Origin of the sequence: Bradyrhizobium sp. Ce-3, from assembly GCF_022835695.1 — a bacterium.
Classification (GTDB): domain Bacteria; phylum Pseudomonadota; class Alphaproteobacteria; order Rhizobiales; family Xanthobacteraceae; genus Bradyrhizobium.
The window spans coordinates 446494-502068 of record NZ_BQUV01000003.1; the positions used below are offsets into that span (position 1 = coordinate 446494).

Sequence of the window (55575 nt, forward strand, 5' to 3'; positions counted from 1 at the left end):
ACTGGATCACCCGCATGCCGGGCGATGACATGGTGGGGGCGGCTTGCACTTTGCCGGATAACCGCGAGCTATTCCCCCTCGTCCGGCTCGTTGTCGCCGCCGCTCGCAGCGCCGCGGCTGGCCATCAGGCCGAGCGCGAGGCCGCCGACCACGAGGATCGGGACCAGCCGCTTCACGCCGACGGCGCGGACGATCTGCAGGCCGGTGGCGATCAGGGCCGGATCGGCGAACATGGATGCCGCGGCGGATTTCGCGGCCTTCGCCGCCTTCTCGGCACGCCGCTGCATCTCGCGCTTGCGTGCCGTGTAAACGCCGACGGCGATCAGCGTGACGACAAGAAACACCGCGGCGCCGGACAGGCAGGCTTCCACCGGACCATAATGCTGCAGCACGTAGACGAACGCGGCCGCGCACAGGAAGGCGATGGTGATGAACAGCGCGATCGCGGCGGCAGCGGCCAGCGACGTCAGCCGCAGCGCGCTGCCGGTGGATTGCTTGACGTCATTGATCAGCCGCTGAAGCATTGCCAAACCTTGTCCTGAGTCTTGTCTTTAAAGGCCGTCTTGCCTTGAAAAGCGCATCGACAAACGAGCTGGTGACGCGCCAGCGCTGCCATCGCGCCCAGAACAGTGGTTTGCGCACGACCGTCATCGCGGGCCTCCTCCGCGGGGGTGGACGGCGCCTAGCGCCGCCAGGTGACGCCGATCAAAAAGCCGAGGCCGAGCGCGAGGCCGACGGTCGCCAGCGGACGCTGCGTGATCACCTCTTCAAGCGATTCCTCGATCGAGGACGCCGCGCCCTGCGCCGCGCCCATCATCGCGCTGCCGCGCTCCGACATGTCGTCGAGGGTCGATTCCGCGTTGGCGCGCGCATCCTTGTAGTGGCGGCGCGCCTGCTTGCCCGCGTTGTTGGCAAACGCGTTGAGCGCGTCGGTGATCTGTTCGGTGAGGGCTGCGATATCGTTCTTCACGGCGGTGACATCCTTTTCGAGGCGTTCGTAGGTCGCTTTGTCCGTCATGTTCTTGATCCCAAATGCGCTGTCCGTGTTCGACATCGAAAGCTCCCGGAGCACGTGCGTGTCTGGAGAAAAACGCTTCTCGTCACCCAAGGTTCCAGGTGCGAAACCGCGACGCTGTTGTTCGACGTGTCTTCTTCACGCAAACCGGTGCCCGCCTCGCTTGAAAACGCTTTGCTATCCTTCGGGCAGCTGCGGCGAATTGACCGGCATCAAATGCTCCTTCACGATCAACGCCACGATCAGGAGCGGCGACGACAGGAAGGCGCCCATCGGGCCCCACAGCCAGGTCCAGAATGCGAGCGCGAGGAAGACGGCGAGCGCATTCAGCGACAGCCGGCGGCCGACGATCGTCGGCGTCACGAAATGCCCTTCCATGAAGGTCACGACGGCAAAGCAGGCCGCCGCGATCAGCCCCGCGCCGATGGTCGGCGAGGAGATGATGCCGACCACGACCAGCACCACGAACATCGCGACCGGGCCGATGATCGGAATGAAGTTCAGCGTTGCGGCGAGCGCGCCGAGCCCCGCCGGATTGGGCATGCCCGTCGCCGCGCAGATCGCACCGGTAACGATGCCGACTCCGACATTGATCATCGTCACCGTCAGCAGATAATTGCCGAGATGGGTCTCGATCTCATTGAGGATGCGCAGGGTGCGCAGCCGCGCCGGGCGTTCGCTGAAGGTCATCACCAGCGCGCGGCGCAGATCCTTCCAGCTCGCGATGAACAGGATCAGCGTCGCGATGAACAGCAGGAATTCGGCGAAGGTCGGCGACAGGAATTCCAGCGTCGGCTGCACCCACTCGAATTTCGGCATCTGGAAGCTGGCCAGCGTGTCGGAGCCGCCGACCATGCTCTGCAATTCCTGCCACAGCGCGAGCGGCCGGTCGAACACGTGCAGCTTCTGCCGCAGGATCGCGCCGAGCTCGGGCAGCCGCGAGCTCCATTCCATCACCGGCGAGGCGATCAGTCCGACCATGAAGCTGACGGCGGCGCCGACCGTGCTCACGATCAGCACGGCGCCGAGCGCGCGCGGAATCCGGTAGCGCTCGAGCAGGCTTGCCGCCGGCGACAGCATGGTGCCGACGATGAAGGCCATCGTGATCGGGAGGAAGAAGGCCCGCGCCACATAGAGCACCGCGACGATGACGATGACCAGCAGCGTGACCAGCGCAAAGGCCGTGACCTCGGCGCGGCTGATGAGCGGCGGCGTTTCGGCTTTGCTGTCGGGGAAGGGTGTGCTTTCGGGCGCGTTGCCAAGCATGATTTCACTCGGAAAGGCGCGCACCGGTTTCCTCCCGCGCGAGGACAAATGAATTTCGGATCAAATTGCGCGTGACAACGGCGATGCCCTGGCAAAGGTTCCATCGCGCCTTCGTGAGACCTGGCGGATTGACAATCGCGATTTCGCGACGATTCGGACCGGAACCTAGTCGCGATCATGCGCGTTGGCTTGGCATCGCATCACCACGATGCGCATCCCGTCCAGGGGCAGCACATGACACAGCAGTCTCTCTCCAGCCGCGGGCTTGCGTCGCGCGCCGCGCACACCCATGCCCGCACTCACATTCGCACTCTTGCCTTCGCCAGCGTCCTGCTGGTGACGCCGTTCGTCGTCGCCACTTCGGCCAACGCGCAGGTCCGCTCATCCGCGCTCGGCTATGCGTCGACGCAGCCTGGCGGATTCCCGTCCGACGAGGTGATGACCGATCCCTCGACCGGGGCCACCGAGGACGGTGCGTTGCCGGAACGGCTGCGCCGCACCACCGTTGCGCTCAACACGTCGGAGGCATCCGGTACCATCATCATCGATACCGGCAATACCGCGCTTTACTATGTGCTCGGCGGTGGCCGGGCGATCCGCTACGGCGTCGGCGTCGGCCGCGAGGGCTTTACCTGGGCCGGCACCCAGACCATCAGCAACAAGGCGGAATGGCCGGACTGGCATCCGCCGGCCGAGATGATCAAGCGCCAGCCCTATCTGCCGCGCTTCATGGCCGGCGGCCCGGGCAACCCGCTCGGCGCCCGCGCGATGTATCTCGGCTCCAGCGAGTACCGCATCCACGGCACCAACGATCCGTCGACGATCGGCAAGTTCGTCTCGTCGGGCTGCATCCGCCTGACCAATGAGGACGTCACCGACCTGTTCAGCCGGGTCAATGTCGGCACCAAGGTCGTGGTGCTGCCGAAGAACGGGCCGCATATCGCCGCCCGCGAGCTCGTTCCGACCGCGACGCAGATCTCGGTCCGCCCGGCGCCGATGCAGCCGCGCCCCGCTGCCATGACGCAGCCGTCCGGCCGTCAGGCGATGAACATTCCGGCGACTGCCTCGTTGTACTGAGAACGGGCATTGGACTGAGGCTCAGTAATGGCAAGGCGACACGTCAGGCGGTGGGCGTTCGGGACGGCGGCATTGCTCGGCCTGTCCCTTGCGCCCGCGGCGCAAGCCCAGGACTTCTTCTCGCAGCTGTTCGGCGGCTTCATGCAGGGCCGTCCGCCGGTGATCCGGATGCCGTTCGACGACGGCCCGGCGCCGGTGCCCCGAGCCGAGCGGCGCGCCCGTTATGATGTCGGTCAGGCCTACTGTGTACGCAGCTGCGACGGCCGCTATTTCCCGCTGGCGGCGACCGGCAACCTGAGCAAGGCGGAAACCTGCAACAGCTTCTGCCCGGCGAGCGCGACCGAGGTGGTCTATGGCGGCAACATCGACAACGCCGCGACCGACGACGGCACGCCGTATTCCGAACTGCCGAACGCGTTCCGCTATCGCGACGCGATCGTCTCGGGCTGCACCTGCAACGGCAAGGATCCGGTCGGGCTCGCCGCGGTGAAGATCGAGGACGATCCGACCCTGCGCAAGGGCGACATCGTCGCCGGCAAGGATGGACTAATGTCGGTCAGCCGTCCGGACCGGCGCGGCGCATCGCTCAACTTCACGCCGGCGCCTGAACGGATCCGCGCCAAATACGGCCAGCCGCCGGTGGTGGCGCGCGAGTAGCGTCGCTGATGCGAGATGCGCCAGTTTTGGTTCCTGACCTGGAACCGAGCTTTCTCCTGCACGTTAGCAAAACGCGAACCGCACATTCACCGATGCCATCAGGGGGCCCCGCATGCTCGTCGGCGTACTCGTCACTTTCCTTGTCATCATTCTCGTTCTGTATCTCATCAACATGCTGCCGCTCGACGGCCGCGCCAAGCAGATCGCGCGCGTCGTCGTCATCATCATCGGCATCGTCTCGCTGCTGAAGTATCTGGCAGTGTTCTAGCTTCGTCATTGCGATCATCTCCTCGCCCACCGCTGTCATCGCCCGGCCTGTGCGCAATTGCGCACATGGACCGGGCGATCCAGTACGCCGCGGCCTCTCGGCTCAAGCACTGCGGCCTCTGGAATACTGGATCACCCGCCTGCCGGGTGATGACACTGAGCAGGGTGAGCAATCATCCGTCATGCTGAGAAGCGTGCGCATCGGCGGGTGTCTCGAAGGATGGCCACGAGGCCGCACAATTTCGGAATAGTAGAATAGTACCGTTGGCGCCAAGTTGCCGTGCCCGCCGGCTACTGTGCATGGGGTTGTTTTCGATATTTTGGCAGTGCGCCCCTGCGACGGCAGGCTCGCGGGCGCCAACAAAAAAGCCCCGGCTCATCGCCGGGGCTTTTGCTGTGATCGCGGTTGAGAAGATCAGCCGGCCGCCTTGGCCTCGCGGCGGCGCGCGGTGAGGATGTATTCGGTGTAGCCGTTCGGCTGCGTACGTCCCTCGAACACGAGGTCGCAGGCAGCCTTGAAGGCGACGCCGTCGAACGACGGTGCCATCGGCTTGTAGAGCGTATCGCCGGCGTTCTGCTTGTCGACGACGACGGCCATGCGCTTCAGCGACTCCATCACCTGATCCCTGCTGATGACGCCCTGATGCAGCCAGTTCGCCAGATGCTGGCTCGAGATGCGCAAGGTGGCGCGGTCTTCCATCAGGCCGACATCGTGGATGTCGGGCACCTTGGAGCAGCCGACGCCCTGGTCGATCCAGCGCACGACGTAACCGAGGATGCCCTGGCAGTTGTTGTCGATCTCCTGCTTGACGTCGTCAGGCGCCCAGTTCGACTGCGACACCGGAATGGTAAGGATGTCCGAGAGCTTGGCCCGCGGCCCGCCCTTGGCGAGCTCCTGCTGGCGGGCTGTGACGTTGACCTGGTGATAATGCAGCGCGTGCAGCGTCGCCGCGGTCGGCGAGGGCACCCAGGCGGTGGTAGCACCCGCCTGCGGATGGCCGATCTTCTGCGCCAGCATATCCGCCATCTTGTCGGGCGCGGCCCACATGCCCTTGCCGATCTGGGCATGGCCGGGGAGACCGTCGATCAGGCCGTTGTCGACGTTCCAGTCCTCATAGGCCTTGATCCAGGGCTGCGCCTTCATGTCGTTCTTGCGGATCATCGGACCCGCTTCCATCGACGTATGGATCTCGTCGCCGGTGCGGTCGAGGAAGCCGGTGTTGATGAACATGATGCGCTTGGAGGCGCGCTGGATGCAGGCCTTGAGGTTCACTGTCGTGCGGCGCTCCTCGTCCATGATGCCGACCTTCAGCGTGTTCTCCGGCAGAGAGAGCATCTTCTCGACCTCGGCGAACAGGTCGCAGGTCAGCGTCACCTCGTCGGGGCCGTGCATCTTCGGCTTGACGATATAGGCCGAGCCGGTGCGGCTGTTCTTGGTCTTGGAATTGCCCTTGAGGTCGTGGATCGCGAGCAGGCCGGCCACGGCGGCATCGAGAATGCCTTCCGGGATCTCCTCGCCCTTGGCGTCGAGCACGGCGTCGGTGAACATGTGGTGGCCGACATTGCGCATCAGCAGCAGGCTGCGGCCGTGCAGCTTCAGCTCGCTGCCGTCGGGCTTCTTGTAGACGCGGTCGGCGTTGAGCGAGCGGGTCAGCGTCTTGCCGCCCTTGTCGAAATCGGCTGACAGCGTGCCGTTCATCAGGCCGAGCGTGTTGCGATAGACCAGCACCTTGTCCTCGGCGTCGACGGCGGCAACCGAGTCTTCCATGTCGAGAATGGTGGAGACCGCCGATTCCAGGATCATGTCGGCGACGCCGGCCGGGTCGTCCTTGCCGATGACGTTGCTGCGGTCGATCTTGACCTCGACATGCATGCCGTTGTTGACCAGCAGGATCGCGGTGGGTGAGGCGGCATCGCCCTGATAGCCGGCGAACTGGGCGGCGTTCTTCAGCGCGGTCGAATTGCCGCTCTTCAGCTTGACCGAGAGCTGGCCGGCGATCACGGCGTAGGAGGTCACGTCGGTGTGGCTTCCGGTCGCGAGCGGCACGGCGGCGTCGAGGAACGCCTTGGCCTTCGCGATCACCTTGTCGCCGCGGGCCTTGTTGTAGCCCTTTCCGCTCTCGCTCGGATCATGCGGGATCGCGTCGGTGCCGTAGAACGCGTCGTACAGCGAACCCCAGCGCGCATTGGCGGCGTTCAGCGCGTAGCGGGCGTTGGTCAGCGGCACCACCAGCTGCGGGCCGCAGATCTTGCCGATCTCCTCGTCGACATTCGCGGTCTCGACCTTGTGGGTCGCGGGCTCCGGCAGCAGGTAGCCGATCTCCTTGAGGAACGCGGTGTAGGCGTTGATGTCGAACGCCTTGCCCTTGTTGGCGCGATGCCAGTCGTCGATCTTGGCCTGCAAGGTGTCGCGGACCGCGAGCAGCTCGCGGTTCTTCGGGCCGAGCTTCTGGAGGATCGCGGCCAGTCCTGCCCAGAACGCGTCGGGCGCGATCCCACTTTTCGGCGTCGCCTCCTTGGCGATGAAATCGAACAGGACAGGGGCGATCTTCAATCCATGGGCATCGACACGAGTCATGATGGGCTTTCTGAAAGAAATGGGCGTTTAGGCGCTGTTTTCGAAAGAAATCAGCAAAAAACGCGCCAAAGGGCCGCGTTCACGGCTCTTTTAGCCTTAAAGCCACGGCTCTGAGAAGGCCCCTCAGGGCGCCCCGGTCCGGACCTTGGCGGCGATCAGCAATGCGGCGAGCACCAGGGGAATTGCGCCCGCCACGAACACGGCCGGCGCGCCCATCAGATCGAGCACCAGCCCGCCGCCGGCCGCGCCCATGGTGATGCCGAGGAAGATCGAGGCCACGGTCAGTCCGGTGCCGCTCTCGGTCTCGTCGGGCACCATGCGGGTGATCCAGGTCGTGGTCGCGACCGGCACGCCGCTAAAGGCAAATCCCCAGAGTGCGACCAGCACCAGGGCCGGAATGACGTCCTTGCCAAAGAGCGAGAGCAACAGACCGATCACGCTGATCGCCAGCGGCATCGCGATCAGCGTGAGCTTGAGTTTGCGCTCGGCCATCAGCCCGCTGGCGAAGGAGCCGATATAGTTGGCGACGCCGAAGGCGAGCAAGGTCGCAGCCACGCCGGCAGCGTCGAGCCCGGTCACGCTCTCAAGGAAGGGACGGATGTAGCCGAAATAGCCGAAATGTCCGGTGAAGACCAAGGTCGCCGCGAAGATGCCGGCGCCGATCCCCGGCCGTGTCAGGATGTCGATCAGCGTGTCGAGCCCGGCCTCTCCCTTCGGGGCCAGGCGGGGCAGCGCGAGTGCCTGGACGACGAACACCGCTGCGCCCAATGCGGTGGCGAGCAGGAACACGACGCGCCAGCTCGCGACCTCGCCGAGATAGCTGCCGAGCGGAACGGCAATGATCATCGCGGCCGGAATGCCGCTCATCACGATCGAGAGGGCGCGAGCAACCAGTGACGGCGGCACCAGCCTGATCGTGGTCGCGGCCGCCATCGCCCAGAAGCCGCCGATGGCGAGGCCGAGCAAGATCCGCGCCGCCAGCAGGAAGGTGATGTTCGGTGCCAGCGCCACCAGCAGGTTGGAGATCACCAGCAGAATCGAAAAACTCAGCAGCACCGGCTTGCGATTGAAGCTGCGCGTCAGCCTCGGCGTGAACAACGCGCCGACCAGCCCGGCCAGCGAGGTCGCGGTCACCGCCTGACCGGCGAGGCCCGGGCTGACACCGAGGTCCCGCGCCATCGGCGTCAACAGGCCGGACGGCAGGAACTCCGCCGTCAGCAGTGCGGTCACGCCCAGCATCATGGCAACGACGGCGCCCCAGGCCGGCCTGTCATCAACCCCGAGCGCGATTTCGCCCGGCATCAGCGCGCCGGCATCGGCGTGCGCTAAAGCGGGGTTCACTTCTTGATCCATCGGCCGAAACGTCCATCTATGTTGCACTGCCGCAGACATAGGTTGGAAGTTCTGGACAATCTATGCCACAAACACCCGAATGTTTGATCGTTCGTCCAGATCGTCCGCCGCCGATACACCCGACGCCGCCGTCGATCTGGTGAGCGAATTGCTGCTCGGCATGCGGCTCGAGGGCGTTCGCTACCGTCGGGTCGCGACGCGGGCGCCGTTCGGGTTTCGCTTCGAAACGCCGTACGGACGCGCGCAATTCCACTTCGTTGCCCATGGCACGGCACTGCTGCGCCACGCCGGTGCGACGCTGCTTCCGCTTGGATGCGGTGATGCGATTTTCCTGCCGCGTGGCGGCGCGCATGATCTCGTCTCGGCCGCGGACGAGCCGAGTTGCGACGTCGATCGTTTCGAGACCGAGACGCTGTGCGGCAATGTCGATGTGACGTCGGCCTGCCCGGAAGGATGCCCGCAGGACGATCAGGTCGTGGTCTTCAGCGCCTGCATGGATTTCGATCTCGGCGGCATGCGCCCGCTGATCGCGCTGATGCCGGAGGTGATGCGGGTCGACACCTTGCTGGCGCGCCAGCCGGAGATCGAACCGATGCTGAAGGCGATGGAGCGGGAGACCTGCACGCCGCGGGCCGGCTCCGTCGGCGTGATGGCGCGGCTCGCCGACGTGCTCGCCGCGTCGATCGTGCGCGGCTGGGTCGAATGCGGCGGCGACAATGCCATGGGCTGGTTCGAGGCCTTGCGTGATCCGCGTCTCGGCCGCGCGATCGGCGCGCTGCATCGCGCGCCCGGCCGCAGCTGGACCGTCGCCGAACTGGCGGCGGAGGCGGGTTGCTCGCGCTCGCTGTTCGCCGAGCGCTTCCAGGCCATGACCGGGCTATCACCCGCGCGCTATCTGGCCGAACTGCGCATGCGTCTTGCGACACAGTGGATCGAGCATGAACGCCAACCGATCGATGCGATCGCCGAGCGGCTGGGCTATGCGTCGCAGGCGGCGTTCAGCCGCGCGTTCAAACGTATCACCGGGCAATCGCCGGGGATGGTGCGGCACGCGGCCGGAAGCCGTCGCGCGGCGGAATAGGCAATCCACACCGCCGTCATGCCCCGCTTCAAGCGGGGCATCCAGTACGCCGCGGCCTCTCGGCTCAAGCATTGACGTCTCTGGAATACTGGGTCGTCCGGTCGAGCCGGACGACGACAGTTGAGCAAGATCAGATATTCGCCGCGAGGTCGGTCAATTCGTCGAACAGGATGCCGGTGGTGGCCAGCATCCGCTCGATTTCGTCGGTGGCGTCGCTGACCGAGCGGTTCGAGGTGTCGATGGTGAGTTCATTGCCGGTCGGCGGCTGATAATCGTTGCCGATGCCGGTGAAGCCCTGCAGCGCGCCGGATCGCGCCTTGGCGTAGTGGCCCTTGGGATCGCGGGTCTCGCAGACCTCGGCAGGCGTCGCGACATAGATTTCGCGGAACGCGCTGTCGGCGATCCGGCGCGCAGCCGCGCGGTCGGCGGTCGACGGCGACACCGCGGCGACGATCGCGATATGGCCGTTGCGCGCCAGATGGGTCGCGACCTCGGCGAGGCGGCGGATGTTCTCGGTGCGATCCTGCGGCGAGAAGCCGAGATCGCTGTTCAGCCCGGCGCGGAAGGTGTCGCCGTCGAGCAGGATCGGCGAGCCGCCATTGCTGAACAGCCGCCGCTCCAGCGCGCGCGCCAAGGTCGACTTGCCCGAGCCGGGCAGGCCGGTCAGCCAGATCACCGCGCCATTGTGATGGTAGCGCGCCGAGCGCTCGTCGGGCCGCAGCGCGGATTCCACCGGCACGATATCGACCGGCACGGCGGGGCGGCCGGCGTCGACCGACAGCACGAGGCCGCCGCCGGCGATGCGGCCGTTGACCTCGATCACCAGGCGGCCGGTGCGCGGATTGTCGGTGTAGGGATCGGTCGCAACCGGCTGCGCCAGCGAGATGTCGATCTCGCCGACATGGTTGCGCGCGATCGCGCTGTTCTCTTCGTTGGACAGCGCACCGGGATCGACCGCCTTTTCGATCGCAACCACGGTGGCGCGGCTTTCCTTGGTGCCGAGCCGGATCAGGATCTGCTCGCCCTTGGTCAGCGGCTTGTCGTGCAGCCAGAAGATCCGGGCGCGGATGCGGCGGGTGTCGCGCGGGCTCTGCCCGCTATGTCCGATGATGTCGCCGCGCTCGAGGAACAGTTCGCGGTCGAGCGTGATGCCGACCGAGCGCCCGGCGCCGTGCGGACCGTGCAGCGGCGTCACCGGCCAGCTCTCGACGGTCTTGATCCTCGCGATCTTGCCGGTCGGCATGATGACGATCTCGTCGCCGGCCTTCAGGCTGCCGGACTCGATACGGCCGGCCACGATGCGGCGGTCGTCGAACTTGTAGATCGCCTGCACCGGCAGTCGCAGCGGCAGCTCGACCAGCGGACGCGCCGGCTCCAGCGCATCGAGCGCCTCGACCACGGTCGCCCCCTTGTACCAGTCGATCCGCGCCGTGCGCTCGGCGACGCCATCGCCGTCGCGCGCCGAGATCGGGATCACCGCCGTCGGCCGCACGCCGAGGCCGATCAGATGCGCGGAAATCTCGTCGCTGATCTCCTTGAAGCGATCGGCGCTGAACTCGACGCGGTCCATCTTGTTGACCACGATCGCGACCTGCTTCACGCCGAGCAGATGCAGCAGATAACCATGACGGCGGGTCTGGTCGCGCACGCCCTCCAGCGCGTCGATGATCAAGACCGCGCCGTCGGCCTGCGAGGCGCCGGTGATCATGTTGCGCAAAAACTCGGCGTGGCCGGGCGCGTCGATCAGCACGACGTCGCGCGAGCGGGTGCGGAAGCGGATCTGGGTGGTGTCGATGGTGATGCCCTGGTCGCGCTCGGTCTGCAGCGCGTCGAGCAGGAACGACCATTCGAACGGCATGCCGCGCCGCGCGCTGACCGCCTTCAGCATTTCGAGCTTGCCGTCCGGCAGGCTGCCGGTCTCATGCAGCAGGCGTCCGACCAGCGTCGACTTGCCGTGATCGACGTGGCCGACGATGACGATGCGCACCTGCGGCCGCGTCGTGCCGTTAGGCGTTGCCGAGATCGAGGCGGTGGGAAGGATCATGTTCATCGGAACGCTCGCACGAAGTGGGAAGCCAACAGTTGCTGTGAGTGTTGATCAGAGATAGCCGGCGACACGCAGCCGCTCGAACGCATCCTCGGTCTCGTGGTCGAGCGCGCGGCCGGCGCGCTCCGGGATCTTGGTGCCGTCGAGCTCGGCGAGGATCTCGTCGATGTTGGAAGCCGTGGAGGCGACCGGATTGGTGATGTCCTGATCCCCCAGCGAGCGGTAGCGCTTGCCGTCCTTGGCGAGATAGAGCGGGATGATCGGGATGTTCTCGCGCTTGGTGTAGGCCCAGATGTCGGCCTCGGTCCAATGCAGGATCGGATGAATACGCAGATGCGCGCCTTGCGGCGGCGAGGCGTTGAACTGGTCCCAGAACTCCGGCGGCTGGTCGCGGACGTCCCATCCGCCTTCGGTGCCGCGCGGCGAGAACACGCGCTCCTTGGCGCGGGTCGCCTCTTCGTCGCGACGGATGCCGGCGATCAAACCGTCAAAGCCGTATTTGTTGAGTGCGAGTTTCAGCCCCTCGGTCTTGCGCGCGGCGGAACGCGCGGCCGGCGGCAGCGTGGGATCGACGCTGTCGATCGGCGGGCAGGGTTCGATGCGCAGATCGAGATCCCATTCCTTGCCGAAGCGGTCGCGGAACGCATACATCTCCGGAAATTTCTTGCCGGTGTCGACATGCATCGCCGGGAACGGGACGCGGCCGAAGAACGCCTTGCGCGCGAGCCAGATCATCACGTTGGAGTCTTTGCCGAGCGACCATAGCAGCGCCAGCTTCTTCAGCCGGGCGAACGCCTCGCGCAGGATGTAAATGCTCTGCGCCTCGAGTTCGTCGAGGTGATCCATGCTCGGGGCGGCCCGATTGGCTGAAACTTCCGGCACGGAAGATGCACTGCTAAGGGCTGCGGACCGCGTCCTGGCGGCGACGGATTCGTTGTCGAGAAGATGCATCTCTTGGCCTTGGCCTGTGGAGTTGAAAATTCTAAAGTTGCGCTGCAATAGAGAAGAAATAATTTTCTCTTTGCTGGGCTTGATCGAGAGATAAATAGAAAATAATTTCAGTCAACCCCCAAATTGGGGAAGCGAGTGTCTGATGCGATATCTGCCGGTGTTTCTGGATCTGCAAAGCGGCAAGGTGCTGCTCGTTGGAGCAGGCGAGCTCGTGCGCGCCAAGTTGCGGCTGCTTGCGGCTGCCGGCGCCGCGGTTCGCTGGTATGCGACCGACGCCAGTCATGAGCTCGCAGGCATCGCGGCCGAGGACGCCGCGCGCATCGAGCGCGCCGAGGGCGATCCGCTCGCAGCCGATCTTTCTGACATCATCGCCGTGCTGTGTGCCGGCGCAGGTGACATTGGTGTCGCGATGTCGGTGCGCGCCAAGGCGATTGGCCTGCCGGTCAACGTGATGGACGATCTCGTGCACTCCACCTTCATCATGCCTGCGATCGTCGATCGCGGCGATGTCGTGGTCGCGGTCGGCACCGGCGGCACGTCGCCGGTGGTGGCGCGCCGCATCCGCGAGAAGATCGAGGCGGTGCTGCCGGCGCGGATCGGCGATCTCGCCGGTTTCATCGGTCGCTTCCGCAAGGCAATGCACGCACGCATCGACGAATTTCCGCTGCGCCGCCGCTTCTGGGAGCGCATCGTCGACGGTCCGATCGGCGCGCAGGTGCTGGCCGGCCGCAACGACGAGGCCGAGCGGGCATTCAACGCGATCACCGATCCCGCTGCGTTCGCGGGCGCTGATATTGAAGGCAAAGCCGTTGGCCATGTGACGCTGGTCGGCGCTGGCCCCGGCGATCCCGATCTGCTCACCGTGAAAGCGCTGCGCGCGCTGCAGGATGCCGATGTCGTGTTCTATGACGAATTGGTGTCGCCTGAGATTCTCGACCGTATCCGGCGCGATGCGTCGCGGATTCCGGTCGGCCGCCGCGTCGGCAAGCCCGGCATCGGCCAGGACGCCATCAACCGCCTGATGATCGAGGCGGCGCAGGCGGGCCAGCGCGCGGTGCGGCTCAAGGGCGGCGACCCCTTCATCTTCGGTCGCGGCGGCGAGGAGATCGAGGCGCTGCGCGACGCCGACGTGGCGTACTCCATCATTCCCGGCATCTCCGCCGGCCTCGGCACGGCCGCGCAGTTCGAAGTGCCGCTGACTTTCCGGCACGAGGCGCTGCGCATCACCTTCCTCACCGCGCACAAGGCGCGCGATGCCGAAGTCGTCGACTGGTCGGTGCTCACAGACACCAGGATGACCGTCGTGGTCTACATGGGCATGACTGCGGCGCCTGCGATCCGTGAAGGCATGCTGGCCGCGGGCCGCTCGCCGGAGACGCCGGTCGGCGTGTTCGCGCGCGTGACGCGGCCGGACGCCAAGGCCGCGGTCGGTACGCTGGCGCGGCTGCCCGAGCTGGTCAAACAGGTCGATGGCGGTCCCGCCGTTCTCATCATCGGCGACGTGGTTGCGCATTCCGCGCCGTGGAGCCGATCCAACGTCACCCAACTGTTCTCCAACCAGATGTTCTCCGAACTGCTGAAAGCTGCCGAATGACCTCTCCGCTCGAACAGAAGAAAATCAGGATCACAGGCCCGTCGGTGGTGACCGCCAACCGCACCTGGGATGGCGCGGTCGTGTACCGCACCGCCAAGCAAGGCTGGTCCACCGAACTTGCCGATTCCGCGATCGTGAACACCTCCGACGAGGCCCGCGCGCTGTTGGCCGAAGCCACCGCCGACGACGTCGGCGCGGTCGGCCCCTATATCGCGCCGGTCGAGCTCAAGGACGGCGGCAAGGTCAAGCCCGGCAACCTCCGCGAACATATCCGCGCCAAGGGCGTCACCATCGATCTCCAGGTCCCCGCGTAAGGCACGCCGGCGTAAGGCTCATCGCACATGTATGCTTATGACGAACTCGACCGCACGCTGATCAACGAGCGTGTTTCGGAATTCCGCGATCAGGTGAAGCGCCGCCTTTCCGGCGAGCTCACCGAGGACGAATTCAAGATCCTGCGCCTGCAGAACGGCGTGTACCTTCAGCTGCACGCCTACATGTTCCGCGTCGCGATCCCCTACGGCACGCTGTCATCGAAGCAGTTGCGCCGGTTCGCCCACGTCGCGCGCCGCTACGACCGCGGCTATGGCCACTTCACCACGCGGCAGAACATCCAGTTCAACTGGATCAAGCTCGCCGAGCTGCCGGATGCGCTGGCCGATCTCGCCGAGGTCGGCATCCATGCGATGCAGACTTCCGGCAACAACATGCGCAACGTCACCTCGGACCAGTGGGCCGGCGTCGCGCCGGGCGAGATCGAGGATCCGCGGATCTGGTCGGAGCTGATCCGCCAGCACACCACGCTGCATCCGGAATTCTCGTTCCTGCCGCGCAAGTTCAAGATCGCGATCACCGCTGCCGAGCACGACCGCGCCGCGATCAAGATCCACGACATCGGGCTGCGGTTGCACAAGAACGCCGATGGCGAGACCGGCTTCGAGGTGCTGGTCGGCGGCGGCCTCGGCCGTACCCCGTTCATCGCCAAGACCATCAAGCCGTTCGTTCCCGGCCGCGATATCCTGAGCTACATCGAGGCGATCCTGCGCGTCTACAACCAGTACGGCCGCCGCGACAACATCTACAAGGCGCGCATCAAGATCCTGGTGCACGAGCTCGGCATCGAGAAGTTCGCCAAGGAAGTCGACGAGGAGTGGAAGGCGATGGGCGATGTCGGGCTGACGCTCGACCACACCGCCATCGAGGAGGTCCGCTCGCGCTTCTCCTACCCGGCCTACGAAAAGCTGCCGCACATGCCGGACGAGCTGAAGCAGGCCGCGCATGACAAGCTGTTCGAACGCTGGCGCAAGAACTCGGTGTCGGCGCACAAGGTGCAGGGCTATTCGATCGTGACGCTGTCGCTGAAGCCGGTCGGTGGCCCGCCGGGCGATGCCACCGCCGAGCAGATGGACGCGGTCGCCGACCTTGCCGACAAATATTCGTTCGGCGAGATCCGCGTCGGCCACGAGCAGAACCTGGCGCTGCCGCATGTCGCCAAGCGCGACCTGCCGGCCCTGTTCAAGGCGCTCGACCGGCTCGGCCTCGCGACGCCGAACGTCAATCTGGTGACCGACATCATCGCCTGCCCGGGGCTGGATTACTGCTCGCTGGCCAATGCGCGCTCGATCCCGATCGCGCAGGAATTGACCCGCCGCTTCGCCAACCACGACACCGCCGACCTGATCGGCCGGCTGCACATCAACATCTCCGGCTGCATCAATGCCTGCGGCCATCACCATGTCGGCCACATCGGCATTCTCGGCGTCGAGAAGAACGGTGAGGAATTCTATCAGATCACGATCGGCGGCCGCGCCGACGAGAACGCGCAGTTGGGCACGTTGATCGGCCCGGCCGTTCCCTATGCGGAAGTCGCCGACGTGATTGAAGACATTGTCGAAGCCTATCTCGCGCTGCGCGACCGTCCCGAGGAATTGTTCGTCGATACGGTGAAGCGTCTGGGCGTCGAGCCTATCAGGGAGCGCGTTTATGCCACTCGTTAAGCAGGGTAGAATCACGACTGATCTGTTCGTGCATGTCGCCGACGGCGCGGAGCTACCGGGCGACGGCGCGGTGCTGGTGACGGCCGAGCGCTTTCTCGCCGATCCGGAGGCGCTGCTGCGCCGGTCCGGCAAGGTCGGCGTGATCTGGCCGAACAGCCGCAACCTCGAGGAACTGGTGCCGCATCTCGATCGCCTGGCCTCGGTCGCGCTGGTGTTCCCGACCTTCCGCGACGGCCGTGCCTACAGCCAGGCGCGCCTGCTGCGCGAGCGCTATGGCTATGACGGCGAGCTGCGCGCCACCGGGCAGATCCTGCGCGACCAGTTCGTGTTCATGACGCGCGCCGGCTTCGACGCTTTCGAGGTGAAGAAGGACGCCGATGCCGACGCCTTCGCCGCGACCATGAAGCGCTATTCGGTGTTCTACCAGCCGACCGGCGACGGCCGCGTCACCGCGCTCAACCGCCGCATGCAGCTGCGTCACTCGGAGAGCGCCGGCCAGTGAGCACGCTTGCACCAGAGCTGACGGCGCAGCCGAGCGGATTGCCGCCGGCCGATGCGCTGGATCGCGCGCTGCGCACCGCATCGCCGGCCGAGGTGATCGCGGCCGCGTTGAAGACGGTCGGCCGCGAGAAGCTGGCGTTGGTGTCGTCGTTCGGGACTGAATCGGCCGCGCTGCTCAAGGTGATGGCGGATGTCGATCCGGCGATCCCGGTGGTGTTCCTCGACACCGGCTGGCTATTCGAGGAGACGCTGGCCTATCGCGACACGCTGATCAAGACGCTCGGCCTCACCGATGTGCGTTCGATCAAGCCCGACGAGCAGGCGCTGGCGCGCCAGGATCCGGACCGCGAATTGTGGTTCACCGATCCCGACGCCTGCTGCCGCATCCGCAAGGTCGAGCCGCTGGCGCGCGCGTTGAAGCCGTTCGCCGGCTGGATCAACGGCCGCAAGCGTTTCCAGGGCGGCGCCCGCGCCGATATCCCTGTCGTCGAGGCCGACGGCATCAGGCTGAAATTCAATCCGTTCGCCCACGTCTCGCGCGAGGAGATCGAGGCGATCTACGCGCTCGGCAAGCTGCCGCCGCATCCACTTGTCGCATCGGGATATCAGTCGGTCGGGTGTATGCCTTGCTCGAGCCGGTCTTCTGCCGGCGAGGATGCGCGCGACGGCCGCTGGCGTGGCCGCGCCAAGACGGAGTGCGGCATCCATACGATGAAGATGTCGTAGAACACGATCCTGCTCAAACAAGCGCCAGATCGCGATGACGGTTCATCGCGATCTGACGACGCGACAAAGCCTTCGCAGGGTGGCGCCTTCGTAGCACAAGCGCGCTGCGGCGCTGAAAACAAAGAAAACCGGTTTCGTTGACTTAAGACCACTTCACCGTGAGTTATGTCTTGCATGTTCCCTGACATTTTCAGGTTGAATGGAGACAGAAATGATCCGTCGTATCCTGCCGCTGGTTGCGGGATTGTTGTGGGCGAGCTCGGTCTTTGCGGCCGACGTTTCGCTGCTCAACGTATCCTACGATCCGACTCGCGAGCTCTACGTTGATTTCAACAAGGCGTTCGCCGCGGCCTATCAGAAGGACACCGGCAAGAGCGTCGAGATCAAGCAGTCGCATGGCGGCTCGGGCTCGCAGGCGCGCTCGGTGATCGACGGCTTGCAGGCGGACATCGTCACGCTGGCGCTGGCCTATGACATCGATGCGATCGCCGGCAAGGGGCTTCTGGCAGCGGATTGGCAGAAGCGGCTGCCGCTTAACGCCTCGCCCTATACCTCGACCATCGTGTTCCTGGTGCGCAAGGGCAACCCCAAGGGCATCAAGGATTGGGACGATCTGATCAAGCCCGGCGTCGCCGTGATCACGCCGAACCCGAAGACCTCGGGCGGTGCGCGCTGGAACTATCTGGCGGCCTGGGGCTATGCACAGAAGAAGTTTGGCTCTGCCGACAAGGCGAAGAAGTTCGTCGGCGACCTCTATCAGAACGTTCCGGTGCTCGACACCGGCGCGCGTGGCTCGACCGTCACCTTCGTCGAGCGCGGCGTCGGCGACGTGCTGCTGGCCTGGGAAAACGAAGCCTTCCTGGCACTGCGCGAATTTGGCGCGGACAAGTTCGAGATCGTGGCGCCGCCGCAGTCGATCCTCGCCGAGCCGCCGGTTGCCGTGGTTGACAGCGTCGCCGACAAGAAGGGCACCCGCGCCGTCGCCGAGGCGTATCTGAAATACTGGTACACCAAGGAAGGCCAGGAGATCGCCGCGCGCAACTCCTACCGGCCGCGCGATGCCGAGATCGCCAAGGAGTACGAAAAATCCTTCGCCAAGGTCGAACTTTTCACCATCGACGACGTTTTCGGTGGTTGGACCAAGGCGCAGAAGGAGCACTTCGCCGAGGGCGGCATCTTCGATCAGATCTACAAGAACTGATCGGCGGGGGGACAGGTGACTATAGCGGTTGCACGGCGCAGCACTTTGCCGGGGTTCGGTCTCACCATGGGACTGACCCTGACATGGCTCTCCGTTATCATCCTGATTCCGCTGGCCGCGCTGTTCCTCAAGACGTTCGAGCTCAGCCTCGACCAGTTCTGGGGCATCGTCACCAGCCGCCGCACCCTGAACGCCCTGAAGATTTCGTTCGGGCTTTCGTTTGCGGCTGCCTGCGTCAATCTGGTGATGGGCACCATCATCGTCTGGGCGCTGGTGCGCTACCGCTTTCCGGGCCGGCGGCTGTTCGACGCCATCGTCGATATTCCGTTTGCCTTGCCGACCGCGGTCGCGGGCGTCGCGCTGACGCAGCTGTTCGCCCAGAAGGGCTGGCTCGGCGCGCCGCTCGCCGAACTCGGCATCAAGGTCGCGTTCACGCCGATCGGCATCTTCATCGCGATGATCTTCATCGGCATTCCATTCGTGGTGCGCACGGTGCAGCCGGTGCTGATCGATCTCGATCCCGAGATCGAGGAAGCCGCGGCGAGCCTGGGAGCCAACCGCTGGCACACCGTGTTTCGCGTCATCCTGCCGAGTTTGATTCCGGCGCTGCTTACCGGCTTCGCGCTGGCCTTCGCCCGCGCCATCGGTGAATACGGCTCGGTGATCTTCATTGCGGGCAATCTGCCCAATGTCTCCGAGATCGCGCCGCTGTTGATCGTGATCCGGTTGTCCGAATTCCGCTATGCCGACGCCACCGCAATCGCGGTCGTGATGCTGGTGGCCTCGTTCCTGATCATCTTCCTGATCAACCGCCTGCAGCGCTGGGCGCAAGCCCGCATCCCCGTGCATTGAGGTCTTGAGATGTCGATGCAGACGGGATTGGCGACCTCGACGACGCAGCTGCGGACCTACGCGCCCGCGACCGATGTCAGCGTTGCGGCGCCGGCGCCGCGGCTCGAGATCGCGCGCGCGGAGCCGGGCACGGCGCAGCGCAATCTGCGCACCGAGCCGGGCCCGATCCGCTTCATCATCATCGCGCTCGCGATCGCCTTCCTCAGCGTGTTCGTCGTGCTGCCGCTGGTGGTCGTGTTTGCGTCGGCGCTCTCGAAAGGTGTCGTCGCCTATGTCGCGGCGCTGGCCGAGCCCGAGGCGCTCGCCGCGATCAAGCTGACGCTCCTGATCGCCGCGATCTCGGTCACGCTTAACCTCGTGTTCGGCGTGGTCGCAGCCTGGGCGATCTCGAAATTCGAGTTCACCGGCAAGACCTTCCTGATCACGCTGATCGACCTGCCGTTCTCAGTGTCACCCGTGATCTCGGGCCTGGTCTTCGTGCTGCTGTTCGGCGCCCAGGGCTATTTCGGGCCCTGGCTGCAGGCCCACAACGTCCACGTCCTGTTCGCGGTGCCCGGCATCGCGCTGGCGACGATCTTCGTCACCTTCCCGTTCGTGGCGCGCGCGCTGATCCCGCTGATGCAGGAACAGGGCACCCAGGAAGAGGAGGCGGCAATCTCGCTCGGCGCGTCCGGCCTGCAGACCTTCTTCCGCGTCACGCTGCCCAACATCAAATGGGGCCTGCTCTACGGCGTCCTGCTCTGCAACGCGCGCGCGATGGGTGAATTCGGCGCCGTGTCGGTGGTCTCCGGCCACATCCGCGGCGAGACCAACACGATGCCGCTGCTGGTCGAGATTCTCTACAACGAATATCAGTTCGTCGCGTCGTTCGCGATCGCATCGCTGCTCGCGATGCTGGCGCTGATCACGCTGGTGGCGAAGACCGTTCTCGAGCGGCGGCTCGACGAGGCAGAGGTGCCCGATGGCGATTGAAGTCAGGAATATCGTAAAGACGTTCGGCAGCTTTGCCGCGCTCGACAATGTCGATCTCAAGGTCGCCGATGGCGAGCTCCTGGCGCTGCTCGGCCCGTCCGGCTCCGGCAAGACCACGCTGCTGCGGATCATCGCGGGGCTGGACTGGCCCGACTCCGGCGAGGTCGCGATCGACGGCGAGAACGCGCTGTCGCGCGGCGCCAGCGAGCGTCAGGTCGGCTTCGTGTTCCAGCACTACGCGCTGTTCCGCCACATGACGGTGTTCGAGAACGTCGCGTTCGGCCTGCGCGTGCAGCCGCGCGCGATCCGCAAGGACGAGGCGACGATCCGCGCCCGCGTCAAGAACCTGCTCGATCTGGTGCAGCTCGACTGGCTCGCCAACCGCTATCCGAGCCAATTGTCGGGCGGCCAGCGTCAGCGCATCGCCTTGGCGCGTGCGCTTGCGATCGAGCCGCGCATCCTGCTGCTCGACGAGCCGTTCGGCGCGCTCGATGCCAAGGTGCGCAAGGAGCTCCGGCAATGGCTGCGCTCGCTGCACAACGAGATCCACGTCACCTCGATCTTCGTTACCCACGACCAGGAGGAGGCGCTCGAGGTCGCCAACCGCGTCGTTGTGATGGACAAGGGCAGGATCGAGCAGATCGGCTCGCCCGGCGAGGTCTATGACAATCCGGCGACCGCCTTCGTGCACGGCTTCATCGGCGAATCCATCGTGCTGCCGGTCGATGTCGCCGGCGATGCGGTGCGGCTCGACGGCCGTCCGTTGAACATTCCGGCGCTGGGCGCCGCGTCCGGTGCGGCCAAGCTGTTCGTCCGCCGCCACGACATGGCGGTCGGTCCGGCCGGAACCGGGGCGCTGGAAGGCGCCATCCGGCATGTCCGGTCGTTCGGTCCGATCCAGCGCGCCGAGGTGGCGCTGTCGGGCAGCGAGGGCAAGACCGTGATCGAGATCGACGCCCCCCGCGACCGCGAGCTGCAAGCCGGCGAGATCGTCTCGCTGCAGCCCCGCCGCTACCGGATCTTTGCCGCCCAGGAGTAGGGCTGTAGGTCTCGTAGCCCGGATGAAGCGCAGCGAAATCCGGGACTTCGCGCCGCGGATCGACTGTTCCCGGATTGCGCTCCGCTCCATCCGGGCTACCGGGCCACGGCTACGCGAGTCCGGTGGCTATTGCTGGCCAAAAGTTAGCCCCTGTTCACCATTCAGCCACGGTTGGTATGCAACAACGGCGGGCCAACCTTGGGGGTCTTCAATAGTGAAACGGACGACGGTCGCCCTGTTCGGGCTTCTGGTGCTTGCCGGCTGCGGCACGGACACCAAAATCCCGGAAGAACCGGCCATGTATCTCAACATGGCGCAGCCCGGCGCCGTGCTCGACAGCCAGGCGGCGGCGATCATGTTTTCGCAATACCGCCAGAACAATGGCCTCGGCACCGTCGTGGTCGATCCCGACCTGACCAAGCTCGCCGAGCAGCAGTCGCAGGCGATGGCCGCCCGCAACAAGATGGACCATGACGTGAAGGCCCCGCTCGGCAAGCGGCTGGAGGCCGGCGGCTATCCGGCAACGGTCGCGGTCGAGAACATCTCGGCCGGCTATCATACGCTGGCGGAAGCCTTTTCGGGCTGGCGCGATTCACCGCCGCACAAGGCCAATATGCTCAAGAGCGGTGTCACAAAAATGGGCATCGCCGCTGTCTATGCTCCGAATACCAAATACAAGGTGTTCTGGACGCTCATTTTGGCGGCAACCTGATCCCGATAAATTCCGCGTGAACTCCCCTCGATATCTCGTTGATTGACGCGGCTGCGAACAGCCGCCACGGTGCGACCTCAAGTCATTTCGAACCGATCGGTTACGGATGGATACTTCGGATTCCGCGCCGGCCTCGACGCCGGCGCAAGCGCAGCGTGTGCTGGTTCTCCAGGGCGGCGGCGCGCTCGGCTCCTACCAGGCCGGCGCGTTCCAGGCGCTCTGTCATGCAGGCTTCGAGCCGGAATGGATCGCCGGCATTTCGATCGGCGCCATCAATGCCGCGATCATCGCCGGCAACGAGCCGGACAAGCGCGTGCCGCGGCTGAAGGAATTCTGGGAGATGGTGTCGGCGCCGGTGCCGTGGAATCCGGTCTCCAAGCATGAGCGCGCCCGCTCGCTGTTCAACGAGACCTCTGCCGCGATCATCGCGACCTTCGGCGTGCCGGGCTTCTTCACGCCGCGGATTCCGCCGGCGCCGCTGTGGCCGCCCGGCAGCTCGCAATCGCTGAGCTATTACGACACCGCGCCGCTGAAGAAGACGCTGGAGCGGCTGGTCGATTTCGACCGCATCAACGATCTGAAGACGCGGCTGTCGGTCGGCGCGGTCGGCGTCACCTCGGGCAATTTCCGCTATTTCGACAACTACGAGTTCAAGAAGGCCGGCAAGAAGATAGGCCCCGAGCACATCATGGCCTCGGGCGCGCTGCCGCCGGGCTTTCCCGCCGTGGTGATCGAGGGCGAGCATTACTGGGACGGCGGCATCGCCTCCAACACCCCGCTCGACTTCGTGCTCGACGAGGAGACCAGCCGCGATCTGCTGATCTTCCAGGTCGACCTGTTCAGCGCGCGCGGGCCGTTGCCGGAGACGCTGCTGGAGGCCGCCGAGCGCGAGAAGGACATCCGCTATTCCAGCCGGACGCGAATGAACACCGACAAGAACCGGCAGATCCACAACGCTCGCATGGCGGTGCGCGACCTGATCGGCAAGCTGCCCGATTACCTGAAGAACGATCCCTCGGTCGAGCTGCTGCGCAAGGCCTCCAAGGAGAACACCGTCACGGTGGTTCACCTGATCTACAAGAGCAAGAATTACGAGTCTTCGTCGAAGGACTACGACTTCTCCCATGTCGCGATGGTCGAGCACTGGGGCGCCGGCGTGCGCGACGTGCATTTGTCGATGCGTCACAAAGAATGGCTAGAACGGCCGCAGTCCGGGGAAACCATGGTGACTTACGACCTCACGGGGGACGAACCCAAGGCCCCTGAAGTGAAGCCCCCGGCAAGCAAATAGGAGCGAAGAACAATGGGTACGTTGACAGGCAAGACCGCCGTTGTGACCGGCTCGACCAGCGGCATTGGATTGGCTTATGCGCGCGCCTTCGCCGGCGCCGGCGCCAATGTCGTCATCAACGGCATGGGCGTTCCGGCCGACATCGAGAAGGAGCGTTCCGGCATCGAGACCGACTTCAAGGTCAAGGCGGCCTATTCGCCGGCCGACATGACCAAGCCGGCCGAGATCGCCGACATGATCGCGCTCGGTGAGAAGACCTTCGGCTCGGTCGATATCCTGGTCAACAATGCCGGCATCCAGTTCGTGTCGCCGATCGAGGAATTCCCGCCGGAGAAGTGGGAAGCCATCATCGCGATCAATCTGTCGTCGGCGTTCTACGGCATCCGCGCCGCGGTGCCCGGCATGAAGAAGCGCGGCTGGGGCCGCATCATCAACACCGCCTCGGCGCACTCGCTGGTCGCCTCGCCGTTCAAGTCGGCCTATGTCTCGGCCAAGCACGGCATCGCCGGCCTCACCAAGACCGCGGCGCTGGAGCTCGCGCAGTTCAAGATCACCTGCAACTGCATCAGCCCGGGCTATGTCTGGACGCCGCTGGTCGAGCACCAGATTCCGGAGACCATGAAGGCGCGCAACATGACCAAGGAGCAGGTCATCAAGGACGTGCTGCTCGCGGCGCAACCGACCAAGGAGTTCGTCACCTCGGAGCAGGTCGCGGCCCTCGCGCTGTTCCTGTGCGGCGACGACGCCGCGCAGATCACCGGCGCCAACCTCTCGATCGACGGCGGCTGGACCGCGGAGTAGTATTCTGGCGGAATTTGCCAGCCCAAGAACAAGCCGGCCCCGATGCATCAGGGCCGGCTTTTTTAGGGCAGCAAGTCGGCCGACCTAGCTGGCATCAGAATCGGATGGGGAGAACGGCATCCGGGACGCATGTCTGATGTGGAGGATGTCGATTGTATCGCCGCGGACCCGATAGAAAATGCGGAATGGATAGCGCAGGACGGTGACCACGCGGACCGTGGAGCGCTGCGAGACGCGCGGCGCCGCCTCGGGCGCGTGACATACACGGTCAATAACATCGCGGAAGCGGCGCTCGACAGCTGCGGCAATTGCTGGGCTGGCGTGGGTCGAATAGTAGTTCGCGATTTCGTCCAGATCACTCAGTGCTTGCCGCGAGAAGGCGACTTTCATTTGTGACGAAATTTCGCAAACGCGGCTGCGATCTCCTCGTCGGTCGCCAGCTCGCCGGCGTCGATGGATGCCATTGCTGCGTCGATGATTCGCAGTTCGTCCCGGGTCGCGACGTAGTCTTGGGCCTGCAGTTCGCTTTCGATCTGGTTTGCGATCGATACGAATTCATCCTGTGCCGCCTTCGGCCAGGATTGAACGCGATCAAGCAGATTCTTCAGTTCGACGGCTGTCATGCCATCTATTATATGCCGCGGCCCATCGAAATGCTACGGGCCCGACCGCCGCTTCCCGAACGCCAGCACGTGCAGCCCGAGCCGCGAACGCACCACGTAGAATAGCAGGATGGTCTCGAAGATCAGCGACAGCGAGGTCGAGGCGGCCGCGCCCATGCCGCCGTAGCGCGGCACCAGCGTCATGCAGAGGCCGACATTCATGAAGAACGACACCGCATAGGCGGTGGCGCAGATGCTCTGGTGGCCGAGCATGTTCAAGAGGCGCTCCACCGGTCCGATCGCCGAGCGCACCACGAGCCCGATCGCGGCGACAAACATGATGCTGTAGCCGTCGACGAATTTCGGTCCGAACAGCCACAGCAGCGGCTTGCCGAACGCGAGTAGCGCGATGGTCGCGAGCAGCGAGGGCCAGAACGTCCAGCTGATGGCGTGCGCGACATAGGCCGACAGCCGGTCCTTGTCGCCGAGCGCATTGTACTCGGCGAAGCGGTGCGCCGTCGTCGCCGACATCGCGTAGTGCACGAACGACACCAGCGCCAGCGTCTTCACGACGGCGAAATAGATGCCGACCTCCTCGGAGGAGCGGAACTGCTGCAGCATCAGCACGTCGGTGTAGCCGAGCAGGAGATAGAAGCTTTCGACCAGCATGATCGGCAGCGAGATCGCAAACCAGCCCTTGACGTCGTAGGTCTTCTCGCCCACCCCGACATGGGCCTTGAGGCGGCGGTTCAGCACGATCATCTGGCCGATCGCAGCGATGTAGACCGCGGCGGCACTCGCGATCATCGCCGCGGTCGCACCGAGATTGAGCCCGAGCGCCAGCGCGCCGGCGGTGAACGCGATGATCAGTCCCTGCCGCACGATGAACTGCGGCATCAGGCCGAGCTGCATCCAGTCATGCGCGCGTGAGATGCCGTCCTGGGTGTTGGCGACCACGAAGGGCGGCAAGGTCAGGCAGCCGATATAGAGCGGCACGATCGCGTTGGGATCGATCCAGGGCGAAGCAAGGTGGATCACGCCGGCGAGCAGCAGCGCGACCGTGCTGGAGGCGGCGAGCACCACCCAGCGTCCGCCGGAGAGGAAGCCGCGCAGTGCGGCGAGGTCGCCGCGTGCGCGATATTCCGGAATGATCTTCTGTGAGGACGGCGCGATGCCGAAATCCATGGTGCTGCCGAGCAGCAGCACCCAGGTCCAGACATAGACATAGATGCCGTAGTCCGAGCCGCTCATCCAGCGCGCCAGCAGGATCTGCGCCAGATAGGCGATCGCGGCGCTGATGACGCGGATGACGAAGATCATGCCGGCGAGGCGCTTGGTGACCGACGCCTCCTTGGTGCCGCCGAGCAGCCGCGCGGCGAGGCCGCGCAGCCGTGCGGCCGGGCCCGACGGCGCGGAGGTCGCGGCAGAGGATTCGGATCGTGTCTCCATCACAGCCAAGCGGAAAATTCCTAAAGCGCCGCAAGGCGGCAATGGCCCCCGATCTATCAACGAAACGTTAAGATTGGGTTGGGTGAGGGATGTTCCCGTCTTGCGTCGTCCCGGCGAAAGCCGGGATCCATAACCACAGGGAACAGTTGGTGGGCACAGCTTGGCCCCCAGCGTGCCCCAAACTGCCGCTGCGGATTATGGGTCCCGGCCTGCGCCGGGACGACACTGCGGCGGGCGTCAGTTCAAATTGATATTGAATTCGTAGCTTTTGTCGCCGCCGACCAGCGTCAGCTTCAGCGCGGCGCCGTCCGCCTTGGCGCCGGGCGGCAACCCGTCGAGCTCGAACGAGAAGCGCTTCACGCCGGGCGGCGCGTGCGCGACGAGCTTGGGCACCGGCAGCGCCCAATCGGGCGTCGGTCCCTCGACGAACAGGCTGAGGTCCTTGGTGTCGGGTGCTGCGACATCGACCAGCACGTTGTTGCCGTCGCGCTTGACGTCGCGGATCGTGACCGGGGTGGCATCGCCGATATTGGCGGGCTTCGGCACCGCGTTGAGCGCTTCCGACAGCGCCGCGTCCTCGGTCGAGGCGACGCTGGCGAACGCGAGCTCGGCCTTCGCCTCCACCGGCACGCACAGCTTCTCGCACACCGCGTAGTTGATCTCGGCGCGCAGCACCAACGGCTTGTCGGGATTCTTCGCGACGATGCGCAGCGGCAGCACCACCTGGTGCTTGTAGCCGAGCGAGGTGCCGCCGGCGCCGTCGTCGAACTGGCGCGGCGCCGGCCACATCACCGTGACCGCATCGACATTATCCGACTTGGAGAAATCGAACCGCGGCGGCACGCCGGAATCGCCGGGTGTCCGCCAGTAGGTTTTCCAGCCGTCCTGCAACTGGAAGGCGATGCCGCCCAGCAGCACCGCGCCGCTGCGCGATCCCGCGAGCAACCGCACGGCCGAATGGCTGTCCTGCTGCCACGGCGAGGCGTCGTCGGCGCGAACCTCCGTTGCGGCACATGCGACGGAAATCAGGGCGGCAACGCCAAATGCGGCCCGCAAGGGAACTGTGACGATCATGAGACGTCTTTACCTGCAACTTTCGGTGCAAACCATTGAATTGCTTGTGATGCATCGCCGCACTGCGGCCGATGGTTGATTGACAGAACGGCCACCCAATATCAGGATGCCAAATCAGCAGGAAAGGCCTTTGCGGATGCGCCCTGAAGGCAAAACAGGCAAGACTCGCAAGACCGCCGCCGGCAGAGCCCCGGCCGCCGGTCACAACGCGCCCGAGGACGGCTACCTCGATGGCCAGATGCTGATCGCGATGCCTGTCATGAACGACCCGCGGTTCGAGCGCTCGGTGATCTACATGTGCGCGCATTCGTCGGAAGGCGCGATGGGCATCATCGTCAATCGCCCGGCCGGCAGCATCGATTTTCCCGGCCTCCTGGTGCAGCTCGACATCATCGAGAAGTCGGACCAGATCCAGCTGCCCGAGAATGCCGAGATGATGAAGGTGATGAAGGGCGGCCCGGTCGACACCGGCCGCGGCTTCGTGCTGCATTCCAGCGACTTCTACATCCAGGATGCGACGCTGAACATCGATGACGGCATCTCGCTCACCGCGACCGTCGATATCCTGAAGGCCATCGCCAAGGGCTCAGGCCCCAAGCATGCGATCCTCGCGCTCGGTTATGCCGGCTGGGCGCCGGGCCAGCTCGAGAACGAGATCCAGCACAATGGCTGGCTGCATTGCGATGCCGATCCGGAGCTGATCTTCGGCACCGACGTCGACGAGAAATACGCGCGCGCCCTGCGCAAGATCGGCATCGAGGCCGGCATGTTGTCGAACGACGCCGGCCACGCGTAGCTCGCCACACCCACAGTGTCGTCCCTGCGAAAGCAGGGACCCATCACCACCGCATGTCGTTGTGATGCCGCGCTGGGGCCACAGCTTCGCGCAACAACGGCGGCCTGTGGTTATGGGTCCCGGGTCGCGCTTACGCTTGCCCGGGACGACGGCGGTGGGTGTGGTCTACTCCGCTGCTTCCTGCGCCACCGTCGGCTGGGTGCCTGCCACCGTGGCGCGGCGCATGTCGCGGGGCTGCGACTGGTCGTAGCGGCGGACGCGGTGCACGGTCTGGCGGTTGTCCCACATCACGAGGTCATGCACCGTCCATTTGTGCACATAGACGAATTCGCTCTGCGTGGCGTGCTCGGTGAGGTCGCGCAGCAGCACCCGCGCCTCCGGCATGCTCATGCCTCTGATGGCGCCGGCATGCGAGGACAGATACAGCGACTTGCGGCGATGCGAGGGGTGGGTGCGCACCAGCCGCTGCAGCACCGGTTTGAACATCGCCTTCTCCTCGTCGGTGTAATCGAGGAAGCCGAGCGAGCCGCGCGAATACATCAGCGAGTGCTCGCAGATCATGTCCTCGATCTCGGCCTTGGTCTCGTCATCCAGCGCATCATAGGCGGCGCGCATGTCGGCGAATTCGGTGTTGCCGCCCTTCGGGTTCACCACGCGCGCCGACAGCAGCGAGAATTTCGCCGGGATCGGCCGGAACGAGCTGTCGGAGTGCCACAGGCAGTTGCCGAGATTGAACAGGTGGGTGCGATGATCCTTCGGCAGCGGCTTGCCGTCCTTGCCGAGATTGGAGACATCGTTGAGCCCGGCGGAGAGGCGGTAGTCCTCCTTCTTCGCGATGGTGCCGCCGCGCGCATCCTCGCGCTCGCCGAAATTCAGCGCGAACGCCATCTGCTGATCGTCCGATATCTCCTGGCCGTGGAACACGAGCACGGCGTATCTGTCCATGCCGGCCTCGATGTCGACCGCTTCCTGCTTCGTCAGCGGCTTGCGCAGATCGACGCCGGAGACCTCGCCGACGAAATGCTTGTGAAGCTGGCGGATCAGGACCGTCATCGGCGTGTCTCCCCGAATCTTGCGGGCGGTTGTCCCGCTTCGTTTGACGCGAAGGCTACTCCCGATGCGCGGCCTGTCAACGCTTCGCGGCAAGATACGGCGAAGCGCGGATCAGGCATTCCGTGCCATCAACCCGCCGTCGACCGGAATCACGGCGCCGGTCAGGAACGATGCGGCGGGCAGGCACAGGCTCAGCGTCATGTGCGCGACCTCTTCGGGATCGCCGTAGCGCGCGAGCGCGGTGCGGCGCTTGGCGTAGATCGTCTTGTGCTCCTCGGAGATGCGGTCGGTGATCGCGGTGCGGATCGGGCCCGGGCAGATGCAGTTCACGGTGATGCCTTCGCGCCCCAGTTCCACCGCGAGCGAACGCGTCAGGCTGGTGACGCCGCCTTTGGCCGCGGAGTAGGGGCTGTGCAGGCCTGTTGCGCCCAGAGCCTCCGTCGAGGCGATGTTGACGATGCGCGGCGATCGCGACTTGCGCAGGTATGGCAGTGCGGCGCGGATGATGCGTGGATGCGCGGTGAGCATCACCGCGATGCCCTTGGCCCAGGCATCCTCGTATCCGGGATCGTCGATCGCCACACGCACCGAGATGCCGGCATTGTTGACGATGATGTCGAGCCCGCCGAAATGCGCCGCGACATCGTTGACGACTTTTGTGATCGCGTCGCGATCGCTGACATCGAGCGTCCAGGCCTTTGCCGAGCCGCCGCTTGCGGAAATCTCCTTGGCCACCGCCTGCGTGCCCTCTTCGGTAAGATCGGTGACCGCGACATTGGCGCCTTCATCGGCAAACACGCGCGCGGTGGCGCGGCCCATGCCGCTGGCTGCTCCCGTGACCAGAACGGTGAGGCCCTTCACCGAACGGCTGAGCTGCTTGTATTCGGACACGACGGACCTCCCATTTGTTTTTCTTGGTTGTCAGACGCCAACGCTCGCACCGATCTGCAGATACGTCAAACCGGCAATCCTTGATCGCCGCGCAGGCAGCGCGTTAACGCAAGTTTCCCGGTTGGCTTTTCGCAAAGGATCATGCTCAATCAAGAAAACAACAGAGAGGAAACGCGATGAGCGAGCTCGATTTCAGCGGCAAGCAAATACTGGTGGTCGGCGGCTCCAGCGGCATCGGCAACGGCATCGCTCAGGCCTTCCGCGCCAAGGGCGCGCGCGTTGCCGTGTACGGCACCCGCGCGCAGGCAAGCGACTATTCCGCCGAGGAAGGCTCGCATCTCGAGGGCCTCGCCTATGCGCAGCTCGATGTCTCCGATCCGCACGCGATCGAAAGCCTCACGCCGTCGTTCGATCGGCTCGACGTGCTGGTGCTGGCGCAGGGCGCGGTGATTTACCGCCGCGGGGAATTCCAGATGGAAGGCTTCCGCAAGGTGCTCGAGGTCAATCTGATGAGTCTGATGGCCTGCGCGACGAAATTCCAGCCGATGCTGAGCGCAGCCAAGGGATCGCTGATCATTGTCAGTTCGACCGCGGCCTATCATTCCACCATGGGCAATCCGGCCTACAACGCCTCGAAGACCGGCGCGGTCGGGCTGACGCGCACGCTCGGCGAGGCCTGGGCCGAGAACGGCATCCGCGTCAACGGCATCGCGCCGGGCCTCGTCGACACCAAGATGACCAAGGCGACGACCGCGAATCCGAAGCGGCTCGAAGGCGCGCTCGAGCGCATTCCGCTGAAACGTCTCGGCACGCCCGCCGACATGGCCGGCGCCGCGCTGTTCCTGGCCTCGCCGCTCGCCTCCTACATCGTCGGCCAGACCATCGTGGTCGACGGCGGGTTGATCCTTTAGGAACCTGCGCGAGGTTCCGTGGTTGGCTCCCTGACAGTTTCAGGGAGCAGTCATGATGGACAAGGATCGGATTTTCGGAACGGCGAAGGAATTTGCAGGCAAGGCGGAAGGCGCCGTCGGCGATGCGACTGGCGATAAGGAAACGCAGGCCTCGGGCCGTGCACGCGAAGCCGCAGGTTCGGTGCAGGATCTCTACGGCCAAGCCAAGGATGCCGCGCGCGACGCCGCCGACACTGCGGTCAACTACGCCAAGGACGCGTACGAACATCGCGGCGAGACCGTTCGCAGCGGACAGAAGGCGATGGCGCAGACGGTGCAGGACAATCCGCTCGGATCGCTGCTGATCGCCGGCGGCATCGGCTTTGCGCTTGCGCTGTTGATGACGCGGCAGCCGCGCCGTCCGCCACCGTCGCGCTGGCGGTACTACGGTTGAGCCGCACGACGAAATCGTAGGGCGGGTTGGCGACAGCGTAACTCGCCGTCCCGCCTAACCTCGTCCTCACGAGTTCATCCGTCGTCATTGCGAGGAGCGAAGCGACGAAGCAATCCATCCGTCCGCGTCTGCGGATCGATGGATTGCTTCGCTTTGCTCGCAATGACGTGGATCCGCTTACTGCCAGGGATTCCCCGGCCCTGCGGCCCGCTGTCCGACGTTGCGCGGCGGACGCGGCGGCGGGGCGACCAATGGGCGCTGCTGCTGCGGCGCGCCGAAGCCGAAGATATCACGCAGCCAGGGTTGGGTCTGTGGCTGCGGCTGCGGTTGGGCCTGGGCCGGACGGAACGCGCGCCGTTGCGGCTTCGGCGCGGTGATGATCGAGCCATCCGGCGCGATCGCCGTGGTGGAGGGCGGCGGATTTGCGGGCCCGCCGGTGGGCGCAGCCGGCGTGGCCGCGGCAACCGGCACGTCGCCCTTGGCTTGCTCGCGCCCGATCTCGCGGCGCGGCCAGGCGAAATCATCGGCACGGCCGGCCGGCGGCGCCAGGGCCTCGCCCTTCACCAGCGTGCGCGCGGCGAGCGCATCGACGGAGGCGGGCCGTGTTCCCGGTCCGCCGAGCAATTGATCGGTGCCGACGGTGGAAGCGACCAGCGGCAGCACGGGTCCGGCAAGCGGCCGCGGCGCCGGCTTGCCCGGCTCGGCGCTGGTGTCGGGCGTCGCCGGTTCGCTCGGCAGCGCGATCGGGCCGGTGCGCACCGCGAGCAGGCGGGTCACCTCGCGCTCGACATAATGCGCGAGCTTGCGCGCGCCGGCCTTGGTGAAGAACACGCCGTCATCGGAGCGCAGCTTGCGCGGCTGTCCCTCGAAGTCCGGGCCCTTCGGCATGAAGCGGCCGGCCTCGTCGACAAAGCCGTCCCAGACGTCGACATAGGTGATGCCGGCCTTGCCGGCGCCGTCGCGATACAGCGCGTCGAGGAACAGCATATCCGACGTGCCCTTCTGGCCGCGGATCGCGGGCAGGCCGACCCACAGCACCGGCACGCCCTTGCTCTTCAGGACGTTGATCAGCTCCTCGATCTTCTTGCCGTAGAGCTCGACCCAGCGGTCGTCGCGGAAGTCGTAGACGCCGTTGGGCGAGCGCGCGGTCTTTTCCGGCGCGGCCTGCTGGTCGTTGTCGGCATCATCTGCCGGCGGCTCGGTCTCGGCCGGCTTGCCGTCGGTCTTGCTATCTGCCTTGCCATCGGTCTTGGCGGCGGCATCGGGTTTGTCACCGGGCTTGGCATCCGGCTTGCCGCGCGCGTCCTTTTTATCGTCCTTCTTGTCGACCTTCTTCTCGACGACCGGCTCTCGGATCGAGGTGCGATCGTTGAGGCCGAGCATCACCACGATGGCGTCGGGGTTCTCGGTGGCGAGAATGCCCTTGGCGGCCGCCGCCCAGTCCGCCGGATCGCCCTTGGGCTGATAGCGGATCAGGCCGGAGACCGTCTTGTGCTTGCGGATCACGCCCATGTCGGGCTGGTCGGAATAGGCGTCCTCCAGGCCATAGGCGAGCCAGTCGGCCATGGCGTCGCCGATCACGAGCACGTTGCGCTCGGCCGCGGCCTCGCGCTTGGCCGGCGGCGGCGCGCGCGAAAAATCCTCGCGCGGCCGCTGCGGCTGGGACGATTGCGGCTGCTGCTGGAACGGCGCGAAGAAATCGCCGCCGAACCAGCCGCCACCGCCGCCACCATGCTGCGGCGGCGCGCGGCGCTGCGGCTGCGGCGGTCCGCCACCGAAGCCGGGGAAGCCGAAGAACTGCGCCGAGGCGGGCTCGGCAATGCCGATCAACAGCGCAAGCGCGACCGTCAGCGCGACCAGCGGGCCGGCTTCGGTGAATATGCGCAAGAAGGATCTCGGCTTTGGCATCGCGTTCAGTCGCAAATGATCTGGAAGTACGTGAGCATACTAGCGGAATCGGGCCGCAAGCGGGCAGCTTTTCCACCATAAATCGGGTGCCTCCGGCCGCCGTCAAGGCAGCCGGCAAATATCGGATTTCACGGTTAGTTTCGGGGGCGGGGGCGCCGCACCGGAACTGGGCTCCCGCAAGCGCAGAGCCGTAGCCCGGATGGAGCGAAGCGTAATCCGGGACCAGACCAGCCGCGCGGTGAGAACCCCGGATTTCGCTGCGCTTCATCCGGGCTACGGGGCGGCCTACCGCCCCCGCAGCCGATCCAGCACCTCTGATGTGGCAAAGCCGTCGGCCGGTGCGCCGATCGAGACCTGGAAGCCGCGCAGCGCCTCGCGGGTCTGGCCGCCGAACTGGCCGTCGGGCGTGCCCTTGTAGAAGCCGCGCTGGGCCAGCAGCTGCTGCAGTTCCAGCCGCTCGGCGCGCGACAGCACCCGTTCCTGGCGTGGCCAGGGTTGCACGAAGGGTTGGCCGCCGCGCAGCCGGTCGGCGAAATGGCCGATCGCGAGCGCATAGGCCTCGGCCGGGTTGTACTTCATGATGACCCGGAAATTCTGCAGCATCAGGAAGCCCGGCCCCTCGGCACCCGCCGGCGCCAGCAGATAGGCCTTGTCGGACGGCCGCGGGAACGCCTGGCCGTTGGGCCGCTTGACGCCGAGCTGCTCCCATTGCGACAGCGGCATCGCCTTGGCGCGGTCGGCCAGCATGTAGTTGAGGCCCTGCGGCAGCACGACCTCGTAGCCCCAGCTTGCGCCGGTCTGCCAGCCGTCCTTCTTCAAATTGTTGGCGGTGGAGGCGATCAGGTCGCTCGGATTGTCGACCACGTCGCGACGGCCGTCGCCATCGCCGTCGACGGCGAAGCGCTTGAACGCGGTCGGCATGAACTGGGTCGGACCGAACGCGCCGGCCCAGGAGCCGCGCAGCTGCTCGGGCCTGAGATCGCCGCGGTTGAGGATTTCCAGCGCCGACAGGAATTCATCCTTGAAGTAGGCCTGGCGGCGGCCGATGCAGGCGAGCGTCGCGGTCGACTGCACCACGCTGCGATCGCCCATCTGGGTCGAGTAGTTCGACTCGATGCCCCAGATCGCCGCGATGATGTAGCGATCGACGCCATAGGCTTTCTCGGTCGCGTCGAACTGCGGCTTGTACTTCGCGAGGATCTCGCGGCCCTTGGCGAGCCGCGCATCGCTGACGAGGATATCGAGATAATCCCAGATCGCCTTGGTGAATTCCGGCTGCGAATCCAGGAGATCCATGATGCGCAGGTCTGGCGTGAGCCCCGCGGTGAAGCGTTGGAAATTCTCCTGCGTGATGTTGCGCCGCGCGGCATCCGGCCACATCGCCGCGACGCAGTTCGGGAAGTCGGACGCGGCCTGGCGGATCGCGGCTGCCGTCATCAGCGGATGGCCGGAGGCGCCGTCCTCGCCGCTCCAGGGCGGCGGCGCACCGTCCTGTCCAGTCGCGGCCTGCGGCGGCGTCGCGGCGTTCGGGGAGAAGATGCTGTCGATCAAATTGGTCAGGCCGTTGCCGGCCGATTGGGCTTGCGTGCTGCCGGGCAGCAGCAGGGCCAGCGCGATCAGGCTCGCGCTGAAAAGTCTGGTCCTTGATGTTCCCGTCGCGCGCATGTGTCGTGTGCCTGTCAAAATCGTGCCGCCTCAGAAGGCCCCGTCACGGTTTCCAATAGCTTAACAAAGGGCAGCATTTGGGGCGTGGCGAAATCACGCGACGGTTTTGGCCGGGACAAATTGTCCGGCGCATCAATCCGTTCTGACCTGATCCCTGAGATCGGCCAAAACGGCTTCGGCATTCTCAAAGCAGTCGCCGCCCGGCGGGCTCGCTTCGATCCGGGCGATCACGGCTTCCAGTCCGGCCTGGGTTTCAGCCAAGCGACCCCGCAGGGCTGCGACCTCGCGCACCTTGGTTTTGAGCGCGGTCAGCAGTCTGTCGCGGCTCCAGTCTCCCTTGCCGTGCGGCGGCAGCAGGTTCCGGATCTCGTCGAGCGAGAAACCGGCTTGCTGGGCCATCACGATGATCTCGAGCACTTGCCTGGTCCCGCGCGAGTACTGCCGGTAGCCGTTCAGGCCGCGGTCGATCGACCCGATCAGGCCCTCCCGCTCATAAAAGCGGATGCGCGACGGCGACAGGCCGGACTCCCGGGCCAGTTCCCCGATCTTCACGGCGGTGCTCCTTTGGCTGCTTGACCTTAAAGTTCACTTTAAGGTTAGGGTGCGCCCAGATCAACAAGGAACTAGGAAACCTGGCTCATGTCGCCGTTCGATTCCCTCACGCTGCCCAATGGAAGCACTGTTCCCAACCGCATCGCCAAGGCGGCGATGGAGGAGAACATGGCCGATGCCGCGCATGTCCCCTCGGCCGAACTGCTGCGACTCTACCAGGCCTGGGCCGATGGCGGCGCCGGCCTCATCATAACAGGCAATGTCATGATCGACCGCCGCGCCATGACCGGGCCGGGCGGCGTCGTGCTGGAGGACGGCACCGACCTCGAAGCGTTCCGGAATTGGGCGCGGATCGGCCGGGCCAGGGGTGCGCAGATGTGGTTGCAGCTCAACCATCCGGGCCGCCAGATGATGAAGAATCTCGGCCAGCAAACCGTGGCGCCGTCAGCGGTACCGCTCGATCTCGGCAAGCATTCGAACCTGTTTGCGACGCCGAGGGCGATGACCGGGCAGGACATCGACGAGGTGATCGCGCGCTTCGCCGGCGCGGCGCGCCTCGCCGAGCGGGCGGGTTTTTCCGGCGTAGAGATCCATGCGGCGCACGGCTACCTGCTCAGCCAGTTCCTGTCGCCGCTGACCAACCGGCGCACCGACGATTGGGGCGGCTCGCTGCAAAACCGGGCGCGTCTGTTGATCGAAACCGTCAAGGCGGTGCGCGCGGCGGTGTCGCCGGGCTTTTCCGTTGCGGTCAAATTGAACTCGGCCGATTTCCAGCGCGGCGGCTTCGATGCGCTCGATGCGAAGACCGTCGTCGAGATGCTGAATCAATTGCCCGTTGACCTCGTCGAACTGTCGGGCGGCAGCTATGAGGCGCCGGCGATGCAGGGCGATGCCCGCGACGGCCGCACGCTGGCGCGCGAGGCCTATTTCCTCGACTTCGCGCGCGACATCGCAGGCGTCGCGAAGATGCCGGTGATGGTCACCGGCGGCATTCGCCGCATCGGCGTCGTGCAGCAGGTGCTCGACAGCGGTGTCGCAATCGCAGGTATCGGCACCGCGCTCGCGATCCGGCCGGATTTGCCGAATGCCTGGCGCAGGGCGGAGGATCTGCGGCCAGACGTCGCGCCGATCGGCTGGAAGAGCAAGCCGCTGGCCTCGCTCGCCGCCATGGCGGTGGTGAAATTCCAGTTGCGGCGGTTGAGCCGGGGCCGCACGGCCAATCCGAACGTTTCGCCGCTGAAGGCGTTGGTCCTCGCCCAGCTGCGGACTGCGGTGCTCACTCGCAAGTATCGCCGCTGGATCGGGTCATCTGCTGCCGCGACTGCCGTAACCGGGGGCGCGGCAGCCCCGTCGCGCGCCAATTCGCGCGCCGTCGGGATGCCGCGATAGGCGGAACGCTCGGGTCGAACAGGCTTGGGTGCAGAAGGCGGATGGGTGCGCATCACACATCCGCCTTTGTTCTCGGCTGCAAAAACGGTTACCAAGAAGAGATTAAATCTCGCGCGTTCCCACCCGTTGCAAGGCTTCCGATAATCCCATGAAGATCCGCAAAGCCGTATTTCCCGTCGCCGGTCTCGGCACCCGTGTGCTGCCCGCCACCAAGGCGATGCCGAAGGAGATGTTGACGATCGTCGACAAGCCTTTGATCCAGTACGTGGTCGACGAAGCCCGCGAAGCCGGCATCGAGCACTTCGTGTTCGTCACCGGCCGCAACAAGGGCGTCATCGAGGATCATTTCGACCGCATGTTCGAGCTCGACACCACGCTGGCGCAGCGCGGCAAGAAGACCGAGCAGGACATCCTGGCGCAGAACCAGCCTGAAGCCGGCGCGATGAGCTTCACCCGGCAGCAGGCGCCGCTCGGGCTCGGCCACGCCGTGTGGTGCGCGCGCGACATCGTCGGCAACGAGCCGTTCGCGGTGGTGCTGCCTGATGAACTGGTGCTGAACACGCCGGGCTGCCTGAAGCAGATGATCGACGCCGCCAACAAGCTTGGCGAAAAGTCGAATGTGCTCGCGGTCGAGGCGGTGCCCGATGAGCTCACCCATCAATACGGCATCTGCGGAGTGGGAAAACGCACCGGCAACATCTTCGAGGTCGACGGCATGGTCGAGAAGCCGCCGAAGGGAACCGCGCCGTCGAACCTGTCGATCACCGGCCGCTACATCCTGCAGCCGGAGATCTTCGACATCCTGGCCACCCAGGAGCGCGGCGCCGGCGGCGAGATCCAGCTCACCGACGCGATGATCGGTCTTGCCAGGACGCAGAAGTTCTACGGCGTCGAGTTCGAGGGCGAGCGCCACGATTGCGGCTCCAAGCCCGGCTTCCTGCGCGCCAACATCGCCTTCGGCCTCAAGCGCCCCGAGCTGCGCGACGGCCTGATCGCCGAGATGAAGAAGTATCTGGAGAAGTAGGGGCGCGGGAAGATTTGTAGGGCGATTAGCGCAGCGTAATCCGCCGTCGCGTGTCGGCCGGCGAATTACGCCTTCGGCTAATCCGCCCTACGTACTGTCATCGCCCGGTCGATGACATTGCGCCAGAACCATCCACGACGTCGTCCCGGCGAAGGCCGGGACGACGGTTGTGGATGTGGCGCGATGTATGCGTCAAACGAGAATTATATTTCCACCGCAGCATCTCCGCAGTCACGCCACCTTCCGCCGCCCCGCGCGTTTCGCCGGCTCTTTCGCGCCATCCTGCTTCGGCGTGCGCAACTCCCTGGCGGCGAGGCTCACCACTTCGGCGATCTGCTGCAGCTGCGCGGCGAGCGGTGAGGTCTTGCGCCAGACCATGCCGATGGTGCGCGAGGGCTGCGGGTGCTTGAAGCGCGAGACCGTGACCGGCGCCGAGCGGGTCTCGACCGTCACCGCCATCTCGGGGATCAAAGTGACGCCGATGCCGGCGCCGACCATCTGCACCAGCGTCGACAGCGAGCTCGCGTCCAGCACCTCGCGCGGCGGCGAGGACTGTATGTTGCAGAACGACAGCGCCTGGTCGCGGAAGCAGTGGCCTTCCTCGAGCAGCAGCAGCCGCATCTCGCGCAGCATCTCGGCGCTCGGCACCGGCGTCTTGGCGTCCTCGCCCGGCCGCACCAGCAGGAAATTCTCCGAGAACAGCGCGACCTCGGTCAGCGACGGTTCATGCACCGGCAGCGCCACGATCGCGGTATCGAGCCGGCCTTCGGCGACCTCCTTGATCAGCTTCGGCGTCAGCGTCTCGCGGACATGGATGTCGAGCTCGGGATGCAGCCGCGCCAGCGTCTCGATCACCTTCGGCAGCAGATATGGCGCGATCGTCGGGATCATGCCGACGCGCAGCCGCCCGGCGAGCTTGTCGCGCGAGGCGCGCGCGAAGTCGCCGAGCTCGTCGACCGAGCGCAGGATATCGCGCACGCGATGCAGCAGGTCCTCGCCGAACGTCGTCAGCGTCACTTGCCGCGCATTGCGTTCGATCAGCACGCCGCCGACGGCGCGCTCCAGCTCGCGGATCTGCATCGACAGCGCCGGCTGCGACACCGCGCAGGCATCGGCGGCGCGCCCGAAATGCCCGTGCTGCGCCAGCGCATCGAAATACCTCAATTGCCGGAGTGTGACATTTATCATCAGATTATCTTATCGACGCGATCACTAAAGTCAATTTCACCTGATGGATTGGGGCGCGTAGAATCATTCTTGGAAGAGCTCCAGCGCATTCCAGAATCCACCACCTCGGAGAAGAAACATGGACGCAAAAACCGACGAAGGCGCGGGCAAATGCCCATTCACAGGCGGGCCTCGCGGGCACTCGAATCGTGACTGGTGGCCGGAGACGCTCGACGTTCAGGTGCTGCATCACAACTCCAGCCTGTCCGATCCGATGGGCAAGGGCTTCGACTACGCCAAGGAATTCAAGAGCCTCGATCTCAACGCCGTGATCAAGGACCTCACGGCCCTGATGACGACGTCGCAAGAATGGTGGCCGGCCGACTTCGGCCACTACGGCGGCTTGATGATCCGCATGGCGTGGCACTCGGCGGGCACCTATCGCATCACCGACGGCCGCGGCGGCGCCGGCGCCGGTCAGCAGCGTTTCGCCCCGCTCAACAGCTGGCCCGACAACGCCAACCTCGACAAGGCGCGCCGGCTGCTGTGGCCGATCAAGCAGAAATACGGCCGCAAGATCTCCTGGGCCGACCTGATGGTCCTCGCCGGCAACGTCGCGCTGGAATCGATGGGCTTCAAGACGTTCGGCTTTGCCGGTGGCCGCGCCGACGTGTGGGAGCCGGAAGAGCTGTACTGGGGTCCGGAAGGCACCTGGCTCGGCGACGAGCGCTACAGCGGCGAGCGCCAGCTCTCCGAGCCGCTCGGCGCGGTGCAGATGGGCCTGATCTACGTCAACCCGGAAGGCCCGAACGGCAATCCGGACCCGGTCGCCGCCGCGAAGGACATCCGCGAGACCTTCTTCCGCATGGCGATGAACGACGAGGAGACCGTCGCGCTGATCGCCGGCGGCCACACCTTCGGCAAGACCCACGGCGCGGGCGATCCGTCGCTGATCGGGCCGGAGCCGGAAGGCGGCGCGCTCGAGGAACAGGGCCTCGGCTGGAAGAGCAAGCACGGTACCGGCATCGGCGCCGACGCAATCACCGGCGGCCCCGAGGTCACCTGGACCCAGACGCCCACGAAGTGGAGCAACCACTTCTTCGATAACCTGTTCAAGTACGAATGGGAGCTGACGAAGAGCCCCGCAGGTGCGAAGCAGTGGAAGGCGAAGGGCGCGGCGGCCGACATTCCGGACGCGTACGACCCGTCGAAGAAGCATGTCCCGACCATGCTGACCACCGACCTGTCGCTGCGCTTCGACCCGGCCTATGAGAAGATCTCGCGCCGGTTCTACGAGCATCCGGATCAGTTCGCGGACGCCTTCGCCCGCGCCTGGTTCAAGCTCACCCACCGCGACATGGGCCCGATCCAGCGCTACCTCGGCCCGCTGGTGCCGAAGGAGACGCTGATCTGGCAGGACCCGGTGCCGAAGCTCGATCATGCCGTGATCGACGACAAGGATATCGAGGCGCTCAAGGCCAAGATCCTCGCCTCGGGTCTCTCGGTGTCCGAACTGGTGTCGACCGCCTGGGCCTCGGCCTCGACGTTCCGCGGCTCCGACATGCGCGGCGGTGCCAACGGCGCGCGCATCCGTCTCGCTCCGCAGAAGGACTGGGAGGTCAACGAGCCGGCGCAGCTCAAGGGAGTGCTGTCCAAGCTCGAAGCCATCCAGAAGGAGTTCGGCAAGAACGTCTCGCTCGCCGATCTGATCGTGCTCGGCGGCGCGGCTGCGATCGAGAAGGCGGCGAAGGACGGCGGCACCAATGTGAAGGTCCCCTTCACGCCGGGCCGCACCGATGCGACGCAGGACCAGACCGACGTCGAATCGTTCGCTCCGCTCGAGCCGCGGGCTGACGGCTTCCGCAACTATATCAGCGGCAAGCATCAGTTCCTGCAGCCCGAGGAGGCCTTGGTCGACCGTGCACAGCTCATGCGGCTGACCGGACCGGAATTGACGGTCCTGGTCGGCGGCCTGCGCGTGCTCGGCGCCAATGCCAAGGCGTCGAAGCACGGCGTCCTCACCGCCAAGCCGGGGACGCTGACCAACGACTTCTTCCTCAACCTGCTCGACATGGGCACGGTGTGGAGCGATGCCGGCCAGGGCGTCTATGAAGGCCGCGACCGCAAGACCAAGGCGGTGAAGTGGACCGGTACCCGCGTCGACCTGATCTTCGGCTCGCACTCGCAGCTGCGCGCGTTCGCCGAGGTCTACGGCTCGTCGGATGCCAGGGAGCAGTTCGTGAACGACTTCGTCGCGGCCTGGGCCAAGGTGATGAATGCCGATCGTTTCGATCTCGTGAAGTAGTCGGCCGGCAACGGCAATCGGGGACAGGGCGGCGCTTCGGCGCCGCCCTGTTTCATTTCGGGGGTGCCATCGGACGACGAAGCCGTTCCGCGGTCTTGTTCAGTCGTGCAGCTTCATGTCCCGGATCATCTCCTCGAACTCCGCCTGCGTCGGGGCTGTCAACGGCGGTCGCGACGCGCTGCTCGTCGCGTAAGGAGCGTCGCACTGCGAGGCTCCGCGCGAAGGCTCGAAGATTGCGGTCAGGCTCGCCCAGCACACCAGGAGCGCCACGATCCAGTCCAGTACATTGGATGCCGTCATTGCAGCACCATCAGCATTTCCATGCGCCCATGCTGCAGCCTGTGCGGCGCTTGCGCAATTCGGAAGGCGCGAAACGCAACTTCGGCGCAGCCGATTCAATTGCCCCTCGTCATTGCGAGCCACCCGGTCGGCGCAAAGCGCCGCCGGATGACAGGCTCCGCGAAGCAATCCATCTCACCCCTTGTGCAGAGATGGATTGCTTCGTCGCTTCAGCGCAAAATTGCTTTGCAATTTTGTCGCGAGCTCCTCGCAATGACGCGCGGTTGGAATTGAGCGCAATCCGCACGTTGCGCGGTCGCTACTACAGCGACTATCCGGTGCGCGCCCGGCGGCCTTCGATCGGATAGGCGGGATCGTTGAAGCCCGGCGTCGAGGGATGGCCGGCGGCGACCAGGCGGTCGATCAGGGCTTCGTCCTCGGCGGTGAAGCGATAATCGAGCGCGCGGATATAATCGTCCCATTGCGCCTCGGTGCGCGGGCCCGCGATCACGGCGCTGACGAACGACGAGTTCAGCACCCAGGCGACCGCGAACTGTCCCGCGGTGATGCCGCGGCTCTCGGCGTGGCGCTTGATTTCCTGCGCCAGCTGCAGCGATTCCGGCCGCCACTCGGTCTGCATCATGCGCTTGTCGTTGCGGCCGGCGCGGGTATCCGCAGGCGGCGCCGCATCGGGCGCGTATTTGCCGGTCAGCACGCCGCGTGCCAGCGGGCTGTAGGGCACGATGCCGAGCCCGTAATACGCGCAGGCCGGGAAATGCTCGACCTCGGGCATCCGGTTCATCGCGTTGTAATAGGGCTGGCTCGCGACGGGACGGTCGATGCCGAGCCGGTCGCAGATGTTGCAGATCTCGGCGACCCGCCAGGCGCGATAGTTCGAGACGCCGAAATAGCGCACCTTGCCGGCGCGGATCAGGTCGCCCATCGCGCGCACCGTCTCGTCGAGCGGCGTCGCGTGGTCCTCCTTGTGCAGATAGTAGACGTCGATGTAGTCGGTGCCGAGCCGCTTCAGGCTCTCGTCGGCGGCCTGCAACACCCAGCGCCGCGACAGCCCGCCATGGTTCGGATCGTCGCCGATCGGGTTGGCGAGCTTGGTCGCGAGCACCCAGTTCGACCTGCTGTTGGAGATCGCGCGTCCGACGACCTCCTCGGACTTGCCGCCATTATAGGCGTCGGCGCTGTCGATGAAGTTGATGCCGGCCTCGCGCGCCTTGGCCGCGATCCGCGACGACGTCGCCTCGTCGGTCGGTCCGCCGAACATCATGGTGCCCAGGCAGATCGGCGAGACCTTCAGGCCGCTGCGGCCAAGCTGGCGATATTGCATCGATCGTTCCTCCGGTATGACGGCGATCAGCTCTCGTTCTTCAGAATCTTGAACACGCCGTTGGCCATCGCGATGCAGCGCGTGTCGACGGTCACCTCGGCGGTGATGAAGATCAGGCTGCGGGTCGAACGCACGACGCGTGGCCGGGTCGTCAGGATCTCGCCGATCTTGCCGGCCTCGACGAAATGGGTGTCGAGCTGCACCGTCGCAAGCGTCGGCTTGCCCGACACGAAGCGCGCGGCCATGCCGCAGGCGCGGTCGGCGAAGGTCATGATGACGCCGCCCTGCACGAGGCCGCGGCGATTGTGGTGCTTGTCCTCGGTGATCAGCGCGAGCTCGAGCGCGCCGTCCTTCAATCGTTCCCACAACGGGCCGATCAGCGTCAGGAATCCGGTGGTGTCGGCGATCTTCCAGCCGTCGGATTTGAGTTTGTCCGCGGCCTTGGCCGTCATGAGGAGGGGTCCGTTGCTGGCAAGGGATGGATCACGGGAGGCATGTCGTACGGGACATTTCATCAAACGCGCTTGTGTTGTAGTCAAGCGCAATGGCCCGCACATTTGACGATGCCACCCGGCGGAATATCGCAGAGCTCTGCGCCGCATTCGCGCGCCTCGCCCCGCCCGACGCCGCACCGACGCTGAAGCGCGCCGCGGTCGCGATCGCGCTGACCGAAGACGACGGCGGCCAGGGCACGGCCTTCCTGCTGACCCGTCGCAGCGCCAGCCTGCGCGCCCACAGCGCGCAATGGGCGCTGCCCGGCGGGCGCTGCGATGCCGGCGAGACCCAGATTGAGGCCGCGCTGCGCGAACTGCATGAGGAGCTCGGGCTGGCGCTTGGCCCACGCGACGTGCTCGGCATGCTCGACGATTATCCGACCCGCTCCGGCTATCTGATCACGCCGGTCGTGGTCTGGGCCGGTGCGCATGCGGCGCTCACGCCGAACCCGGACGAGGTCGCGTCCGTCCACCGCATCGGTCTCGAGGCAATCGAGCCCGATGATGCATTCACCTTCGTCACGATCCCGGAGAGCGCGCGGCGGGTGATCCGCTTCCGGCTCGGCGGCCAGCAAATTCATGCGCCGACGGCTGCGCTGATCTATCAGTTCCGCGAGGTGCTCGCCGGACGCAGCACCCGTGTCGCCGATCTCGAGCAGCCGGTGTTCGCCTGGAAGTAGGCCGCAAGGATGCAGCTATTTGTGACGCCGTTTGCGGGCGTTCATCTTCATTGCCTTCCCTTGCCCGATGGCACGGGTAGCGGCCTCCGGTTCCGACGGCGCGCGTGACACATTCTCGTAACAAGTCAAACGTGAACGCGTATCCGGAAACGAGCCGCAATCCGGCCGCTCGGCGCGCGCGGGTGCGGCGTGCGCCAACGCGACGGCGGTGAGCCAGAGTGCCATTCGCATCGCAATCTCCAAGGCTTTGTCCGGAGAACACCGCATTGTGGCGAAAATTCTGGAGCTGATCGCGGCATCCGGCCGCTTTCGCTCCGGATATTTCCGGGCTGACTTCGCAGCCGTGCTTGCTACAACGAGGCCATGCGCCCGCAATTGATTCGCCTCGTTCCTGGATTTGTCGCGCTCGCGCTCGCGCTCGCCGCCGGCGCGCCGTCCGTCTCGGCCGGCGAGGCCGATGCGTTGCCGGCGTCCGTCGCCAATGCGATGGCGCAGGCCTCGCCGCAGGCGATCATGGACTATCGCCGCAAGCTGCAGGAATACGAGGAGGCGCGCGCCGCCTTCGAGCAGGATGCCGGCGCCTATTGGAGCGCGATCGCCGACAAGCGGCGCGGCCGCAATGCCAAGCGCCGCGACCGCGTGCAGATCACGCTGGACGACTACGTGCTGCAGCAGCCGCCGGTCTATGAGGGTCCGAAGCGGCCGGTCAATCCGGCGCCGGAAGAGGAGGGCGGCAAGCCGCCGCGTCCGCCCAAGACGATTCCGGTGGTCGCGGATCTGGTCCGGGCGGCGGCCGAACACTTCCAGTTCGCGCCGCAGCGCCCGACGAGCGAGGTCGAGTTCAAGCGCGCCTATGCCCGCTACGCACGCGCCGCGGGGCTGACGCCGGAGCAGGCGGTACGGGTCTATTCGTTCGAGACCGGCGGCACCGGCAATTACGACGTGCAGGCCGGCATCGAGCATGGCGGCAAGCGCGCCATCTCCACCGCGATGGGCTACAATCAGCTGCTCACCACCAACACCGTCGAACTGCTCGCCGAGCAGGGCCACGAATTCGTGCGCGATCTGACCGCGCGGGTTGCGGCGACGCAGGGGCCGGCGCGCAAGGCGATGGAGCACAAGCTCGCGGTGCTGAAGAAGATGGTCGCGTTCACGCTGACCGTGCCCGACGACTGGTCGGCGCATCAACGCCTCGCCGACACCCCGCAGGGCTGGGCGTGTCACGCCATGGTGCTCGATATCGATATCGGCCCGATGCTGCAGACCCACAAGCTGCTGACCTCGGTGCTGTTCGCGCGCGCCAAGGGCTACAATCGGCCGCTGACCGCGGCCGAGCTCGAGATGATGAACCTGACCGGCGACGGCACCGGGCTCGACATGGTGACCATGCCGCAGGCGATGCGCGAGCAGGTGCCGACCACGAACTTCTTCCAGCGCTCGGGCTACGAGCGCAATCCGGTCGCGATCCGCCACAACACCGTGGCCAAGCTGCTTGCCATCACCAACGAGCGGATGGATTTCAACAGCAACAAGCCGGGTGCGAGGGAATTGGCGGCGGCGTTCTAGGTCAGCTGAAGACCGCTAGAGCATCGGTTCTGATTGGATCAGAACCGATGCTCAAGACTCTCCTCTTGACGCGTTTTCTTCACGCGAACCGGGCGTCCACTTCGCTCGAAAACGCTCTAATTCGAGCCGAACATGAACTTGCCGTCGCCCTCGAGATAGGGGCCGGAGCGCATGTAGAGCTGGCCGTTGTGGCCGATGAAGAACAGCGTCCCCCTCGGCACCTTCTTGGCACCCTTCAGCAGCGTGCCGGCATTGCTGGTGCCCATCTTGTAGGCCCAGGTCTTGCCGTCCTTGTCATAGGCGTAGCCCATGTCGGACTTCAGCTCCCAGGGCGCAGCCTCCTGCGCGAATGCGCATGTCGTCATTGCAGCAAGAGTCGCGGTCGCAAAAAAGGTCTTGGTCAAAAAATGCGTCATGATCCACCTCCGGCCGAGAAAAACGGCGACGTCCCCACGTTTCTGAACAAATCACGAACGCCATTCGCGCGTCAATACGACAATCGGCGCGACCGCTCACGCAGACCAGCGACTTTGTGATTTCCCGCATCAAGCTTGGCGACTATTTTCGCGTTACCGTTTACAAACGCTTTGATTGGCGGAAACACTACCTGGGGATGATCGCGATGAACCACATCATGAAGATCGGTATCGGTGTCGCTCTGTCGTTCATCGCGCTGGCGTCAGTCGCGCAGGCGGACGAGTTCAAGCTCTCCAACAACCAGCGGATCTCCTGCAGCCGCGGCCTCTCCGCCGGCAAGCTCAACACGTCGACCTGCAAGTCCTACGCCTATTTGTTCAATGCGAAGACCTCGGAATACTTCCGCTGCCAGGTCTCGCTGGCGCTGACGCGGGACAACAAGGAGGTCATCAACGTCCAGGCCGACGGCGGCTGCACCAAGAAGCCGCGCATCTTCGAGACCGACGGCAATTACACCTTCGACGCCACCGAGACCGAGCCGCCGAACACCAACTCGTTCTTCGGTCCGGGCGGCTATGCGATCTGGGCGAGCGACGCCAACACCCAGAAGATCCGCGGCTGCATCACCATCTCGTCTGGCCTCGGCTCCGATATTTCGAAGTGCCTCGACATGACGTTCCAGTGACGGCGTGATGCGCACGCTGCGCCCGGCCGCGCTCTGCCGCTCCTGGCTGTTTCTCGAAGGCGCCAACGAGGCGGTCCTGCAGCGCGCCGCCGTCAGCGGCGCCGACGTGCTGATCCACGAGCTCGAGGACTTCACCCCGCCTGCGCTGCGCCCGAAGGCGCGGGCGCTCGCGGCCGAGCTCTACGCGGCCTGGCGGGACCAGGGCGTCATGGTCGCGGTCCGGGTCAATCCGCTGGACCAGGACGGCATGGACGATCTCGCCGCCGTGATGCGGGGACGTCCTGACATCGTCGCGCTGCCGAAGGTCGCCGAGCCGCATCATGTCGTCGGACTCGACGCGGCGGTGACGCGGTTCGAGCGCGACTACGGCATCGCCGAGGGATCGACGTCGCTGTTGCCGAACATCGAGTTTGCACGCGGCCTGGTGCAAACGGGCGCGATTGCGGCGGCGAGCCGGCGCACCATCGGCTGCCTGATGGCCTCCGAGGATCTCGCCGCCGATCTTGGCGCCGAGCGCGGCAGCGACGGCCTGGAGCTCGTTTATGCGCGCCAGCGCTTCATCGTCGAATGCCGCGCCGCCAACGTCGTCGCGGTCGACTGCCCTTACACCTGGAGCGATGCTGAAGGCGTCGAGCGCGACACGATCTGGGCGCGGCGGCTCGGCTACACCGCCAAGAGCCTGGTCGATCCTGCGCATGCCGCCATCGTCAACGGCGTGCTGACGCCGAGCGCGGATGAGTTGCTCCAGGCGCGCAGGGTCGTCGCCGCATTCGAGGCGGCACGGGCGCAGGGCCTTGGGCGGGTCGAACTCGACGGCTCGCTGCTCGAGGTCCCGACCTACTCCAACGCAAAGCGCCTGATCGCGCGCGGCGAGGCGCTGCGCGCGATCGATCGCGGCGCGTGAGCCTGACCGGAGGCGGTGCCTCAGGACGCCGGCTCTTTCTCCGAGAAGTGCATGCGTGAGCGGGCGAACTTCTTGACGCCCATCGGCTTGCCGAACAGGTAGCCCTGGACCTGATCGAAATCCATTTCATGCGCAGCGAGAAAGTCCGCACGCGTCTCGACGCCCTGGGCGATGACCTGCGCGCCGGCGTCATGGGCGAGCTCGACGATACGCCGGCACACAGTCTGCTTCAGCCGTTGATCCGCGGAGCCGGTCACATATTGATGGTCGACCTTGAGCTGGACGAACGGAAAGTTCGGCAGTCCCAGCAGCGATGGCCAGTTGGCGCCGACATTGTCGATCGAGACGCCGATATTGTGCAGGCGCACGCGCCGCGCGACGTCGATCGCAAGATCCAGATTGTCGATCACCTCGGTGCTGTCGATCTCGATCAGCAGGCCGGCGAATGCGGCATGATCCGGGATCCGGTAACAGAGCTCGCGCACCGCGTCGTCGTCGGCGAGGAAGGAGATCGGCAGGTTGATCGAGAGATCGACCGGACCGACCTGCTCGAGCAGGTAGCGCCAGTCCTCGATCGCGCGCGCGATCACGAACTCGGACAGCGCGTGGAAATGCGGATCGCTTTCGTCCGGGATGAAATAGGCCGGCGGGACCACGCCCCAGGCCGGATGGCGCATCCGGATCAGTGCCTCGGCGCCGCTCGGGACCAGCGTGCGGAGATGAATTTTCTGCTGATACCACAGCTCGAGCCAGCCAGCCTTCAGCGCTTCGGGCACGTCCACCGCGGGGCTCGGCGCCGGCTCGAGCGGCAGCAACGACGCAAGACTGTCACGAAGCGTTCCGGCGCTGAACGGCGTGGACAGCGCCGGCAGCATGGCGATGCCGTACTCGTCGCCGATCTGCCGGACCGCCTTGACGATGATGGAGTCCGGCTGGCCGATCACGAGAACCTTGCCGCCGTAGTCCTTTCTCACCAAAGTCTCGAGAATTTTACTCACTTCGAGTCCATCCACCGACACGCCGAGCACCAAAAGATCGGGCCGTTCCGCGTCGAGCACGGTGTCGAGTTCCAATGCCTGGCTGCATTCACTGGTGATGAAGCCGAGGTCCTCCAGCGCCTCCGCGAGGAAGGTCCGAAGGTGTTTTTTGCTGTCCGCAATGCATGCGCGTGGGGTCAGCTTGCGATGTCCGAACCAGCCGGCTCGCGTACGTTCGATGTGACTGATGTGGTTCATGCCCCGCCTTATCCGTAATTACCCCGGCCTGACTCGTACATCCAAGAGCGGCGGCAATCATGGAAATTTCTGGTTCATACATTGATTGGTTCGCTAACCTTAAAGGATTCAATTCGACTCAAATGATGCGGGAATCGCGACGTCTCACCACTGTTACGCGTGCAACAAATGCGTCATCTGACGTTCATGAGCGCGATCGCGCGCGACATTGCGCGTCGGCGGAAACGCAGCGCGCGTGTGTCATCGCGAGACGATGTTAATGACTGTGTTGTCGTGTCGATGCTGACATGGAATTGCACCATTGTCGGACATCGGATCGAGTTGCCGTCGCGCAATGACGGCGAATCAGATCATTGGTTCTGCGGTGCCAATGCAGTCGAGCGTGATGTTGCAGCTGTCGTTCGCAACGTCTCCGGCATCAACGCGCAGTAGCCGATCAGCCCGGCACAAGCGACGGCCGCCAGGAACAGAAATGCGGCGCTGTAACCGGCGTGCACAATGATGAATCCGGCAACCGCCGTGCTCAGCGCGCCGCCGATGCCGGTTGCGGTGGCGATCGCGCCCTGGCTGATGTTGAAATGGCCGGTACCGTGGGTGAGATCGGCGACCACGAGCGGGAACAGCGCGCCGAATATCCCGGCGCCGATGCCGTCGAGCAATTGCACCGACACCAGCCAATATGGATTGTCCGACAGCGGATAAAGTGCGCCACGGATCGCCAGCACCGCAAGTGCCACGGCGAAGATCGGCTTGCGGCCCCAGACGTCGGCCTTGCGTCCGACCAGCATCGCAACCGGCACCATCACCATCTGCGCCGCGATGATGCAGACCGACATCAGCGACGTGCCGAGGTTGCGATTGACCAATGCGAGCTTCTGTCCGACCAGCGGCAGCATCGCGGCATTGGCAAAGTGAAAGATCACGGTCGAGACCGCGAAGATCAGCAGCGGCTTGCAGGTCAGCAGCACGCGAAAGCCGGATGGCCGCTCATGCGACGTGCCATGCGCCTCCGCGACATCGTCGAGCCCGCGCGCGACCTGGTGGTCGATCGCGTTGGGCGGGATCGACAGCGTCGCGGCGATGCTGGCGAGGGCCATCGCCGCGAGCAGCCAGAACACGACGATGGGACCGAACCAGTAGGCGGTCGCCCCGGCGATTGCTGCGGCCACCGCATTGCCGGCGTGGTTGAAGGCCTCGTTGCGGCCGGTCCGTGCCGCGAAGCTCTTGGGTCCGACAATGCCGAGCGTCACCGCGGCGATCGCCGGCGCGAACACCGAGCCCGAGGCGGCCGCGAGTGCCTGGGTCGCGGCGACCAGCGCGAAGTGGTCGAGCAACGGCAGCAGCAGGCAGGCGGCGGTCACGGCAATCGCGGCTGCGATCATCAAAGCGCGTTTGGCGCGGCTGCGGTCGATCAGGGCGCCGGCCGGGGTCTGGGCGACGATCCCGGCGATGGCCGCGATCGACATCACCGACCCGATCGAGGCCTCGTCCCATTTGCGTTCGGTGAGCAGATAGATCGCAAGGTAGGGACCGAGCCCATCCCGCACGTCGGCGAGGAAGAAGTTCAACGCATCGAGCGCGCGTTCAACGGTCGTCCCGGGCGGCTTCAAGTGATACCTCGCGGCGAGATCGCGCATCTTAACCCGCTCGCGGACGGGGAGTTCCCGCGCAGGTAAAGTAGTGCTGCCAGCGGAGTTTCTGGCCTGGCATGCGTCATTTGGATGGGTTGACCCGGCGGGGGTGGGCGGCCAATTTCCGGCCCGGCTTAGGGGAGAATAATACATGAAATCAAGGTTGGTGGCTGCCGCGATCGTGGCGGCCAGTGTTTTGTCCGCGCCTGTCGCACAGGCCGAGCAGTTCATTAACGTGCTCACCGGCGGGACTTCGGGCGTCTATTATCCGCTCGGTGTCGCGATCGGGAAGATCTACGGCGACAAGATCGCCGGCGTGAAGACCCAGGTGCAGGCGACCAAGGCCTCGGTCGAGAACCTGGTGCTGCTGCAGCAGGGCCGCGGCGAGATCGCCTTCACGCTCGGCGATTCGCTGAAGGCGGCCTGGGAAGGCGACGCCGAGGCCGGCTTCAAGACCAAGCTCGACAAGCTGCGCACCATCGGCGCGATCTATCCGAACTACATCCAGATCGTCGCGACCGCCGAGAGCGGGATCAAGACGCTGGCCGATCTCAAGGGCAAGAGCCTGTCGGTCGGTGCGCCGAAGTCCGGCACCGAGCTCAACTCGCGGGCGATCCTCGCCGCCGCCGGCATGAGCTACAAGGATCTCGGCAAGGTCGAGTATTTGCCGTTCGCCGAATCGGTCGACCTGATGAAGAACCGCCAGCTCAACGCCACGCTGCAATCCGCCGGCCTCGGCGTCGCCTCGCTGAAGGATCTCTCGACCTCGAGCGAGATCACCGTGGTCGCGGTGCCGAAGGAGACCGTCGACAAGATCGGGCCGCCCTTCGTCTCGGTGATCATCCCGGCCAACACCTATACCGGCCAGGACAAGGACGTGGCGAGCGCCGCGGTCGTGAACTACCTCGTCACCTCGAGCGCGGTGTCGGACGATCTGGCGTATCAGATGACCAAGCTGGTCTACGAATCGCTGCCGGAACTCGCCAACGCCCACGCCGCGGGCAAGGAGATCAAGCTCGAGGCTGCCGCGACCGGCAGCCCGGTGCCGCTGCATCCCGGCGCGATCCGCTATTACAAGGAAAAGGGCCTGATCAAGTAGGGCCGGTTACTTCAGGGGGCATGGCCGGGTTTCAACCCGGCCATCGATCTTTCCAAAGACGTTGATTTTTCGATGGATGCGCGGCCCAGGCCCGCGCATGACGTGCAGCGGGGCGCTATAAACCCCGCGGGCAGGCGGGGGGACTTTTCATATGCAGCAGCAGGTTGCGGGCGAACAGCCCATCAAGGTTGAATTCGACAATTTCGAACACGGCTTTCCGGAAGGGTTCGGCCCGGGCGCCTGGGGGCACCTGGCTTACGCCATCGGGCTCGCCTTCGCGGTGTTCCAGCTCTATGTCGCGGCCTTCAATTATTTGCCGAGCCAGGTGGTACGCGGCGTCCATGTCGGCTTCCTGATCCTCTTGACCTTTGGCCTGATCGGCAATTTCACCGCAAAGACCGATTTCGGCCGTGCGGTGAGCTGGACCGTCGGTGCGAGCGGCTTCCTGTGCGGGCTCTATCAGTGGATCTTCTATGCCGATTTGATCGCCCGCGACGGCGATCCGACCAACATGGATCTTGCGGTCGGCACGCTGCTCGCGGTCCTGATCTTCGAGGGCACGCGGCGGCTGATGGGGGCGGCGCTGCCGCTGATGTGCGGCGCCTGTCTGCTCTACTGGTTCTTCGGGCAGTATCTGCCGTCGCCGTTCAACCATCGCGGCTACGACTTCGACCAGATCGTCACCCATCTCTCGTTCGGCACCGAGGGCTTCTACGGCGTGCCGATCTACGTCTCGGCGACCTACATCTTCCTGTTCATCCTGTTCGGCTCGTTCCTGGAGCGTGCCGGCATGATCCAGCTGTTCACCGACGTCTCGCTCGGCCTGTTCGGGCGCACCCGCGGCGGCCCGGCCAAGGTCGCGGTGTTCGCCTCGGGCATGATGGGCACGATCTCGGGCTCCGGCGTCGCCAACGTCGTCACCGTCGGCCAGTTCACGATTCCCTTGATGATCAAGTTCGGCTACCGCCGCGCCTTCGCGGCCGGCGTCGAGGCCACCGCCTCGATGGGCGGCCAGATCATGCCGCCGGTGATGGGCGCGGTCGCCTTCATCATGGCGGAGACGCTCGGCGTGCCCTATTCGGAGATCGTCAAGGCCGCGGTGATTCCGGCGATCCTGTATTTCGCCTCGGCGTTCTGGATGGTGCATCTGGAAGCCGGCAAGCATGGCCTGGTCGGCATGAAGCGCTCGGAGATCCCGAGCGCCTGGAAGGCGCTGGTGGCGCGCTGGTACCTGGTGTTGCCGCTCGCGGCGCTGGTCTACATGCTGTTCGAAGGCTTCACGCCGCTCTATGCCGGCAGCATGGGACTTGCGCTGACGGTCGCGCTGATCCTCGGCGCCAGTATCACGCTCGGCTTTTCCAACACCGTCGTGCGCTACATCTTCTGGATCGGGCTTGCGCTGGTGGTTGCCGCAGTGTCGCGCCACGGTCTCGAGATCGTTCCGGTCATCAGCGTCGTCGCCGGCCTGATCGTGATCGCGGCGATCACGCGCGGCGGCCGCGCCACGCTCCGGGCCTGCCGTGACTCGCTCGCCGACAGCGCCAAGTCGGCGCTGACCGTCGGCATGGCCTGCGCCATCGTCGGCACCATCATCGGCATGATGACGCAGACCGGCGTCGGCACCATCTTCGGCAGCTGGATCATCGGGCTCGGCGCCAAGAGCCTGTTCCTGGCGCTGATCATGACCATGCTGCTGTCGATCCTGCTCGGCACCGGCATCCCGACCATCCCGACCTACATCATCACCGCGGCGCTCGCCGCCCCTGCGCTCGCCAAGCTCGGCGTGCCCTTGATCGCAAGCCATATGTTCGCGTTCTACTACGGCATCATGGCCGACCTCTCGCCGCCGGTGGCACTCGCCGCGCTGGCGGCGGCGCCGATCGCGAAGGAGAACCCGGACAAGATCGGCTGGGAGGCGATGCGGATCGCGCTCGCCGGCTACGTCATTCCCTTCATCTTCGTCTATTCGCCGGCGCTGATGCTGCAGGCCGGCGACCCGATGGCCGCCCATCTCGGCTTCTACGGCGCGGTGGCGCTGGCGACCTTCAAGGCGCTGGTGGCGATCGCCCTGTTCGGCATCGTCGCGATCGGCTTCCTGTTCACGCGGCTGACCTTGATCGAGATCGCGGTCGCGTTCGGCGCCGCGCTCTGCCTGCTCGGTGATTTCCGCTTCTCGGACACCGCCGGCTTCACGCTCGCCGCGGCGATCGTGCTGTGGCAATGGCGGCAGCGTCCGCGCGACGCGGTGGCGGCGGCTTGAGCCTCTGCCTCGCATCCGCAGGAGTCGTGAAGGCGCTATCGATCGCGGCCTTCATGCTCACCTGGACGCATTCGATCGAGAAGACCGCCTGGCAGGAAGACTGGCTGGTCACGCCGGCCGGGCTGACGCTGCAACAGGCGCGCATCAAGGGCACCGGCGCCGGCATGGAGCCGCCGCCGGAAGCGCGGCTCGTCGACGGCTGGTTGCAATGGTCGCCGCCGCCTGTGCCGAGGGCGGAGGTCGTGCTCGGCAATTCAGGCGCGGCGGGCGAATGGCATCTGTGCGAGGCGGGACGCTGCCAGACGCTATCGGAGATTTTCGAGCATCCGATCGGTGCTAATGTCACGACGATGAGTGTGTGCAAAGGTCCATAGCCCGGATGGAGCGCCAGCGTAATCCGGGGCCAGTGTTCCCGGATTGCGCTTCGCTTCATCCGGGCTACGGATTACGTCAGGCGTCAAGAACAACAAGCGGGAGAAAGACCGATGGATCGGCTCAAGGGCAAGGTTGCGATGGTGGTCGGGGCGGGCTCGATCGGGCCCGGCTGGGGCAATGGCAAGGCGACCGCCGTCACCTTCGCGCGCGAGGGCGCCAGCGTGTTCTGTGTCGATCGCAATGGCGCGGCGGCCGAGGAGACGGTCAAGATCATCACCGGGGAGGGCGGCAAGGCCACCGCATTCACCGCCGATGTCTCGCGCGCCGGCGAGGTCGAGGCGATGGTCGCCGCCTGCCTCAAGGCCTATGGCCGCATCGACGTGCTCGACAACAATGTCGGAATCGCCGAGGTCGGCAGCGTGGTGGACGTGGCGGAAGCCGAGTGGGACCGCGTCTTCGCAGTCAATCTCAAGAGCGCCTATCTGTCGATGAAGCACGTCATTCCCGTGATGATCAAGCAGGGCGGCGGCTCGATCATCAACATCTCCTCGATCGCCTCTATCCGCCATGTCGGCATTTCCTATGTCAGCTACAATGCGAGCAAGGCGGCGATGAACCAGATGACGCGCTCGACCGCGGTCGAGTTCGCCTCCAAGCATGTCCGGGTCAACGCGATCCTGCCCGGGCTGATGAAGACGCCAATGGTCGCGCATTCAGCGGGGCTGGCGCAGAGCTACGCCAAGGGCGATGTCGAGGCGATGTGGCGGGCGCGCGACGCCCAGGTGCCGATGGGGCACATGGGCGACGCCTGGGACGTCGCCAATGCCGCGCTGTTCCTGGCCTCGGACGAATCGAAATACGTCACCGGCATCGAGCTCGTGGTCGACGGCGGCATCACCTCGAAGTCCGGAGCTTGAGGAAGACTACTGCGCCAGCGCCAGGATGCCGCCGGCGAAGGAATGCCAGGCCGCCGAGGTGCTGATCGGCCAGTTCGACAGCTTCACCGCGATCAGCGCCAGCCCGCCATAGATGTAGACCGGGTGCGGACGGCCGCGGCTGCGCCAGTCGAACGCGATCGCGACGACCAGCAGCAGATAGGCGACGAACGCCGGCGCGATCGTGACCGGGACCGGCGGCGGTCCGGGCGGGCCAGGTGGCGCGAGGAAGGTCAGGAACCAGCGTGCGACCGCTGCATCGAGGATCGAGATCGCCGCGAGCAGCATCAGCCGCTTGTGCGCTTCGCGATCGCGGACATAGACGATCGCGAGCGCGAAGACGACGGCAAAGAACAGGATGCCGCTGAACGGGACGATCGAAAAGGCGACGCCTTCGTTGATCTGCCCGATCGCGGCGGAGCGCTTCATGACGCTGATTGAAGCCATCAGGCCAAGCATCGTCATGGCGGTCGCCA

General features: G+C 65.4%; 54 protein-coding genes (1 of these 54 only partly in view). 30 read left to right on the plus strand and 24 right to left on the minus strand.

Going from position 1 to position 55575, the window contains the following annotated elements:
• Positions 1-68 precede the first annotated feature (68 nt).
• The 3 genes from BRSPCE3_RS13195 to BRSPCE3_RS13205 form a co-directional block, all read right to left on the minus strand.
• Positions 69-524, minus strand: coding sequence for a hypothetical protein (locus BRSPCE3_RS13195; protein ID WP_244066249.1), 456 nt, complete (start codon positions 522-524; stop codon positions 69-71).
• A 158-nt stretch (positions 525-682) separates the two neighbouring features.
• Positions 683-1054, minus strand: coding sequence for a YqjD family protein (locus BRSPCE3_RS13200; protein WP_244066250.1), 372 nt, complete (start codon positions 1052-1054; stop codon positions 683-685).
• Between the two features lie 138 nt (positions 1055-1192).
• On the minus strand, positions 1193-2305 hold the full coding sequence (locus tag BRSPCE3_RS13205) for an AI-2E family transporter (RefSeq protein ID WP_244066251.1): 1113 nt from the start codon (positions 2303-2305) through the stop codon (positions 1193-1195).
• Between the two features lie 210 nt (positions 2306-2515).
• Here BRSPCE3_RS13205 and BRSPCE3_RS13210 point away from each other — a divergent pair, with 210 nt between their 5' ends.
• The 3 genes from BRSPCE3_RS13210 (at position 2516) to BRSPCE3_RS13220 (ending at position 4283) form a co-directional block, all read left to right on the plus strand.
• Positions 2516-3358 (plus strand): L,D-transpeptidase, encoded by an 843-nt coding sequence (locus BRSPCE3_RS13210; protein ID WP_244066252.1) that lies wholly within the window; start codon positions 2516-2518, stop codon positions 3356-3358.
• Positions 3359-3385: 27 nt separating this feature from the next.
• Entirely contained in the window at positions 3386-4015 is a 630-nt protein-coding gene (locus BRSPCE3_RS13215; RefSeq protein ID WP_244066253.1) for a DUF2865 domain-containing protein, read from the plus strand.
• A 112-nt stretch (positions 4016-4127) separates the two neighbouring features.
• On the plus strand, positions 4128-4283 hold the full coding sequence (locus tag BRSPCE3_RS13220) for a Thivi_2564 family membrane protein (RefSeq protein ID WP_021076357.1): 156 nt from the start codon (positions 4128-4130) through the stop codon (positions 4281-4283).
• A 414-nt stretch (positions 4284-4697) separates the two neighbouring features.
• On the opposite strand, the gene BRSPCE3_RS13225 is transcribed toward BRSPCE3_RS13220, so the two are convergent.
• Positions 4698-6860, minus strand: a complete 2163-nt coding sequence (locus BRSPCE3_RS13225; protein ID WP_244066254.1) for a malate synthase G — start codon at positions 6858-6860, stop codon at positions 4698-4700.
• Between the two features lie 123 nt (positions 6861-6983).
• On the minus strand, positions 6984-8201 hold the full coding sequence (locus tag BRSPCE3_RS13230; RefSeq protein ID WP_244066255.1) for an MFS transporter: 1218 nt from the start codon (positions 8199-8201) through the stop codon (positions 6984-6986).
• Between the two features lie 91 nt (positions 8202-8292).
• On the opposite strand from BRSPCE3_RS13230, the gene BRSPCE3_RS13235 reads away from it, so the two are divergent.
• Positions 8293-9294: an AraC family transcriptional regulator gene (locus BRSPCE3_RS13235; RefSeq protein WP_244066256.1), complete on the plus strand. Its 1002-nt coding sequence runs from the start codon at positions 8293-8295 to the stop codon at positions 9292-9294.
• A 130-nt stretch (positions 9295-9424) separates the two neighbouring features.
• On the opposite strand, the gene cysC is transcribed toward BRSPCE3_RS13235, so the two are convergent.
• Positions 9425-11344 carry an adenylyl-sulfate kinase gene (gene cysC, locus BRSPCE3_RS13240; RefSeq protein ID WP_244066257.1) on the minus strand — a complete coding sequence of 640 codons (1920 nt, stop codon included), beginning with the start codon at positions 11342-11344 and terminating at the stop codon, positions 9425-9427.
• A gap of 48 nt (positions 11345-11392) precedes the next feature.
• On the minus strand, positions 11393-12187 hold the full coding sequence (cysD, locus tag BRSPCE3_RS13245) for a sulfate adenylyltransferase subunit CysD (protein WP_244066258.1): 795 nt from the start codon (positions 12185-12187) through the stop codon (positions 11393-11395).
• A 247-nt stretch (positions 12188-12434) separates the two neighbouring features.
• Here cysD and cysG point away from each other — a divergent pair, with 247 nt between their 5' ends.
• From cysG to BRSPCE3_RS13305, 12 genes are all read left to right on the plus strand, one after another.
• The gene (gene cysG / locus BRSPCE3_RS13250; RefSeq protein ID WP_244066259.1) at positions 12435-13886 is read left to right on the plus strand and encodes a siroheme synthase CysG; all 1452 of its coding nucleotides are present in this window, start codon (positions 12435-12437) and stop codon (positions 13884-13886) included.
• The gene (locus BRSPCE3_RS13255; protein WP_244066260.1) at positions 13883-14200 is read left to right on the plus strand and encodes a DUF2849 domain-containing protein; all 318 of its coding nucleotides are present in this window, start codon (positions 13883-13885) and stop codon (positions 14198-14200) included. The genes cysG and BRSPCE3_RS13255 overlap by 4 nt, the downstream gene beginning before the upstream one ends.
• Positions 14201-14227: 27 nt before the next feature.
• Entirely contained in the window at positions 14228-15883 is a 1656-nt protein-coding gene (locus BRSPCE3_RS13260) for a nitrite/sulfite reductase (protein WP_244066261.1), read from the plus strand.
• Positions 15870-16385: a DUF934 domain-containing protein gene (locus BRSPCE3_RS13265; RefSeq protein ID WP_244066262.1), complete on the plus strand. Its 516-nt coding sequence runs from the start codon at positions 15870-15872 to the stop codon at positions 16383-16385. Before BRSPCE3_RS13260 ends, BRSPCE3_RS13265 begins: the two co-directional genes overlap by 14 nt.
• A complete protein-coding gene (locus tag BRSPCE3_RS13270) occupies positions 16382-17110 on the plus strand; it encodes a phosphoadenylyl-sulfate reductase (RefSeq protein WP_244066263.1) in 729 nt (242 codons plus the stop codon). The genes BRSPCE3_RS13265 and BRSPCE3_RS13270 overlap by 4 nt, the downstream gene beginning before the upstream one ends.
• Before the next feature lie 199 nt (positions 17111-17309).
• A complete protein-coding gene (locus BRSPCE3_RS13275) occupies positions 17310-18311 on the plus strand; it encodes a sulfate ABC transporter substrate-binding protein (protein ID WP_375709901.1) in 1002 nt (333 codons plus the stop codon).
• A gap of 45 nt (positions 18312-18356) precedes the next feature.
• Positions 18357-19163 carry a sulfate ABC transporter permease subunit CysT gene (gene cysT, locus BRSPCE3_RS13280; protein WP_092126216.1) on the plus strand — a complete coding sequence of 269 codons (807 nt, stop codon included), beginning with the start codon at positions 18357-18359 and terminating at the stop codon, positions 19161-19163.
• Positions 19164-19172: 9 nt separating this feature from the next.
• Complete coding sequence (gene cysW / locus BRSPCE3_RS13285) at positions 19173-20135, plus strand: sulfate ABC transporter permease (RefSeq protein ID WP_375709902.1); 963 nt, start codon at positions 19173-19175, stop codon at positions 20133-20135.
• The gene (locus BRSPCE3_RS13290; protein ID WP_244066266.1) at positions 20125-21174 is read left to right on the plus strand and encodes a sulfate/molybdate ABC transporter ATP-binding protein; all 1050 of its coding nucleotides are present in this window, start codon (positions 20125-20127) and stop codon (positions 21172-21174) included. The genes cysW and BRSPCE3_RS13290 overlap by 11 nt, the downstream gene beginning before the upstream one ends.
• 214 nt (positions 21175-21388) lie before the next feature.
• Positions 21389-21886 carry a CAP domain-containing protein gene (locus BRSPCE3_RS13295; RefSeq protein WP_244066267.1) on the plus strand — a complete coding sequence of 166 codons (498 nt, stop codon included), beginning with the start codon at positions 21389-21391 and terminating at the stop codon, positions 21884-21886.
• Positions 21887-21992: 106 nt separating this feature from the next.
• Positions 21993-23177, plus strand: coding sequence for a DUF3734 domain-containing protein (locus tag BRSPCE3_RS13300; RefSeq protein WP_244066268.1), 1185 nt, complete (start codon positions 21993-21995; stop codon positions 23175-23177).
• Positions 23178-23189: 12 nt separating this feature from the next.
• Positions 23190-23978: a 3-hydroxybutyrate dehydrogenase gene (locus tag BRSPCE3_RS13305; protein WP_106321122.1), complete on the plus strand. Its 789-nt coding sequence runs from the start codon at positions 23190-23192 to the stop codon at positions 23976-23978.
• An 84-nt stretch (positions 23979-24062) separates the two neighbouring features.
• Here BRSPCE3_RS13305 and BRSPCE3_RS13310 read toward each other — a convergent pair whose 3' ends face one another.
• The 4 genes from BRSPCE3_RS13310 to BRSPCE3_RS13325 all read right to left on the minus strand — a co-directional run bounded on the left by BRSPCE3_RS13310 (position 24063) and on the right by BRSPCE3_RS13325 (position 27103).
• Positions 24063-24368: a type II toxin-antitoxin system RelE/ParE family toxin gene (locus tag BRSPCE3_RS13310; protein WP_244066269.1), complete on the minus strand. Its 306-nt coding sequence runs from the start codon at positions 24366-24368 to the stop codon at positions 24063-24065.
• Positions 24365-24601, minus strand: coding sequence for a hypothetical protein (locus BRSPCE3_RS13315; protein ID WP_244066270.1), 237 nt, complete (start codon positions 24599-24601; stop codon positions 24365-24367). Before BRSPCE3_RS13315 ends, BRSPCE3_RS13310 begins: the two co-directional genes overlap by 4 nt.
• Before the next feature lie 33 nt (positions 24602-24634).
• Positions 24635-26029: an oligosaccharide flippase family protein gene (locus BRSPCE3_RS13320; protein ID WP_244066536.1), complete on the minus strand. Its 1395-nt coding sequence runs from the start codon at positions 26027-26029 to the stop codon at positions 24635-24637.
• Between the two features lie 237 nt (positions 26030-26266).
• A complete protein-coding gene (locus BRSPCE3_RS13325; protein WP_244066271.1) occupies positions 26267-27103 on the minus strand; it encodes a protein-disulfide reductase DsbD domain-containing protein in 837 nt (278 codons plus the stop codon).
• Between the two features lie 136 nt (positions 27104-27239).
• On the opposite strand from BRSPCE3_RS13325, the gene BRSPCE3_RS13330 reads away from it, so the two are divergent.
• Positions 27240-27899, plus strand: coding sequence for a YqgE/AlgH family protein (locus tag BRSPCE3_RS13330; RefSeq protein ID WP_244066272.1), 660 nt, complete (start codon positions 27240-27242; stop codon positions 27897-27899).
• A 165-nt stretch (positions 27900-28064) separates the two neighbouring features.
• On the opposite strand, the gene BRSPCE3_RS13335 is transcribed toward BRSPCE3_RS13330, so the two are convergent.
• Together BRSPCE3_RS13335 and BRSPCE3_RS13340 are read right to left on the minus strand one after the other, a co-directional pair.
• Positions 28065-28952 (minus strand): TauD/TfdA family dioxygenase, encoded by an 888-nt coding sequence (locus BRSPCE3_RS13335; RefSeq protein WP_244066273.1) that lies wholly within the window; start codon positions 28950-28952, stop codon positions 28065-28067.
• Between the two features lie 111 nt (positions 28953-29063).
• Complete coding sequence (locus tag BRSPCE3_RS13340) at positions 29064-29843, minus strand: SDR family NAD(P)-dependent oxidoreductase (protein ID WP_244066274.1); 780 nt, start codon at positions 29841-29843, stop codon at positions 29064-29066.
• Between the two features lie 176 nt (positions 29844-30019).
• Between BRSPCE3_RS13340 and BRSPCE3_RS13345 the strand changes: the two genes are divergently transcribed.
• Together BRSPCE3_RS13345 and BRSPCE3_RS13350 are read left to right on the plus strand one after the other, a co-directional pair.
• Positions 30020-30754, plus strand: coding sequence for an SDR family NAD(P)-dependent oxidoreductase (locus BRSPCE3_RS13345; RefSeq protein ID WP_244066275.1), 735 nt, complete (start codon positions 30020-30022; stop codon positions 30752-30754).
• A 55-nt stretch (positions 30755-30809) separates the two neighbouring features.
• Positions 30810-31187: a CsbD family protein gene (locus tag BRSPCE3_RS13350; RefSeq protein ID WP_244066537.1), complete on the plus strand. Its 378-nt coding sequence runs from the start codon at positions 30810-30812 to the stop codon at positions 31185-31187.
• A 177-nt stretch (positions 31188-31364) separates the two neighbouring features.
• Here the strand turns inward: BRSPCE3_RS13350 and BRSPCE3_RS13355 are convergent, their stop codons facing one another.
• The 3 genes from BRSPCE3_RS13355 to BRSPCE3_RS13365 form a co-directional block, all read right to left on the minus strand.
• On the minus strand, positions 31365-33095 hold the full coding sequence (locus BRSPCE3_RS13355) for an SGNH family hydrolase (RefSeq protein ID WP_244066276.1): 1731 nt from the start codon (positions 33093-33095) through the stop codon (positions 31365-31367).
• Positions 33096-33380: 285 nt separating this feature from the next.
• Positions 33381-34760: a lytic murein transglycosylase gene (locus tag BRSPCE3_RS13360; RefSeq protein ID WP_244066277.1), complete on the minus strand. Its 1380-nt coding sequence runs from the start codon at positions 34758-34760 to the stop codon at positions 33381-33383.
• Between the two features lie 132 nt (positions 34761-34892).
• Complete coding sequence (locus BRSPCE3_RS13365; protein ID WP_244066278.1) at positions 34893-35312, minus strand: MerR family transcriptional regulator; 420 nt, start codon at positions 35310-35312, stop codon at positions 34893-34895.
• Positions 35313-35399: 87 nt separating this feature from the next.
• Here BRSPCE3_RS13365 and BRSPCE3_RS13370 point away from each other — a divergent pair, with 87 nt between their 5' ends.
• Together BRSPCE3_RS13370 and galU are read left to right on the plus strand one after the other, a co-directional pair.
• The gene (locus BRSPCE3_RS13370) at positions 35400-36701 is read left to right on the plus strand and encodes an NADH:flavin oxidoreductase/NADH oxidase family protein (RefSeq protein WP_244066279.1); all 1302 of its coding nucleotides are present in this window, start codon (positions 35400-35402) and stop codon (positions 36699-36701) included.
• A gap of 148 nt (positions 36702-36849) precedes the next feature.
• Positions 36850-37725, plus strand: a complete 876-nt coding sequence (gene galU / locus BRSPCE3_RS13375) for a UTP--glucose-1-phosphate uridylyltransferase GalU (RefSeq protein WP_244066280.1) — start codon at positions 36850-36852, stop codon at positions 37723-37725.
• Between the two features lie 231 nt (positions 37726-37956).
• Here the strand turns inward: galU and BRSPCE3_RS13380 are convergent, their stop codons facing one another.
• Positions 37957-38913, minus strand: a complete 957-nt coding sequence (locus BRSPCE3_RS13380; protein WP_244066281.1) for a LysR substrate-binding domain-containing protein — start codon at positions 38911-38913, stop codon at positions 37957-37959.
• Between the two features lie 118 nt (positions 38914-39031).
• Between BRSPCE3_RS13380 and katG the strand changes: the two genes are divergently transcribed.
• Complete coding sequence (gene katG, locus BRSPCE3_RS13385) at positions 39032-41197, plus strand: catalase/peroxidase HPI (RefSeq protein WP_244066282.1); 2166 nt, start codon at positions 39032-39034, stop codon at positions 41195-41197.
• Between the two features lie 99 nt (positions 41198-41296).
• Here katG and BRSPCE3_RS13390 read toward each other — a convergent pair whose 3' ends face one another.
• The 3 genes from BRSPCE3_RS13390 to BRSPCE3_RS13400 all read right to left on the minus strand — a co-directional run bounded on the left by BRSPCE3_RS13390 (position 41297) and on the right by BRSPCE3_RS13400 (position 43270).
• Complete coding sequence (locus tag BRSPCE3_RS13390; protein ID WP_244066283.1) at positions 41297-41497, minus strand: hypothetical protein; 201 nt, start codon at positions 41495-41497, stop codon at positions 41297-41299.
• 310 nt (positions 41498-41807) lie between these two features.
• Positions 41808-42818 carry an aldo/keto reductase gene (locus BRSPCE3_RS13395; protein WP_244066284.1) on the minus strand — a complete coding sequence of 337 codons (1011 nt, stop codon included), beginning with the start codon at positions 42816-42818 and terminating at the stop codon, positions 41808-41810.
• A gap of 26 nt (positions 42819-42844) precedes the next feature.
• Positions 42845-43270 (minus strand): PaaI family thioesterase, encoded by a 426-nt coding sequence (locus BRSPCE3_RS13400; RefSeq protein ID WP_244066285.1) that lies wholly within the window; start codon positions 43268-43270, stop codon positions 42845-42847.
• A 92-nt stretch (positions 43271-43362) separates the two neighbouring features.
• Here BRSPCE3_RS13400 and BRSPCE3_RS13405 point away from each other — a divergent pair, with 92 nt between their 5' ends.
• Positions 43363-43992, plus strand: coding sequence for a CoA pyrophosphatase (locus BRSPCE3_RS13405; RefSeq protein ID WP_244066286.1), 630 nt, complete (start codon positions 43363-43365; stop codon positions 43990-43992).
• A 363-nt stretch (positions 43993-44355) separates the two neighbouring features.
• Entirely contained in the window at positions 44356-45558 is a 1203-nt protein-coding gene (locus tag BRSPCE3_RS13410; RefSeq protein WP_244066287.1) for a hypothetical protein, read from the plus strand.
• A gap of 116 nt (positions 45559-45674) precedes the next feature.
• Here BRSPCE3_RS13410 and BRSPCE3_RS13415 read toward each other — a convergent pair whose 3' ends face one another.
• Entirely contained in the window at positions 45675-45974 is a 300-nt protein-coding gene (locus BRSPCE3_RS13415; protein WP_244066288.1) for a hypothetical protein, read from the minus strand.
• A 206-nt stretch (positions 45975-46180) separates the two neighbouring features.
• Here BRSPCE3_RS13415 and BRSPCE3_RS13420 point away from each other — a divergent pair, with 206 nt between their 5' ends.
• Together BRSPCE3_RS13420 and BRSPCE3_RS13425 are read left to right on the plus strand one after the other, a co-directional pair.
• Positions 46181-46660, plus strand: coding sequence for a hypothetical protein (locus tag BRSPCE3_RS13420; RefSeq protein ID WP_244066289.1), 480 nt, complete (start codon positions 46181-46183; stop codon positions 46658-46660).
• Between the two features lie 7 nt (positions 46661-46667).
• The gene (locus BRSPCE3_RS13425; protein WP_244066290.1) at positions 46668-47564 is read left to right on the plus strand and encodes a CoA ester lyase; all 897 of its coding nucleotides are present in this window, start codon (positions 46668-46670) and stop codon (positions 47562-47564) included.
• 20 nt (positions 47565-47584) lie between these two features.
• On the opposite strand, the gene BRSPCE3_RS13430 is transcribed toward BRSPCE3_RS13425, so the two are convergent.
• Both BRSPCE3_RS13430 and BRSPCE3_RS13435 read right to left on the minus strand, forming a co-directional pair.
• On the minus strand, positions 47585-48799 hold the full coding sequence (locus BRSPCE3_RS13430; protein ID WP_244066291.1) for an EAL domain-containing protein: 1215 nt from the start codon (positions 48797-48799) through the stop codon (positions 47585-47587).
• Positions 48800-49149: 350 nt separating this feature from the next.
• Positions 49150-50436 (minus strand): MFS transporter, encoded by a 1287-nt coding sequence (locus tag BRSPCE3_RS13435; RefSeq protein ID WP_244066292.1) that lies wholly within the window; start codon positions 50434-50436, stop codon positions 49150-49152.
• Between the two features lie 145 nt (positions 50437-50581).
• Here BRSPCE3_RS13435 and BRSPCE3_RS13440 point away from each other — a divergent pair, with 145 nt between their 5' ends.
• From BRSPCE3_RS13440 to BRSPCE3_RS13455, 4 genes are all read left to right on the plus strand, one after another.
• Positions 50582-51529, plus strand: a complete 948-nt coding sequence (locus BRSPCE3_RS13440) for a TAXI family TRAP transporter solute-binding subunit (RefSeq protein WP_244066293.1) — start codon at positions 50582-50584, stop codon at positions 51527-51529.
• 151 nt (positions 51530-51680) lie between these two features.
• Positions 51681-53789, plus strand: coding sequence for a TRAP transporter permease (locus BRSPCE3_RS13445; protein ID WP_244066294.1), 2109 nt, complete (start codon positions 51681-51683; stop codon positions 53787-53789).
• A complete protein-coding gene (locus tag BRSPCE3_RS13450; RefSeq protein WP_244066295.1) occupies positions 53750-54163 on the plus strand; it encodes a DUF1850 domain-containing protein in 414 nt (137 codons plus the stop codon). Before BRSPCE3_RS13445 ends, BRSPCE3_RS13450 begins: the two co-directional genes overlap by 40 nt.
• 111 nt (positions 54164-54274) lie before the next feature.
• Positions 54275-55081, plus strand: a complete 807-nt coding sequence (locus tag BRSPCE3_RS13455; protein WP_244066296.1) for an SDR family NAD(P)-dependent oxidoreductase — start codon at positions 54275-54277, stop codon at positions 55079-55081.
• Positions 55082-55087: 6 nt separating this feature from the next.
• Here BRSPCE3_RS13455 and BRSPCE3_RS13460 read toward each other — a convergent pair whose 3' ends face one another.
• Positions 55088-55575 carry the 3' portion of a hypothetical protein gene (locus tag BRSPCE3_RS13460; protein ID WP_244066297.1) on the minus strand. Its footprint extends 283 nt past the window's final position, so 488 of the gene's 771 nt are visible here — the last part of the coding sequence; its start codon lies beyond the right edge, outside the window — the gene reads right to left on this strand; the stop codon is at positions 55088-55090.

Coding starts and splice junctions, on each gene's coding strand:
- BRSPCE3_RS13195 (WP_244066249.1), bottom strand. CDS start 524: ATGCTTCAGCGGCTGATCAATGACGTCAAGCAATCCACCGGCAGCGCG.
- BRSPCE3_RS13200 (WP_244066250.1), bottom strand. CDS start 1,054: ATGTCGAACACGGACAGCGCATTTGGGATCAAGAACATGACGGACAAA.
- BRSPCE3_RS13210 (WP_244066252.1), top strand. CDS start 2,516: ATGACACAGCAGTCTCTCTCCAGCCGCGGGCTTGCGTCGCGCGCCGCG.
- BRSPCE3_RS13215 (WP_244066253.1), top strand. CDS start 3,386: ATGGCAAGGCGACACGTCAGGCGGTGGGCGTTCGGGACGGCGGCATTG.
- BRSPCE3_RS13220 (WP_021076357.1), top strand. CDS start 4,128: ATGCTCGTCGGCGTACTCGTCACTTTCCTTGTCATCATTCTCGTTCTG.
- BRSPCE3_RS13225 (WP_244066254.1), bottom strand. CDS start 6,860: ATGACTCGTGTCGATGCCCATGGATTGAAGATCGCCCCTGTCCTGTTC.
- BRSPCE3_RS13235 (WP_244066256.1), top strand. CDS start 8,293: ATGTTTGATCGTTCGTCCAGATCGTCCGCCGCCGATACACCCGACGCC.
- cysC (WP_244066257.1), bottom strand. CDS start 11,344: ATGAACATGATCCTTCCCACCGCCTCGATCTCGGCAACGCCTAACGGC.
- cysD (WP_244066258.1), bottom strand. CDS start 12,187: ATGGATCACCTCGACGAACTCGAGGCGCAGAGCATTTACATCCTGCGC.
- cysG (WP_244066259.1), top strand. CDS start 12,435: ATGCGATATCTGCCGGTGTTTCTGGATCTGCAAAGCGGCAAGGTGCTG.
- BRSPCE3_RS13255 (WP_244066260.1), top strand. CDS start 13,883: ATGACCTCTCCGCTCGAACAGAAGAAAATCAGGATCACAGGCCCGTCG.
- BRSPCE3_RS13260 (WP_244066261.1), top strand. CDS start 14,228: ATGTATGCTTATGACGAACTCGACCGCACGCTGATCAACGAGCGTGTT.
- BRSPCE3_RS13265 (WP_244066262.1), top strand. CDS start 15,870: ATGCCACTCGTTAAGCAGGGTAGAATCACGACTGATCTGTTCGTGCAT.
- BRSPCE3_RS13275 (WP_375709901.1), top strand. CDS start 17,310: ATGGAGACAGAAATGATCCGTCGTATCCTGCCGCTGGTTGCGGGATTG.
- cysW (WP_375709902.1), top strand. CDS start 19,173: ATGTCGATGCAGACGGGATTGGCGACCTCGACGACGCAGCTGCGGACC.
- BRSPCE3_RS13290 (WP_244066266.1), top strand. CDS start 20,125: ATGGCGATTGAAGTCAGGAATATCGTAAAGACGTTCGGCAGCTTTGCC.
- BRSPCE3_RS13300 (WP_244066268.1), top strand. CDS start 21,993: ATGGATACTTCGGATTCCGCGCCGGCCTCGACGCCGGCGCAAGCGCAG.
- BRSPCE3_RS13305 (WP_106321122.1), top strand. CDS start 23,190: ATGGGTACGTTGACAGGCAAGACCGCCGTTGTGACCGGCTCGACCAGC.
- BRSPCE3_RS13310 (WP_244066269.1), bottom strand. CDS start 24,368: ATGAAAGTCGCCTTCTCGCGGCAAGCACTGAGTGATCTGGACGAAATC.
- BRSPCE3_RS13315 (WP_244066270.1), bottom strand. CDS start 24,601: ATGACAGCCGTCGAACTGAAGAATCTGCTTGATCGCGTTCAATCCTGG.
- BRSPCE3_RS13320 (WP_244066536.1), bottom strand. CDS start 26,029: ATGGAGACACGATCCGAATCCTCTGCCGCGACCTCCGCGCCGTCGGGC.
- BRSPCE3_RS13325 (WP_244066271.1), bottom strand. CDS start 27,103: ATGATCGTCACAGTTCCCTTGCGGGCCGCATTTGGCGTTGCCGCCCTG.
- BRSPCE3_RS13330 (WP_244066272.1), top strand. CDS start 27,240: ATGCGCCCTGAAGGCAAAACAGGCAAGACTCGCAAGACCGCCGCCGGC.
- BRSPCE3_RS13335 (WP_244066273.1), bottom strand. CDS start 28,952: ATGACGGTCCTGATCCGCCAGCTTCACAAGCATTTCGTCGGCGAGGTC.
- BRSPCE3_RS13345 (WP_244066275.1), top strand. CDS start 30,020: ATGAGCGAGCTCGATTTCAGCGGCAAGCAAATACTGGTGGTCGGCGGC.
- BRSPCE3_RS13350 (WP_244066537.1), top strand. CDS start 30,810: ATGGACAAGGATCGGATTTTCGGAACGGCGAAGGAATTTGCAGGCAAG.
- BRSPCE3_RS13355 (WP_244066276.1), bottom strand. CDS start 33,095: ATGCCAAAGCCGAGATCCTTCTTGCGCATATTCACCGAAGCCGGCCCG.
- BRSPCE3_RS13360 (WP_244066277.1), bottom strand. CDS start 34,760: ATGCGCGCGACGGGAACATCAAGGACCAGACTTTTCAGCGCGAGCCTG.
- BRSPCE3_RS13370 (WP_244066279.1), top strand. CDS start 35,400: ATGTCGCCGTTCGATTCCCTCACGCTGCCCAATGGAAGCACTGTTCCC.
- galU (WP_244066280.1), top strand. CDS start 36,850: ATGAAGATCCGCAAAGCCGTATTTCCCGTCGCCGGTCTCGGCACCCGT.
- BRSPCE3_RS13380 (WP_244066281.1), bottom strand. CDS start 38,913: ATGATAAATGTCACACTCCGGCAATTGAGGTATTTCGATGCGCTGGCG.
- katG (WP_244066282.1), top strand. CDS start 39,032: ATGGACGCAAAAACCGACGAAGGCGCGGGCAAATGCCCATTCACAGGC.
- BRSPCE3_RS13390 (WP_244066283.1), bottom strand. CDS start 41,497: ATGACGGCATCCAATGTACTGGACTGGATCGTGGCGCTCCTGGTGTGC.
- BRSPCE3_RS13395 (WP_244066284.1), bottom strand. CDS start 42,818: ATGCAATATCGCCAGCTTGGCCGCAGCGGCCTGAAGGTCTCGCCGATC.
- BRSPCE3_RS13400 (WP_244066285.1), bottom strand. CDS start 43,270: ATGACGGCCAAGGCCGCGGACAAACTCAAATCCGACGGCTGGAAGATC.
- BRSPCE3_RS13405 (WP_244066286.1), top strand. CDS start 43,363: ATGGCCCGCACATTTGACGATGCCACCCGGCGGAATATCGCAGAGCTC.
- BRSPCE3_RS13410 (WP_244066287.1), top strand. CDS start 44,356: ATGCGCCCGCAATTGATTCGCCTCGTTCCTGGATTTGTCGCGCTCGCG.
- BRSPCE3_RS13415 (WP_244066288.1), bottom strand. CDS start 45,974: ATGACGCATTTTTTGACCAAGACCTTTTTTGCGACCGCGACTCTTGCT.
- BRSPCE3_RS13420 (WP_244066289.1), top strand. CDS start 46,181: ATGAACCACATCATGAAGATCGGTATCGGTGTCGCTCTGTCGTTCATC.
- BRSPCE3_RS13425 (WP_244066290.1), top strand. CDS start 46,668: ATGCGCACGCTGCGCCCGGCCGCGCTCTGCCGCTCCTGGCTGTTTCTC.
- BRSPCE3_RS13430 (WP_244066291.1), bottom strand. CDS start 48,799: ATGAACCACATCAGTCACATCGAACGTACGCGAGCCGGCTGGTTCGGA.
- BRSPCE3_RS13435 (WP_244066292.1), bottom strand. CDS start 50,436: ATGCGCGATCTCGCCGCGAGGTATCACTTGAAGCCGCCCGGGACGACC.
- BRSPCE3_RS13440 (WP_244066293.1), top strand. CDS start 50,582: ATGAAATCAAGGTTGGTGGCTGCCGCGATCGTGGCGGCCAGTGTTTTG.
- BRSPCE3_RS13445 (WP_244066294.1), top strand. CDS start 51,681: ATGCAGCAGCAGGTTGCGGGCGAACAGCCCATCAAGGTTGAATTCGAC.
- BRSPCE3_RS13450 (WP_244066295.1), top strand. CDS start 53,750: ATGGCGGCAGCGTCCGCGCGACGCGGTGGCGGCGGCTTGAGCCTCTGC.
- BRSPCE3_RS13455 (WP_244066296.1), top strand. CDS start 54,275: ATGGATCGGCTCAAGGGCAAGGTTGCGATGGTGGTCGGGGCGGGCTCG.